This is a genomic window from Pontibacillus salicampi (assembly GCF_042434395.1).
GTDB lineage: Bacteria > Bacillota > Bacilli > Bacillales > BH030062 > Pontibacillus > Pontibacillus salicampi.
In genome coordinates this window covers 57,197-114,867 of the sequence record NZ_JBHLTP010000005.1, presented here as the reverse complement: position 1 = coordinate 114,867, position 57,671 = coordinate 57,197, and the positions used below count along the sequence as shown (strand labels likewise).

The following is a 57,671-nucleotide window of genomic DNA, read 5'->3' as shown; positions in this document are numbered from 1 at the left end:
ATGCTCGGTACCTTTGCTTTAAGCTCCGGCTACTACGATGCGTATTACAAAAAGGCTCAAAAAGTCCGCACGCTTATCAAGCAAGATTTCGAAAAAGTATTTGAGGACTACGATGTGATTATTGGACCTACTACCCCAACACCAGCATTTAAAGTTGGCGAGAAGACAGAAGACCCACTAACGATGTATGCCAACGATATTTTGACCATTCCTGTTAACCTAGCAGGTGTTCCAGGCATCTCTGTGCCATGTGGCTTCTCTACGGAAGGATTGCCAATTGGGCTGCAGATCATCGGTAACCACTTCGATGAGAGTACAGTCTATCGTGCGGCGCATGCATTCGAGCAGGCGACTGATTTCCATACACACAAGCCGTCCCTGGGAGGTGCGAAATAATGAACTTTGAAACGATTATCGGACTAGAGGTCCACGTGGAGCTTAAAACAGATTCCAAGATTTTCAGTCCAAGTCCTAACGCTTTCGGTAGTGAGCCGAACGCCAATGCTAACCCAATTGACCTCGGTTATCCTGGCGTACTTCCTGTTTTAAATGAAGAGGTTGTCAACTATGCTATGAAAGCTGCCATGGCTTTGAACTGTGATATTGCCACGGATACGAAGTTTGATCGTAAAAACTATTTCTATCCTGACAATCCGAAGGCCTACCAAATTTCTCAATTTGACCAGCCTATCGGAGAAAATGGATATATTGATATTGAGGTAGATGGAAAGACGAAGCGCATTGGTATTACTCGTCTACACATTGAAGAGGATGCCGGCAAGCTGACTCACAGCGACGATGGCTACTCTCTCGTTGACTACAATCGTCAAGGAACACCATTGGTGGAGATTGTATCAGAGCCTGATATCCGCTCTCCTAAAGAAGCCTACGCTTATTTAGAAAAGCTGAAGAATATTATCCAATATACAGAGGTTTCCGACTGTAAGATGGAAGAAGGCTCCCTTCGTGCCGACGCGAACATTTCCCTGCGACCAATTGGCCAGGAGCAATTCGGTACGAAGACAGAGCTTAAGAACCTGAACTCCTTCTCCTTCCTGCAAAAAGGTCTAGAATACGAAGAGAAGCGCCAACAGGAAGTCCTTCTTGCTGGTGGAGAAATCCTTCAGGAAACTCGTCGTTATGATGAGCAAACGAAAGAAACGATTCTCATGCGAGTGAAAGAAGGATCAGACGACTATCGCTACTTCCCTGAGCCAGATCTTGTACCACTTTATATCTCAGAGGAGTGGAAGCAGCGTATTTATAATGAAATTCCAGAGCTTCCTGACGCCCGTTTGAAGCGTTACATGGAAGAGCTGGCACTATCCGAATATGATGCAGCCGTACTAACGAATAACAAATCCATGTCCGATTTCTTCGAAGAAACGATTGCAGCCGGAGCAGATGCGAAGCAGGCAGCGAACTGGCTCATGGGTGAAGTATCCGGATATATGAACAAGCAGCAAAAAGAACTGGAAGAGCTTGCCTTAACTCCGGTTAACCTGGCAACGATGATCAAGCTAATTGAGGACGGAACCATTTCTTCTAAAATTGCGAAGAAAGTATTCGCAGAAACAGTCGAAAAGGGGACAGAACCAGAGCAGTTTGTAAAAGATCAGGGGCTTGGACAGATTTCAGACGAAGGTCAGCTTCGTGAGATTATCACAGGCATTCTGGATAATAACGAACAGTCTATCGAAGACTATAAAAACGGAAAAGACAAGGCGCTCGGCTTCCTAGTTGGCCAAGTCATGAAAGCAACGAAAGGGCAGGCCAACCCGCCTATGGTAAACAAGATTATCATAGAAGAAATGGACAAACGCTAAGTAACCTATGCATTTGTGAGAGACTCCAGGAACGGTGTAACCTAGAGAGGATGAAGGCTCCTCCATCCAATACATTCGCTCCCGAGTCTGCCTATGGAATAAATCCTGCTGTTGTAAACGGCAGGATTTATTGATGATTAGCTTTGATTTTATGAGATGGAAAACAGGCATTTTAGGGTATAGGAATGTCGTGTTTCGCATAATAAGATGGAAAAGGAAAAACTTTTCAAATCGATGAAAAAAAGCTATGATAGGGAAAGTAAATATGGCTTGGATGGAGGAAGACCTATGCAACGAGCCCGAATCATATACAATCCAACCTCAGGAAGAGAGGCCGTTAAACGAGAACTTCCAGAAATTCTCCAACGGTTCGAACAAGCTGGCTATGAAACGTCTACCCACGCTACAACGTGTGAAGGTGACGCTATAGAAGCAGCGCGTATGGCAGCGGAACGAAAATTCGACCTTGTAGTTGCTGCAGGTGGAGATGGAACAATAAATGAAGTAATTAACGGTATTGCTGAAAAGGACTATAGACCCCGTGTAGGGATTATTCCCGTTGGGACAACCAATGACTTTGCTAGAGCAATTCATGTGCCTCGAAATGTAAAGGGAGCGGTCGATGTCATTTTGGAAGGGCATCCGAAAGCTCTTGATATAGGAAGAGTAAACAATCATTACTTTGTTAATATTGCTGGTGGCGGAAAGCTTACAGAGCTTACGTATGAAGTGCCTAGTAAACTAAAGACTGTACTCGGCCAATTAGCATATTATTTAAAAGGAGTAGAAATGGTTCCTTCCATTAGACCAACCTATGTGCAAATTGAATTTGACGGGAAATGGTTTGAAGGAGAAGTAATGGTATTTCTTGTATCTAATACAAACTCTATTGGCGGCTTAGAAAAGCTGGCTCCAGATGCCTTGATGGATGATGGAATGTTTGACCTGCTTATTATTAAGAAAGTCAATATTCCCGAATTAATTCGCTTAGCAAGCCTTGCCATGAAGGGCAATCACATTAGTGATCCGAACGTTATCTACACGACAGCTAATCGCATAAAAGTGCACACGGATGAGAAAATGCAGTTGAATATTGACGGGGAATATGGCGGATTATTACCCGGGGAATTTGTCAATTTGTATCGCCACCTCGAATTTTATGTCCCAAAAACCTTTTGGGAGGAACAAGACAGTCAGAGATAATGGCTGTCTTTCGTTTTGTTATTAGAAAAATGCAGTTATCCTGTCTGTTCGTGTTGGGAATAATGATGAACAATCACCCTATCAGGAACCTAAGTTGAAAAAGCTACAGATACGGGTAATATATGATATAATTCGATAGAAATTTAAGAACGGCAAAGGAAGGTATGCATGTCTAAACCTCAACCACCTGTGAATAAAAACGAAACAATTGAACTAACCTTTGAAGACCTGACTCATGAAGGCAACGGAGTAGGAAAGGTAAACGGCTATCCCTTATTTGTGCCCTACGCCCTGCCAGGAGAAAAAGCACAAGTAAAGGTTGTTAAAGTGAAGAAGAATTTTGGATTTGGTATCCTTCTAGACGTAAAAGAAGCAAGCCAGGAACGAGTGGATCCACCATGCGATGTGTATGAAAAATGTGGAGGCTGTCAGCTGCAGCATATGAGCTACAAGATGCAGCTCGATATGAAGCAGAAGCAAGTGAAGGATGCGATGCACAAAATAGGACACCTATCCCACGTACCAGTACACCCAACCATCGGCATGGAAGACCCTTGGCGCTACCGAAATAAAGTGCAAATCCCTGTAGGCGAAACAGAAGAAGGCGGATTAAAGGCAGGCTTTTATCGGAAGAGAAGCCACGACATTATTGATATGGACACGTGTGTCATTCAGGACGAGCACAACGACCGCATGGTAGAAGCCGTTCGCCGCATCGCCGAAAAATATAGCATCGAACCATACAAAGAAGAAAACCATAGAGGCGTCCTACGTCACATCATGGTACGTACCGGTCAGACAACCGGCGACATTATGGTAGTCATCATTACGAAGACAAAGAAATTACCACATCAGGAAGCAATCGTCCAAGAAATACGCGACACATTCCCAAATGTGAAATCCATCATCCACAACGTCAACAACAAACGCACCAACGTCATTATGGGTGACCAAACGAACATCCTATGGGGAGACAAATATATCGTAGACACCATCGGAGATATTCGCTTTAACATCTCACCAAAGTCGTTCTACCAAGTCAACCCAACTCAGACGAAAGCACTATACGACCAAGCACTGCAATATGCTAATCTGAAAGGACACGAAACCGTCGTCGACGCCTATTGTGGCATAGGAACCATCAGCCTATTTCTAGCCAAGCAGGCCAAAAAGGTGCTAGGCGTCGAAATCGTCGCACCAGCCGTGGACGACGCCAAAAAGAACGCCAAACTAAACAACATCGAAAACGCTGAATTCTACGTAGGAGAAGCCGAATCCCTTCTCCCATGGTGGCAATCCCAGGGCCTCCGCCCAGACGTCATCGTCGTCGACCCACCACGAAAAGGCTGCGATGAATCACTGCTTAACGCCATGATTCAAATGCAGCCAGAAAAGATTGTGTATGTTTCTTGTAATCCATCTACTTTAGCGCGTGACCTGCGCATTCTTGAAGATGGTGGGTTTGAGACACAGGAAGTGCAGCCGGTGGATATGTTTCCGCAGACGGGGCACGTGGAGTGTGTAAGTCATCTTCGTAGAAAAAATAATAATTCAGATGGACGTCTCTCTTAAAAGAGAGGCGTTTTTTTTATAATAGAATAATGCTTTTTTTGCATAATTTCGGGCTTCTAATAAAATTTTCAATATTAAAAGCCAACAAATTTCATATATATGGTAAAATATTACCATTAACAAAGAAATAAAGGAGCCTAATATGAAATTAAACGTCAATAATTATGACAAATGGAAATTTTCATCGATACCAAATATAGAAGAATCAAATTTCAATAAAATTTTAGAACGTTTTTATAATATGGGGATAAATGGTCTTACTCGTGAAAATGCACAAAATTCTCTGGACGGTCGTTTACCTGGATATGAAAGCCCGGTTATTCTTACAATTAAAACAGGTAGTATTAAAAAATCAAATATTCCAGGTATTAACGAAGTGATTGAAAGGATTAAGTGTCTAGAAGGACGAAATGGTTATACAAAAGAAACGATACAGCACATGTTAAATAAAATTAATCAAGAAGAAGTAAGGTATATATCTTTTGAGGATTCAAATACACGAGGTCTAACAGGTGCCAGAAATGGTCAGAGTGGCTCCAAAAGAGATACATGGGGGATTTATGCCTATAGCAAGGGAGTGCACTTTGAAGAGGAGGATTCATCTCTAGAAACTTCTCGTGGGGGATCGCATGGTGTTGGAAAAATCGCTTCCAATGCTGCGTCAGATTTACATCTTATGTACTTTGCAAATTGTGATGAAAATGGCGATAAACATTTAGGTGGGACAGTTCAATTAATTGAACATCTATATAAAGACCAGTGTTACCGTTCGACTGGATATTTTACTGATATTAAATTAGAAGGAAATAAGTCTAAGTTTTACCCATATAAGAATAACTTTGATCAAGTTTTTGAGAAAAACACTCGGGGGCTTAAAATTATTATCCCTTATTTCCGTGAAGAATACGATAATGAGAGCGAAATTATCAGAAGCATATGTGACAGTTTTTTCTTATCGATTTTGGAAGGGAAATTAAAAGTAATCGTAAATGAGAAAGAGGTTACAAACGATACAATACTGAACTACATTAAAGACCCAAAATATTATGTCCAGGATATTACGGAAGCAAAAAAAGTATTCACGCCTTTGTATGTAGATACTTATTTGAATGAAACACCTGAAGTGATTAAAGTATCAGACGGTGTAGAAGATTATCATTTCAATTTATATTTTTATTATGATGAGCAAATACCGAAAGGTCGGGTTGCTATCGTTAGAACGATTGGTATGAAGATTGAGGATTTTAAAATAGAGGGGAAAGCTACTAAGCCTTTTAACGCGGTATTAATTGGGAGTTCAGCAGAAGATAAGTACTTAAAATTATTAGAAAATGAGTCGCATACTAAATTATCTCCTAATGATATAAAAGATCCTAATCAAAAGAAACGTGCAAAAAAGTTCATGAGCAATTTGTCTCGTGAAATTTCAAAAATTATTGAAGAAGCGATAAAGAAAAATAATCCAACTGACGGCCAAATGAATACTGCGGACATTTTGTATGTTTTGGAAACACAATTTAAAAAAGATTTATCTGATACTCTTGGAACCGTGATGATAAATGATGGGAAAAAATCTTTAGTAAAAACATCTAGCGATATGCCTATAAAAGAGAAGCGTGATAGAAAGGACAGTAAGCAGGGTACAAAGAAGAATCCAGGTCAATCCAAGAAGAAGCGCGATCCTTTAAAGCGACAAAAAAGCCAAGATAGTGATAAACATACTGAAAAACAAGAGCGATTATCTACCATTTATAGTGCCCATCCTGATATGGTTGAACGCCTGATAGTAGGAAATAAAGAGATGGTTAAATTTGATTTTACAAAAAGTGAGCATATAAACAATGATACGTACTGCAACATCTCTTTAGCAGTAATTGATGGAATGGGTGTGGAATACCCAAATGAATTTAACATTCAAGATAATTATAAATATATTATTGATTTAAATTCAGGCGGAAATTGCACCTCTAATCAAAATGTGATTAATAATGTTCAGATCACACAAGGGGTAGCACAACTTGAATTAAACTTAAAAGAAAGCTTAAACAAATCATTAAAATTCGTTTACTACGTAGAGGTGTAAAGATGATTTACAAAAAAGATGCAAACTTTCCATACCCTGTTTTAACGAATAACTCTAACAATTATTCAACAAATCTTTTTATTTTGGATGTAGAATTACATGAAAATACTCATAACTATCGCTTTGATTTTCAATATGAAATTGAGTCACCCTTTATCAATGATCTATTAACAAAGGACTATGTTCAATTAATATTAATTATTCAATCAAAAGATAATAAGTTTTTTAGATTAGAAAATAATCAGAAATCTGTCGAAATTGCTAAATCACGTATATCTGTTAGCAAACGTACTTCCATTCAAATGCATATACAATCAAAAGCTGAAATTGACTTCAAACAAAATGAAGATTTAAGCGGATTTTATGATTTTTTTAAAGAAGAGATAGTAGTACCCAAGCATGCGATTTTAGGTTTTTCAAATGTCGTCTTGTTTGACGGTAGCTTTAAAGAGCCATTGGAACTTTTTGAGAAAAAACTAGATGCTAATTTAAAATCAGATATAAAAATTGAACTTAGTCACGAAACAATCGTGATTTATTACAGAAAACCAGATTTCCAATTTAATAATTTACCTCAAAGCAATACGTTAAATCACCCATATATATATACTGGTTTATACGCTGCACTTCAACGCTTTATTGTGAATAACGGGGAAGATAGTGAATATGTGGACTTGGAAGTTATCGAACCACCGAGCAACCCATTAGAGTTCAAGCTATATCAATTAATGAAGAAAAAAATGATAGAAGAGCTGAGCATTAATAATATTGATGAAGTAATATATGCAATATCCGATCGTATATTAGAAAAATATACATCAGTGGTAAAGGGGTTAATTTCACATGGAAGTTAAGCTATTAGCTAATGGGTATAAACAAAATGAACAGTTTTATAAAGATTTTTTAGAAGATCAAATACATCTCAAAGACGAGTATTTCTCCGGAGAAGTTGTAAATCTAGCACAAGCCCCGGAATTTCCTATATATATGGCTCATGAAAATGAAAGAGATAAAAAACAATTATTTTTTGAAGCTATTGAAATTTTAGCGGAAAATTACTTGAATACAGATAGAGATATTCACTTTGATGAGCTATTTTGGCACTCCTTATTAGTAACAACTAAACGAGAATTCTTGTTAAAAAATTATCCTCAAATCAAACAAAGTATGAACCAATTCCATAATGTTGTCTTAAAAAATTTCGATTGGGAAAACTATATTTATAAGTGTGTTCTTGGTGCTCAATATATAAATGATAGTGTTGGTGATGAAAGAGATCGAAAAAGATATTATAGTTTACTAGTTGATAATCTAGATTTATACAATTACATTATAAAATATGAAATATTCCGAAATGACAATTTTTTGATAAATATATTAGACATCATAGATGATTTGAACCTTTCAAAAGTTATGAAATCAAAAATAAAGGGGAGAGATGATCTAGGAAAGGATGAAAGGGTAGGTAGACGTGTAATCTTTGAATTTAATAAAAGTTACCCAGTCATTATGTCTCCTATGTTAGAGAAAGAGGAATTGAAAGAAATATTTTTAGAGTATTTAGGGTATTATTATGATCTGTCTCAAACAGTGACCCAGGTATAAAGATACTAGAGTAATCAAAAAAGAAAAGCAGGGACCTGGTAATAAAGGATTCCTGCTTTTCTTTTGGCTCTACAATATTTGTTAGGGTCTCTGAAGATTTAAGCAAAAAAATAAACGCAAACTCCTATACCCACTATACTTAAATTTCCAGAAACAAATATAAATAGGAGTTGCGTCCGCATGCATTTTAACAAGAAATTACCTGGTTTAGAAGAAGTGTGTAGACACTCAAGTCGAATTTTACACTTTTTTCTCGTTTCCCCTTTACACTTCTGATCACAGCCACTCAAATGTACCAGCCTCTGCTGAAAATATGCTTTTTCTATTTTTCATACAATGACTCTCCTCATTCTCTCCGCCATGAATAAGTTCCACACGATGGAGTAAACGGTCTGAAATTGCTAACGAAATCTCGTGATCGCTAATTAAATGCCCCCATTTCTCTGGACTTTTACTTGAGGTCAGAATGTTCAAACTTCGTTTGTATATATAAACTCCCTAAAACAAAGAAAAGGAAGTTAATCCATTTGGGTGTTCCGAAGAGGAAAGCACACGAGTGGGCAAACTCAAGGAAGGACTATTGGCGTATAGCTAATAGCCCAATACTAAATAAAACCCTAAACAATTCCTGTTGGAATCGTTTAGGACTTCGTAGTTTATCGCAACGATATAAATTTTTACGTCAACCGTAAGGAAACCGCCGAGTACGGACCCGTACGCTCGGTGGTGTGAGAGGACGGAGGTTAGTCGCCTCCTCCTATTCGATTTTTAAATTTTAATAGTCCACTGAGCTGGCTATTAATGAATTATCTTATTTTTTTTAACTTTTCATAATAGAGATGTTAGAGTGGCCTTATTTTAATAGTAGTGTTATAATGTTTTTCAAGAGGGAGGTCTTCTGTTATGAAAATTGAAGAAAGAGGTCGTGGAAAATATAGACCTACATCAGATTACACATCAGAAGATGTTAAAAATATACTACTAGAAAAAATAGAAGAAGAAACGTCAAGGATTTATGAAGACGAAGATGATATAGATGTATTAGAAACCACAGAATATAAAAAAGATAAGTTTAATGTGATAAGTTTATTCTCTGGTTGTGGTGGATTAGATTTAGGGTTTGAATTATCCGGTTTGGAAGGTATGGTTGGAAAAGAAAAGGCAATGAATGCATTCAAAGATGGTAATGAATATGATGAAATTAGGCAAAAGAGCGTATTCCATACTATATATACTAATGACTTATTTAAGGAAGCTAACGCCTCATATAGAAAAAACTTTCTTAATACGGCCTTTCAACATGAAAAAGACATTAGGAAAGTAAAGTATTTTCCAAAAACAGATATGGTTATAGGTGGATTTCCATGCCCAGGTTTTAGTGGAGCTGGACCAAGATTAGTTGATGATGATAGAAACTTCTTATATATTCACTTTATAAGGTGCATTATGCAATCACAACCTGAAATCTTTGTGGCTGAGAATGTAAAAGGTTTAATGACATTAGGTAAAGGTGAAGTAATGAAACAAATAATTGAAGATTTCTCATCAGCTGGCTACAATGTAAAATTTAAACTTATTAATTCGAGAGATTATGGTGTGCCTCAGGTTAGAGAGCGTGTAATTATTGTTGGGGTGAAAAAGGGAATTGATTTCCAATATGAATTTCCAGAACCTACGCATGGAGATGCTGAAGGACTAAAACCATATGTTACTTTGGAAGATGCAATAGGGGATTTAAGAGAGAAGCCAGGACCTTATTTTACAGGTTCTTTCTCTTCCATTTATTTGTCACGTAACCGCAAAAAAAGTTGGGATGACCAGAGCTTTACAATACAGGCATCTGGAAGACAAGCCCCACTTCATCCGGATGGGGCTTCTATGGTGAAAGTAGGCACAGATCAGTGGATATTACCTGATGGAGAAGAAAATCATAGAAGGTTATCAGTAAGAGAAATTGCAAGAATACAAACCTTTCCAGATTGGTTTGAGTTTAGCGCCGGTGGTAACTCTAAAACATCAGAAAATGGGCGATTAGATAAGCAATATAAGCAAATAGGTAATGCTGTGCCGGTTTTAATGGCTAAAGCAGTTGCAGACCCTATAACAGAGTGGGCAATAAAGAGGATTAGAAATAGAAAATTAGATGAAGAACACGTGCAACAAGTAAGTTTATTATAACTATTTGATTTTAATCATCTTTTACGAAGTACGATACTAAAAATAGTATCGTACTTCTTTATGAAGACTAGTTTTTTGTTTATTGTTCAATTTTTAGCAGGATATATTATAATTATAGTGGGGAGGTGGAGCTATGAGCAAGGGTCCAAGAGAACTAGGAGACGAGCATGTGAAAGATGTGCATCGAGCCCTTTTAATTTCATTGCAGAATCACTCATTGCAAGAATTTCCAATGACTGTATCTAAAACAGTAGAATACATTAGAGAACTTTATCCCGAAATTAAGTATGCTTATTCAAAATTCGAATTTTCTATACCTGATCAGGAAAGTGATGTTACCTTAATACTACATAACGGAGAAACCATTAACGTAAACCTTTTTAAAATTAAAAAAGGAGCTCAAATCCAGCAAAAAAACTTAGGGGCAAAGAGTTTTTTTGAAAAGTATTTTCTCTCCAAGGACTTACAAGACATATTTAATTCTAAGTTAGAAAAATACTATAACGAATTCTTAAACGAATTGGTTACTTATAAAATTGGAGAGGATCATTATATTCAAAGTACTAAGGAGTTAAAAAGATTAGTAGCTACTCATTTTCCGACATTTTCTTCAGGTATTTCTAATGAAGCTAGAGAAACTTTCTTATACAGTTTAAGAGAAACTTGTTTTGAGTTGTTAAAGGAGTCATATAATCTTAGGAGCCATAAACTTCAACATGCTTACAATAGATTATTGATGAGTGATGAAATAACAATTATTACTAAGTATTATGAGCCGGTAGTTAAAAGGCGTAAAGACATTAGTGTTGAAAAACTCGATTTACGAGAACCGGATTTTAACGATATTCATCTATATAAGAAAGGTAAGAATATTGTAGGGGTTAGGTTTGGTCAAGTAGGGGTTACTTTAAGGTTTAAATTTGAATCCAATCCAGTATCTTCTATTAAACTTGCTGTAAGCTATGAAATATTTAATCCGACTTCTTCAAGCGTTCACCAAAACTATCTCACCAAAAAAGGTTTGCGGAACATAATTACTAAACATAGACACGATGTAAAGAAAAATGATAGTAATGCTGTTGGGAAATGTCATGAAGCTATTTCTTATTACTATTTCTTAGAGGAGTTTCAAAGTATTAGACAAGCTGAGTTCAATGAATGTATTAAATTACTTGAGCGCTATTATCAATCGATAAAGCAAGAAACTCTAGAAGAATTATTTGCATCTACTGGTACAATAATTCCAATAATATCAGATTATTTAAATGCTAAATATGGAAGTTATCTAATCGAAGAGATAGAGTTAGTTCCCGATAGCTATCTGCTTAACAAGTTAGACACAGGGGATATTAAGCTATTGCTACGTGTAAATGGAGGGAATTACATATCAGAAAAGATATCCTTGAAAGCAATTGCGAAGAAAGGAAGCAAGATCACTACGAAAAATCCAGGGATTGGTACTATTCTGGGTGAAGACTACTTTAATATAGGCAGTATGCAAAGTGTTAACGATGAAGTAAAAGAAAAGTTTGAGACATACCAATTAAATCGATCAGAAAGCCTAGAAGAGATTTCAAAGGAATTAGGAGTGAGTTTGATAAGCGCTGATCAGATGCAATTGAAACAAGGGGTAGAAAATTTACTAGGTGAAGCGTTGATGGTTGTTACATACTATAAAGATAATATTAGCGTATGCAAGCAACACTCAGAAATTAATAGTGAAATAGTAGTTTCAGTACAAGATCCTACAAATATACAAAACACCTTATATTGGAACAATTGGAGTGAACAGCTTAGTATGAGAGCTAAGTTCAGTAAGGGAGCAAAACATGGCTGGTCATCTATTAAGTTTACAGCAGAATATAAACCATATTAGCTCTATATAAATTTTTATATTTTTGCTTTAACCATAATTGTGGATTATAAAACAAATTATTACTATAGGGATGAGGTTCTGGTGAAAATTAGGTCTTGGGTTTCAATTATGCAATGAAATTCTCAAAAATCACCCTTCCCAATTATCTTCAACAAGAAATGGGGAAATTACATTATAGTGGGGGGGGCAGATATACTAATCGTTTTCCATTAAGATTACATTTCAAAGTGTAAGCAAATTAAACCATCAATAGTTTGTTTAAGGTAAATACTACTACATCTTATTTCTGGATGTCACGCTTCAATTACGGTTCGACCATTTGTCATTGTACTCCTTTGCTTGAAGGTAAACGATCTTTTCAGCTGCTTGTTCGCCAGGCAACCTGTTCATGGTTTTGGATCGTATCTTAATCTCCTTCATGGTACGCTCAATAATGTTCGTTGTATATTCTTGAAGAACAGACAGCATTTTTTCCTTCTATTTTGTGAAGAATATAGCTCTTGAACTGTGAACATTGCATGTGCAGAAGGATAACAACGCAACTATAGGTTTCGAGCTCTTTTAGCAGCTTCATTAGCTTCGTGTTGCTTTAAATTCGCCCTATTGACTCTGTTGTTGAAGTGATGCGTGTTGACATTATGTTGGGCTTGCTTTCCTGCATGCTTCCAAGCATAATCGGCTTCTTTTTGCTTTTGTCTTGCCTGCCATTGTGCATTATTTTTTAATTCCCTCTCATTATTCGAATTGCTCGAACCTCCGCCAGAAACGTCCCCTCTATAAGGAGAACCACCTCCTTTAGAAGAAGAGCGACTTCCACTATCAGAAAAAATACTAGGAATGACAAATACAGAATAACCCACATCGACAAGTAGCTTTAATACTCCTTTTCCCAATAATTTAATCAGTTTTAGTAGAAATACTATTACCTTGAGTGTAGTTAAACTTGGGAAAAATCTATCTCTTAATTTAAGCAATCCTATAGTAATCAACATACTAAATAATGCAGCAGGAATCGCAAGTAATAGACCCGAAGGGCCAACTGAATAATTATATGTATAAATTGTTTGATTATTAGTATTCAACAGTTTAGTTAACTCTTTATCTGCAATATTATTCAAGATTTTAGTAAAAATAAAAGTGAACGCCAAAAACCATATTGCTACACTCTTTGTAACCCCTTTTCGCTTTACTGTTATTTTCCAACTAGAAATCTTTAACATTTCTTCACCCTCCTTATTGCTTAATTTTTAATGGAAAAACAAGTTTAAATGATGCTATATTACCATTTTCATAAAATTAATATAGCACATATTGTTTAGAAGAGTACACTTCAATTATTCTGAAACGTCTATCTCCAACTGAAGATAGACGTTTTACTCTATATAAAGCGTTTGAATAAACTAAAAGTCACTCCTCCAATTGTCCTCCTTACCTCCCTTTCTGTCCCTTCTGCCATCAACAACAAGCCACCAGCCGCCTATCCTTCTATACTCAAAGTATCAAGGAAAGGGAGTGGTTGGGATGAAGTGGTATCAAATGTTGGTGTTGTTGGGGGTAGGTGGGTTATTCATGGCATTAAGCAATGGGAGGTTCCTATTAGCTCCTGCAGCTTGGCTGTTTCCAGTCATATTTTTGTTTGCGATTAGGGACATGGGTTGGAGGATAGCCTTGGTTAGCTTGACTTTGGTGATGGCGATTGGGAACCAGCTGAGTTTTCATAAGATGTTGCCGAGCTTGCCAATTCCTCTATTTGAATATGTTCCAGCGCTTGCTGGAGCTATGTATGCGATTCCTTTTGTACTGCAAAAGGTAGTATATCAAAGAACACACTCGTTTGTAGCAACATTATTTCTACCTTGTGTGTACACACTTCTGGATTATCTTAATGTGTATGTTAATCCATTTGGAACCTTTGGAGTGCTTGGCTATTCTCAGCATGAATTTTTAGCTGTGGCACAGGTTGCTTCTGTTGTAGGGGTGACAGGGATTACGTTTCTAATTATATGGACTGCATCTATCGTCTATTGGTTAAGTTTATCAGCTCCTGGTGTTTCAAAAAGAAAGGTAGCGCTTGTTACGGGTGCAGCCTTAATGCTGTTGGTGACGTGGGGAGGGATAAGGGTAAATCACACCATTGAAGAAGACACTGTTCTTGTATCAGGCCTCCACACTATTGATCGCACAGATGGGGAAGTGCTGGAGATTTTCAGCTTACACAGTAAGGAGGAAGAAAGTTTTCTCCAAAAGGCGGAGGAAAGGATGGAGCAGGTCATAAACCAAACAGAAGCGGAGGCTAGAACTGGAGCAAACATCATTCATCATGCAGAAGGGGTGGTCGTAATTGATGAAGCACAGAAAGAAGCGTATCTACAGCGGTTAGGGGAGGTTGCTGAGCGGTGGGGTGTGTATATAGTGACGGTGCCGTACATCTTTACGGAGAAGGAGAATCCCAACGAGAATGTACTGTATATTATTGATTCTGATGGTGAGGTTGCCCTAGAGCATTATAAGTATGGTGGGAATATAGTCGAAAAAACAGTGGAGGGGGAGAAAACCATTCCTTTTGTTGATACGGAATATGGGAGAATGGCAGGAATTATTTGCTGGGATAAGGATTTCCCTACTGTGGTGGATCAAATAGGAGAGCAAGATGTGGATCTTTTGTTTATACCCTCAGCAGACTGGAAAGAGATATCTCCTTATCATACCATCGTTGGAAATTTCAGAGGGATCGAAAATGGTGCGAATGTGATTACCCAGACGGTTAATGGTATGTCTATGATAGCAGATTACAAAGGGCAAACGCTCGTTAAGATGGATCATTTCACCACAGACCACTGGGTGATGAGAGGCCACGTATCTACTAGTGGAATCGCTACAGCCTATTCCTCGTGGGGGAAATATTTCATAGGGTGTATTATAATGACATTGATGCTTTCATTCCTATTTATATATCGTTCAAAGAAGAGAAGACGTATCTCGTAAGGAGTTGTAATGAAATTAGGTCTAGTATGTGATAATCAAATTCGGCAGGAACTAGTGGAAAAGTGTAAGGCACTTGGAATAGAAATGTACACCAATGCGGATGTGTACTTGGTTCAAGAGGGGCTCCATCATGGTTTTTTACCATGTATAGTCTTTGACCCAAATCGCATAGAGGACGTAGTGCGCATGTTGCCCAACCTTGTAGCTACCTCAGCTAGCTCTAAAATGGTAGGGATGATAGAGGAGGAATATTACGTCATCCATCAGGAAGACATATTATATTTGGAAGCAATGGATTCCTATGTTCATTGTCATACAGCTGATGAAGTATTCCGACTAAAGGAAAGACTGTTTCAATTGGAGGCTCGTTTACCAAGTGACCGTTTTGTTAAAGTAAGCAGATCCTTCATCGTAAATATAGATGCCGTAGTCAAAATCATACCGTGGTTTAATCGCAGATTACTGCTTCAGTTTGGTCACTCCAAAAAAGAAGTAGAGGTATCCAAAAGCTATGTTGGGGCTTTTAAAGAGTTTTTAGGAATGAAGTAGGTGAAGAATGAAAAAATATTTTGTAGAAGCATTGATGCTATCAATCGTAATTGGAATTTGTATTCGCATATTAGCTCTTTTGATAACCAATCAGCCTTTATTGGTAAATGTAGAAGGGTATTTGGTTAGTATTGGGATTGCTGTTATGTCTTGTGCTTTATCGATAATCCTTCATGTTAAGGTGCTCACAAACCAACGGTATTCTTTTCTCACCAAAGCGCTAGTTTCATCTTTGCTAATCCTATTGATTTATGTAACAGGTAACTTGTACTTTGGCGGTATAGAAGTTATGTATGGGTTCGCCTTTTATGCTTACGGGGCAGTTATTTTGCTTATCTCTTTGCCCCTCCTTTATCGGTTGAATAGTAAAATACGCCAGTATAATAAATTTTTGCACGCTAAACAGAAGCAGAGAAGGGATTATTTATAACGATTACCACAGCTCTTCAGACAGACCCCCAGGAATTCGTGAATGCCATGAAGGGCGTAGAATCATGAAGCTTTGTGACGTGATTAGTTATAATGGGGAGATAGGCTTTTTAAGAACAGTTTGACCAGCATTGTATGAGCCATTATTAAAATTAATGAGCTATTGCTGGACTTTCAAGAGCCATTATAGAGCTATTTCCTGACTTTTAAGAGCTTTTATCAAAATTAATGAGTGCTCATATCAAAATAACTCCCTATCCTTCAAGCGGGTAGGGAGTTTTCTTAACTATTCAGCTCACTCGTCAGTCTCATAGAGCTAGTTTATTTTACAACTTGTCCATATCCAAATCTACTGCCACCGATACTATCGATGAATTCCATCACTAGTCGGTTGAACTCGGATGCCTTTTCAATATTACAAACATGACCGCATTGCTGGATGACGTGCAGGTGCGCAAGGGCTTCCTTTTTCACGTGTTTTGTAATTCCTTTTAAGAACATGTGATCCTCAGAGCCGGATACGTACAGCTTTGGTATCGTGTTGGACTGGTGTGTTAGCTGTTCATAAACTTTGTGTGAATCGCGTAATACATATGCCCAGGCGAGATAGGCTTGTTTCCCTAGTTTATGGGCTTCTCGTATAAAGAAGTTACGGGATGTGCTGTGATTTCGTTTCGGCATTAGGATGTGTGCAAACGTTTTGAATGGGAACATGTATGGGAGTATGTGACTGAGCGGATAAGAGATCGTAATCTTCCCTATCAGCTCTCCCCATTTGAGCCATTTTCCTGCTGCTCCAGCTAGTGTCATGGACTTAATTCTGTCTGTGTGCTCCATGGCAATGGTCTGCATAATAACAGTGCCGAGGGAGACGCCGAGAAAATGGGCCGAAGAGATGTTCAATCGGTCCAGTACATGGATAACTTGCTGACTAGTAGAGGATAGCAGGTTATCGATGCCAGGTGGAAAGGGTGACTTTCCATGTCCGGGTAGATCAATAAACACTAGATTGTATTTTTCTTTAAAGTAGTCCATTTGTTTGTTGAAAATGTTATAGTTCCCGCCAAATCCGTGTAGGAAGACGAGCCACTCATCAGAAAAAGGGTGTTCATACGTTTTATAGTGTAAAGTCAATTCTACTTGATCCTTCATTGTTACCTCGCTTTTGGTTTGCCGTTCCTGTTTCCATACAGGATCCGTTCTATCATATTCATGTCCATATTAAGATGGGCTTGTCCATTTTCCTCTAGCAACCGTTGAGTATTCGTGTCATCAAAGCTGATTTTCTTACTCCAGTATGGTCGGAAAACGCTCATCGGAGCATTAAAGGCCTGCTCTTCCTTCGTTAGCTCCCCGCTGTAATCGGACGGAACCATCTCAATGTTCGGGAAGTCGAGCTTTTCTTTCACCATCTCGAATAATAGACGATTCGTTGGTGGATTAGGATTTGTGATGTGGTAGATAGTATGCGCATGCTTTGTGTGTAATGCGGTTGTGAGTACAGTTACCACATAATCGACAGGGATAAAGTTTTGGGACGTGTCTTCCGTGCAAAGGAACTTAAAGGTTCTCTCCTGCAATTCCTTTTTCCGATCAGTTCGTTTTTTTAGAATTTCTAATCCGCGAATGACACCATACAAGGCAAAGCTTGTATCTGCTTCTCCTGTTTCTGAATCGCCGATAATGATGGAAGGGCGGAAGATGTTGACGTTAAAGCAATCCTCATATTCCATAACAAGGTGTTCGGCATGGCATTTACTTTCTTCATACGCATTCACAAATGATTGATCGACAGGGTGAAGCTCCTCCTTCGCATGCAGCTTGGTTCCAAGCGTGTAGGCAGTGCTGACATAGAAGAAGTTCGGAGCCTCTATAGCCTTCGTCAATTCGAGCATGTTTTTGGTTCCGTTTACATTTATGTGAAACGTCTTTTCTCTCTCTTCACTATTAAAGGAAAGATAGGCTGCACTGTGATAGACGGTATCAATGGTATTTCTCAGCATCTTCACGTTCTGCTCACTGATGCCAGCTAGGGGCTCTGTAAGGTCTCCTTCTACTATAAAAAGGTTCCCTCGTGTCTCTTCTGGCACTGCATGAAGCAGGCTGTCTGCTTTTCGTTGGTTTCTGGCAATGGCATATACGGTGTGCCCCTCATCAAGCAGTCTAAGCGTTAATTGCTTCCCTAAAAATCCAGTCGCACCGGTTATTAATATCTTCATGTTGTCGTCATTCCCCCGATAGTTATTCTATCTATATATGATTCTTTTACCTGTCTATATTTTACAAAAATTTTATATACTTTTAATTATAGGTTTAGAATAACATATTGAAGGGGATAATGCCTTGAAAAAAATGTGGAAATCTCGTTTTCTAATCGCCGGAGAAAGAAAAGGGTGAAGGAATGGAGGAAATTATCTCCATTTCTTCGCCTTTTTCTTTCTAAACATTTATTCATTTAACACTTCAGCTTCCTCTGAAAGTAGCAGGTGCTGTTCGGCCATAGTAATAAATTCCCTGACGGAATAAGGAATGTATCTCCCTTTCTTCCAAATCATCCCTAAATCCAGACTTGCGGAAGTGTGAACTAATGGGACGGACTGGATGGTTTCCTTGGTTATTTCATCTGCTACTTTGCTTGGTAGCAACGCGATACCTAATTTAGCCTCCACCATTTCAATCATGAAGTCCCTTTGAGAGCTGTGGCAGACTACATTCGGGTAAAAGCCATGGTTTGTGCATTCTTCTATAATTCGGTCGTGTAAAGTAAAGTCCTGTCCATACAAAATAAACGGCTCTTCTTTTAAATCAGTAAGCTCAACGCACTCTGCTTGTGCTAGTGGATTTTGTTTATTGACGACTAGCTTTAGAGGGTCACTAATAATTTCAATCGTTTCAAACTTACTCTTCTTTGGGATGTTACAGACTAATCCTATATCTAAGGAGCCGTCTTCTACTCCCTGCTTAATCATTTTTGAACCAACCTCACTCAGCTTAAGGTTAACGAGGGGAAATTGCTCTATGTACTGGCTAATTAATTCGGAGAAAAAGGAGGCTCCTATGATAGGAGGTATTCCTATTCTTATATCCCCTTTCTTTAAACCAATGACTTCTTCTAATTCTGAATTTAAATTATGGAAGGAGGTTAACACCTCTTTGGCATTAGAAAGTACTGCTTTACCTGCATCCGTTAGCTCAAGAGTCTTGGAGCGGTAGAAAAGCGGCACATCTAGTTCTTCTTCTAAGTGTTTAATAGCTTTACTTAATGACGGCTGTGACACGTGCAGGGCAACCGATGCCTTCGTAAAGCTTAAGTGCTTTGCAACTTCAGCAAAATATTCGAGGTGCCTAAGATCCATATTATTCACTCCCAATTTTACGTTTGGATTTTTAGCTTATTCTATCATTTCAAATCTGTTCCTCATCGCATTATAACCATTGTGCATACAGTGAATTCTAAATATGTATTTTTGGTATGGGTAAATCTAGTATAAGATAATTATTAACAAACGGAAAGAAAAGCTCATACGGTTATAGCTGAAGAAATCGCTTCGTGAGTATTCTAAAGGAGGAGTATAGCATGAACAATTATCAAAATCTTAAAAACATTCAAGTCGACAAGACTCTATACGATTTTATTGAGAAGGAAGCACTACAACATAGCGGTATTTCCAGTGAAACATTCTGGTCTGGTTTAGATGAGATGATTCATCATTTTGCACCTATTAACAAGGAATTGCTAGAAAAACGAGAGACTTTACAGCAGCACATAGACCAATGGCTATTAGAAAACAAATCTAGTAATCAGAAGGACTATAAGACGTTCTTACAAGAGCTGGAGTATTTGGAACCAGAGGTTGAAAATTTTGAAATTAGCTCTAACAATATTGATGAGGAGATTTCCTCTAAGCCCGGTCCGCAGCTGGTCGTACCGATGAGTAATGCGCGATATGCCCTAAATGCCGCTAACGCACGCTGGGGAAGCTTGTATGATGCCTTATACGGCTCCGATGTTATCAGTGAAAAGGATGGAGCAGAGGCAGGGAACAGCTATAATCCAGTACGTGGTGAGAAGGTTGTGGCGTATGCGAAGGAATACTTGGATACCATTTTTCCTCTAGCTAATGGTTTACATAGTAATGCTAAGACTTACAAGATCGTGGATGGATCTTTACAGGTAGATATGTTAGATGGATCTACTGATTCACTGGACGATTCGAAGCAGTTTGCGGGCTATAATGGTGCTGAGGAGTCTCCTGACACGGTATTACTGCGAAATCATGGTCTGCATGTCGAGCTTCACATTGATTCTGAGGATGAAATTGGCAAGACGGATTCAGCGCATGTCAAAGATGTAGTAGTGGAATCGGCTGTTACGACTATTATGGATTTCGAGGACTCTGTAGCAGCTGTTGATGCCCAGGACAAAGTTAGCGTGTACCGAAATTATTTGCAGCTGTTAAAGGGAGAACTAACAGCCTCTTTTACAAAGGATGGAAAGACGGTTACGCGTACTCTTAATCCAGATCGTTCCTATACTAGTCCAGAAGGAAAGGAGTTAACGTTACCGGGCAGGTCTCTTATGTTTGTCCGAAATGTAGGTCATCTTATGACAACAGCAGCAGTATTAGATAAAGATGGACAAGAGGTGCCGGAAGGGATTCTCGATACGGTTGTGACAGGTTTGATTGCAAAGCAGGATGTGCTGGGGAATGGGCTGTACCAGAACTCCACTAAAGGGTCTGTTTATATCGTAAAACCTAAAATGCACGGCTCTCGGGAAGTAGCGTTTGCTAATCAGTTATTCAGCTCGACAGAGGACATATTTGGATACGAGCGAAACACGTTGAAAATTGGTGTAATGGATGAGGAAAGAAGAACGTCTCTTAATTTAAAGGCATGTATTAAGGAAGTGAGGGACAGAGTTGCCTTCATCAATACAGGCTTCCTCGATCGCACAGGAGACGAGATCCATACCTCTATGGAAGCTGGTCCTGTCATCCGTAAAAATGAAATGAAGGATTCAACTTGGTTTACAAGCTATGAAAAAGCAAATGTGAAGGCGGGCATAGAAAGTGGTTTTCGTCTGAAAGCTCAAATTGGTAAAGGTATGTGGGCGATGCCAGAACTAATGGAACAAATGTTAAGGAACAAAGGTGGGCAATTAAAGGCAGGTGCTAATACAGCATGGGTCCCTTCTCCAACAGCTGCCACGCTCCATGCCCTTCATTATTTACAGATTGATGTAAACGAGGTGCAGAGGGAGATAGAAAATACAAACACCAACTATGTGGATGATATGCTGGAGATTCCTGTTGTGCAGGAGGCTAACTGGGAAGCAGATGATATTCAGTGGGAGCTGGATAACAATGCACAAAGCATTTTAGGCTACGTCGTTCGTTGGGTAGAGCAAGGGATTGGCTGCTCTAAGGTTCCAAACATTAATAACGTGGAGCTGATGGAAGACCGGGCAACACTAAGAATTTCAAGCCAGCATATTACCAATTGGCTATACCACGGTGTTGTCACGGAAGCTCAGGTGATGGAAACATTCAAGCGGATGGCCAAGCTCGTCGACCAGCAAAATGAAGGCGACCCACAGTATCGAAACATGTCTGATGATTTTGATGAATCAATTGCATTCCAGGCAGCTTGTGATCTGGTCTTTAAAGGAAGAAATCAGCCTAACGGATATACAGAGCCTATTCTTCACAGTCGCAGACTAGAAGCTAAGCGCAAATTTTCACTTGTATAAATCGAGGTAACGATAATTAGACGGTACGTAACTATGGAAAGGGGTAATGAGATGCACACTAAAGAGCAGCAAGGTAAGCAGGCAGATGTCGTCGTAATTGGAGGAGGATCTGCAGGAGTAGGAGCGGCTATCGCAGCAGCAAGAAAAGGATTGAAGGTATATTTACTAGAGCCGACAGATTTACTAGGTGGCATTGTTGCCAAGACACTAGGAATGCCTGTAGATGGTGCCTATCCAAAAGGAAAATCGATTGGCGGCATTTGTGAGGAATGGTTAGAGTCTATGTATCAGAACGATCCTCCAGCGGCTCTTCGTCGAGCATGCCTCCTGCCTGGCTTTGAGGATGGTCTTGCTCGAGAAGTTATGTATGATCCGGATATTGCAGTCCACAAACTGTTTGAAATGGTAGAGGATGCGGGAGTTCACCTATTAATGAACTCTACTGCGGTGAACGTGTCTAAGGATGGCAATGAGGTGAAAAGTGTTACGTATTATGATCGAACCGGAGAGAACACGATTCATACGAAGGTAGTCATTGATACATCAGGAGACGGAGATATTGCAGATAAAGCTGGTGTTCCTTTTGAAATCGGGGATGATAAAGGAGATATGATGGGAGCTACCCTAACGTTCCTTATGCAGAATGTGGATCAGGAGAAAGCATTCGAAGGAGTGGAGGATCCCTTTAGAGGAGATTTAGTGAAGAAAGGGATAGAGGAAAAGCGATTAAATGAAGATATGTACAACATCTATATGATGCCAGGCTTCCGACCAGGAACGGTTTACTTCAATAGTATCCACATTAAAGGCATTGATGGGAGAAACCCAGAAGAGGTGCAAAAGGGTACAATTGAAGCAAGAAAACGAGCGTATGAGTTAATCAAGTTTGTAAAAGAGGAAGTACCAGGCTTTGAGCATGCGGAGCTAGAGCAAATGGCCCCAACTCTAGGAATACGAGAAACAAGAAGGATGGAAGGAATGTACACGCTAACGAAGGATGATGTTCTCAATGGAGCTAAATTTGAGGATGGCATCGCATGCTGCGATTGTACAATTGATGATGTTGTGCGTGGAGAAGGGAAGGACAGTAAGGTTATCCACGTTTCTCTCATTGATAAAGGAGTGTACTACCAGGTACCTTACCGTACGCTTATTCCTAAAGAGGTTAACAATATGCTGTTTGCAGGAAGATGCTTTTCGGCTGAACCGGAAGCCTTCGCCTCGGCAAGAGGGATATCTACCAGCATGATTATGGGTCAAGCATGTGGTACGGCAGCACATTTAGCGATTACCAATAATACGTCTGTCCAAGATGTAGATGTTCAAGCCCTTGTTACAGATTTGCAGCAACAAGGAGTGAAAGGCATCGGAGAAGAAGTACTGTAATCTTAAAAAAGGCAATTGACTTTACTACTCTAGTAACCTCGTAGAAGGCATTCTACGAGGTGAACGTTTAATCCCAAAATCGGAGGTGTCTGTTACTTGTTGAAATTTGATCAGGTAACGAAAGTATATAGTGGAGGCCATAAGGCTGTGAATCAGCTGTCCCTTGAGATTGAAAAAGGCGAATTCATTGTATTTATCGGGCCAAGCGGCTGTGGGAAAACAACTACGATGAAGATGGTCAATCGATTAATAGAGACGAGTGAAGGAAGTATTTCGATTGAGGGCGAGGATATTAAGCATAAAAACCTAGTTGAGTTAAGGCGATCGATTGGCTATGTTATTCAACAGATTGGTTTATTCCCTCATATGACTATATTAGAGAATATTTCCCTCGTTCCAAAGCTATTAAAATGGTCGGAGGAAAAGCGCCGGGAAAGAGCAAAGGAACTATTGAAATTAGTAGATATGGATGAAGAAACCATTCATAAATACCCTGGGGAACTAAGCGGTGGGCAGCAACAGAGAATCGGAGTGCTTCGCGCCTTAGCCGCAGATCCTCCATTAATTTTGATGGATGAGCCATTTGGAGCTTTGGACCCTATTACGAGAGATACCCTGCAGCAGGAGTTTAAGATGCTCCAACAATCGTTAGGAAAAACGATTGTATTTGTTACACACGATATGGATGAGGCGTTAAAGCTTGCGGATCGAATCGTCATTATGAGAGACGGTCACATGGTACAAGTAGGTACACCAGGGGAAATTTTACGTAATCCTGCAGATGATTTCGTCAGAGAGTTCATTGGCAAAGAGCGTCTAATTCAAAGCGAATCGAGTAATCAAACGGTCGAACATATTATGAACACAAACCCGGTGACGATTCAGGAGACGAAACGGTTGTCAGATGCCATCACGCTCGTTCGAAATCGAAAGGTAGATACAGCGTTGGTCGTGGATGACAATCATGTTCTTAAAGGGGTTATCGATGTAAACATTATTAATCAATACCATAAAGAAGATCCGGAAGTGTATCAAGTGATGAAAGCGATGCCAAGCGTCGTCGAAGAAGGCACTTCTCTTGAGGATGTTTTCTTTACGCTGTTGATGGAGGTTCGATATATGCCAGTTGTCGATAAGGATCGTCATCTGCTAGGGATTATTACGGGATCCAGTCTGGCGAATGTGGTCTATGATTCCATATGGGGCGAAAACAATAGTACAGTGATTGATTTGGAAAGTAAAGAAGAGGCAGCAGTTCAATAACGAGAGGGGGCATTAGGTTGGTTGATTTTCTAAGTAATAACGGAAGTGAATTACTAGTTAAGACTTGGGAACATTTCTACATCTCTCTATTTGCCATCCTGCTCGGCATCATCGTAGCTGTGCCATTAGGGATTGCATTAACGAGAATACCGAGAGTAGCTGGTTTTGTGATCGGCGTCGTTGGAGTTGTCCAAACGTTTCCAAGTCTTGCGATTCTAGCGTTTTTTATACCGATTTTAGGTGTCGGTCAAATTCCGGCTGTAACAGCATTGTTCTTTTATTCTGTCCTGCCCATCCTTCGTAATACGTACACAGGGGTGAAGGATGTAGATAAGGATTTGATAGAGGCAGGACGCGGTATGGGAATGAGCAGCTGGGAGCGAATTAAAGGGATAGAGGTGCCGCTTGCTACGCCTATCATTATGGCTGGTATCAGAGTGTCGACGGTATATTTAATCGGCTGGGCAACGCTCGCATCCTTTACTGGGGCAGGAGGATTAGGAGACTATATCTTTCTTGGCTTAAATTTATATCGACCAGATTATATTATCGCAGGTGCTATTCCTGTAACGATTTTAGCCTTTTTAACCGATTTGCTATTAGGGCGTATTGAGCATAAGTTAGTCCCGAAGGGCATCCAACAATCTGAAAAAGCTGCATAGTAAGGAGGTGGTAGCAGTTGTTTACACGAACAATCCGGTTATTGATTACATACACGTTGCTGTTTACTATACTAAGTGGATGTGCTTTGCCAGGTTTAAGCGGACCTCCAGCAAAGACGATTAAAATAGGAACCTTTGACTTTGCGGAATCCTCTATCATGGGGAGAATGGTCAAACAGATGGTGGAGCGAAATACAGACTTGAGTGTGGAGATGGTAGATGGTTTAGGCTCTGCCATTGTGCAGCATAAAGCTATGAAAAGCGGAGATATTGATATCTCTGCAACAAGATACACAGGATCAGAATTAGCGGGGACACTCGGAATGGAGCTTGTAACTGATCCACAGAAAGCGATGAATATTGTTCAAACTGAATTTAAGGAGCAATTTGATCAAGTATGGTTTGACTCCTATGGATTTGCTAATTCCTATGCTTTCACTGTTACCGAGGAATTAGCTAAAGATAAAGGGCTTGAGACGGTTTCGGATTTAGAGTCTGTTGCTTCCTCCCTGAAGCTTGGAGTGGACAGTGACTGGATGAAAAGGCCGGGAATAGGATATGAAGCCTTCAAAGAAACATATGAGTTCGATTTTCAAAAAGCGTATCCGATGCAAGTTGGTCTCGTTTATCAAGCAGTTGACAACGGTAAGATGGATGTCGTGTTAGCTTATACGACAGATGGACGACTAGAAGCCTTTAACCTTACTCCTCTTGAAGATGACAAGAACTTTTTCCCTCCTTATGATGCATCTCCTGTAGTAAGACAAGAAACAGTTGAAGAACATCCAGAGATAAAGGAAGTGCTGCAGAAGCTGAGTGGACAAATCAGCACAGAGGAGATGAGGAAAATGAATTATCAGGCTGATGTGAACATGAAGGAGCCTTCCGTAGTGGCAAAAGAATTTCTGGAAAAGAACAATTACTTTGAGTAATTGCAACGAGGAGTTGATCGTATCGTAGAGACAATCGAGCAGTTAATCTATTATTATTCCCAAAACGGTGGGTACGTGTTAGAGCAATTTTTCCGCCATTTTCTAATGTCTGCATACGGAGTATTATTTGCTGCTTTATTTGCCATTCCATTAGGGATTATTATTGCTCGCTATCGTAAACTGAGCGGGTGGGTATTCTCTCTTGCGAACGTTATTCAAACCATTCCAGCATTAGCTATGCTAGCGGTTCTCATGCTTGTTATGGGGTTAGGTGCAAACACAGTTGTAGTATCTCTGTTCTTGTATTCCATTTTACCGATATTAAGAAACACGTACACAGGCATTATCAATGTGGACAAAACGTTAATCGAATCAGGGAATGGTATGGGGATGACGAGAAATCAACTATTAAGAATGGTGGAACTTCCGCTCGCTTTATCTGTCATTCTTGCTGGTATTCGGACGGCGATGGTAATTGCAATAGGGATAACTACTATTGGCACGTTCATTGGTGCAGGAGGACTAGGCGATATTATTGTAAGAGGCACCAACGCTGCAAGTGGAGCAGCTATTATATTAGCAGGCGCTATCCCTACAGCCTTAATGGCTATTACTGCAGACATTCTATTAGGAGCATTAGAGAAGCTTCTTTCTCCTTCTAGAAAAAAAGCAGGAGGAGAGATGGAACAGGCTGCATAAATGAACTACATCAGTCCCACATGGCTGCAAATGGAGCCGTGTGGGGCTTTTTTGTGTTCAGCAGTTTTAGTCCTGTGGCGGTTAAATCCCAGTCTGTGTTGAATTAAGTAAATAAGAGGTATGGGCATAGCGTTGTATGTAAGAATGCACTTGACAGGCATCATATAAATAAAAGTTGCATTATTATAACTTTCGGTATAAAATCTAACTAATGGTAGTTAGATTTTATGTTTTCTTGGATTAGCGTAGCGTATTGGAACAAACTATGTATTATATGAAGGGTATTTGTATATAAAGTTACCTTAGAAGGGAGTATTTATATGGCGTGGTTATATCTCATTTTTGGAGGAATAATGGAGATTGGTTGGGCTTTAGGGCTGAAGTATTCAAATGGTTTTACAAATATTGTGGTAGTCATTCCTACACTTATACTAATGACACTAAGTTTTTATGCGTTTTCTAAATCTTTAAAACTTCTGCCTGTATCAACGGCCTATGCTGTATTTACAGGTATCGGATCTTTTGGGACAGCTATTGTCGGCATGATATTTTTAGGCGATTCTGTCAACGTCATAAAAATTGTATTAGTTGTAGTCTTAATTAGCTGTATTATTGGTCTAAAGGTAGTATCCGATCAGCCAAAGAAAGAGGGTGGGGTGTAAAATGAGTTGGTTATTTTTAGTGATAGCTGGATTAATGGAAGTAGGAGGCGTCATTTACTTAAAATTATCAGAAGGCTTTTCAAAATTGAAGCCAACTATCATGTTTATTATATTTATGGGCACTAGCTTTATTCTTCTCTCTATCTCATTAAAAGACATTCCCATTAGTGTAGGCTATGGGGTATGGACTGGTATTGGAGCTGCTGGAAGTGTTTTGTTAGGCATGGTAGTGTTCAAGGAACCTAAAGATGTTAGGAAGTTAGTGCTTGTTGGAGGTATTATTATATGTATAATAGGACTTAAACTAGTATCGTAAGAGTAGCAGATAAAGAGGTGAAGAATAATGAGTAAGGGAGAAGAAACAAGAAATAATATTGTGAGGCATGCTTTATTCTTGTTCTCTACAGAGGGATATGAAGAAACCTCTCTTAAGGATATAGCCATGAAAGTAAATATAAAAGCACCTTCCATTTATGCGTATTTCTCAAGCAAAGAAGAATTATTTAAGAATGTAACGAATGTTGTAATGAATGATTATTTATACTTTGTAAGAAGTCAATCAAGTTTATTACGAAACCTTACCATAGAAGAACAGCTATACACGCTTATGGAAAAGTTAAACAAGTATTTTTATGAACAAGATTTAGGCCTTTTTATTAAAAGATATGGAATGGTACCACCAGAAAAGTTTAAAGATTTTCTACTGCAAAAGTACACGGAGGTTGAAATGGAAATTAGAAGGTTACTCTATGAAATTTTAGAGCCTTCTGATAATCTCATTGATACAGAAACTATAGCGACATCCTTTCTATGTATGTTAGATGGCATGATTTTTTATCTGGTAAATCTTTCTGAGGAAGAGTATAAAAGGAGATTAAGGGAGAGTTGGGATGTGTTTTGGAGGGGGATCACTATATAGAATGCATCTATAAATGGTTTATTTAGGTTTTAAGAAAAAGCTTACATGGTCCAATTCCAACTTTTGTGGAAGTTGAAATGCTTGTGCAATAACACATAGACTGATATTAATTGAAAAAAAGTTAACACTTGTGTATGTGGAAAAGGATGGATGTAATCAATAATAAATGAAGTTGGTTTTTATGAAAAGGGACAGTAAGTGCATCTCTGGGAAACTAATTATTTTCTCTTAAGAGATGCATTTTGAATGTAATACATAACTTCAATAAATACGGTATAATGTAAGGAATCTACTTGTTATAAAAAAAGCACAGTACCCTATATAAATAGCAAAGGTAAGAAAGGAGGAAGTCTCTTATGCCTGGAACAAAGCGAAGTAACATCAAGCCAGGGGTCAAGGTGAAGGTGGTTCAAAAGCAGGACCAGCGCACTGGTAAGCTGACAGAAGGCATTGTATCGAGAATTTTAACCAATTCTCCACAGCACCCTCATGGAATTAAAGTAAAGCTGGAAAGTGGCATAGTTGGAAGAGTAAAGGAAATAGAAGATTAAAATAAAGAGCATCTACCAAGGTAGGTGCTCTTGTTATGTTCTGTTGTTGACCTCATAGGCAGCTCGTATTCCAGATTGGATCGCACCCTCAATCCATCCGTGAAAGTCGGATGCGTGCTCTCCTGCGAAGTGAATTCTTCCCTCTGGTCTTCTGATGATGGCCGGGAATGTAGAGGCGTGGTTTGGCTTAAATAGAGTGAAGGCACCTGCAGAAAATTGGTTTTGACTCCAGCTCAGAGAAGCCCCATTTAAAAACGACTTATAGATACCAGGACCGTGTATTTTAGCTAAGTCCTGCATCGCTTGCCGTATGCGTTCCTGCTTCGGCAGGGCACTCCACAATTTTGCATTGTCCCCCCAGCTATAACTGGCTAAGACGACGCCGGCTGGCTGGGTGGGGTCTGTGGGACTTGGTGTATAGAAAAAACGGTTAGGAAAATCTGTTATTAAATTTGCTCCTTTTAGTCCTTCCTTCTCCCAAAACTTCTCTTTAAATTCGATACCGACTTTGACGGCACCTACGTAATGGAGCTCTCGAATTGCAGTCCACTTCTCAAAGGAAAAGGTGGTGTACGGAACAACATCTATGAATTGAAATACAGAAAATGGGATGGATATAATAACAAAATCAGCTGTGAATTCAGATGTTTCTTCAGTTTTTGTATTACGCGATTCTACGATAACTTCCTTTCCTTTATGGGTTAGACGAGAAACCTTTTCCAGAAACAGTATGTCAGATTCCAGCTGAGGGAGGAACGAGTCGGGTAGCTTGTCATTTCCACCAGTAATTTCATAAAAGACGAGATCCTCATCGAAAACAGTACTGACGATGTCAAATAGCATATTGGAGAAAGACAGCTCTGAAAAGCCTTCTATTCCTAGCATTACTTTAACAAGACGGATAGCTCCATTAGAAAGTGTAGGACCAATCGGGTTAAACCGTAAATAATTTTCTATTGAATACTGATCAAAGCGCTTAATCAGTATTTTTTGCTCTTCTGGAGAACTGTTTTCATATAGAGTCAGAAAGGGTTGAACAGCCTCCTTAAATAACTGAGTAGCTGTTTTTCCTTTTTCAGAAGGAGCTACAGGGAATTGCAGGATATCAGGGTTCTTTTCATATTCCTCCCTTGTGGTTTTTATTCCATTGGCAAATATGACATCCTTCTTCGTCGTGTTAAAAAAGCGATTATACGGCAGGTTAAACTTTCGGATGTATTCAAATATCAGCTCATGGTTCTCGGGAATGCGCATAGCTCCAAGGTCTAGATAATTTCCTGGAGTAAACGGTTTTCTAATCGTATATATTCGACCACCGATACGATTATTAGCTTCCAAAATGGTTACATCATGACCTGCATCCTTTAATAGAGATGCAGATGTCAGTCCAGCCATCCCAGCCCCGATAATAACAACTTTTTTCGGTTTGCCTTGTTTAGGCAATCCATCCTTAATAATAGACAGCATTTCATTAGGATATTGCAGCGGTCCACTAGTTGTCACCCTTTGAACATTCAAGAGCCATCCCCCCTCTTCTTAAATTTATTTACGAGGTGGAGGATTATGTTTAGTTCTATATTAAAAAAGCAAGAGAGTCGCTTGGACTCTCTTGCTTTTATGCATTTTGCATGCCCTCTTTATACTGAGGTTGTTGCTCTTTCCTTTTAATATGACTTAGCTTTTCTCTTGAGCCATCGTCTTTCTTCACGAAGAAGGAAAGAAGGATGGCTACTAGAGTAATTCCAGTAATAACCATGAAGGCCACATTAACCCCGTGAATATCAGGGTGAGCAATCGATGGTGTGTTTTCAGCAGACTGTTGGGATTTCGTCATTATTGTTACGAATATGGCTGTACCAACAGAGCCTGCCATTTGTCTCATCGTATTATTCATAGCAGTTCCATGTGGAATGAGCTTATCTGGAAGCTGGTTTAAGCCTGCAGTGGTGGCTGGCATCATAATCATCGAAAGTCCAAACATCCGCACAGAATAGAGGACTGTAATCGTAATGAACGTTGTTTCAATACTTAGGAACGAAAAGAGCAGCGAAGAACCGGTCACAATAGACAGTCCTACAATGGTTAATAAACGAGCGCCAATTTTATCGAAAATACGTCCCGTAATAGGGGACATCAAACCGGATATAACCGCTCCTGGTAAAAGAGCAAGTCCTGATTCTAACGCTGTAAAGTCTCTCATTTCCTGCATAAATAATGGAATTAACGTCTCAGACCCTATTAATCCAGCAAATCCTACCATCCCTAAAATCGTAGTGATGGTAAAGGTTGGAGAACGAAACACTCGAAATTCCAACATAGGGTTGTCTACCTTCAGCTGGCGAATGATGAAGATAGTCAGTGCTACAACACCAACTAGTAATACACCAATTGTAATTTCACTGTTCCAACCGTAGTTTCCTGCGCTTGTGAAACCATATAACAAGCCGCCAAACCCAATGGAAGACAGCAGGATGGAAAGGGGATCCAATTTCGGATTTTTCACTTCCGTTACGTTTCGCAGAGCAAAGTACCCGAGAGCAATAACTGCTAAGGCAATCGGCAGGATGAATACAAATAGAAATCTCCAGGAATATTCAGATGTGATATATCCTGATAAAGCTGGTCCGATAGCGGGAGCGAATGAGATAACTAGTCCAATATATCCCATCGCCACGCCTCTTTTATTATACGGAAAAATCATCAAGAAGACGGTTTGCATTAACGGCAGCATCACTCCAGCACCACTCGATTGAATGACTCGTGCTCCAATTAGGATAGGATAATTAGGCGCAATGGCACCTAAAATCGTTCCCAGAGTAAACACACTCATTGCGGTTAGGAACAATTGGCGTGTTGTGAATCGTTCAATCAAGAAGGCACTTACTGGTATCATGACGCCGTTCACTAGCATGAATACCGTTGTCAGCCACTGTCCGGTATTTGCTGAAATATCCATTTCCTCCATAATAGGAGGAATAGCCGTAATCATTAATGTTTGGTTTAAAATCGTAATAAAGGAACCAATAATCAACAGGGAAGCCATAAATAAATTATTGTTGTTTTGATCTGACATAGAATGCCTCCTTTATAAATGCAACTATATAAATGCGTAATCTCTTTATCACCAATTATGAAATTATACTCCTTTGGGGGATGGAAGTACAAACATATTGTTTTGGATATTAATGGGGATTTTGTGTAAGGTATGAATTGTAGATTGGGTGTGGGATATAGAGAGATAGCGTGAGAAGGCGAATGGATCAAACGTTTGATTAATATTGTTGTTTCCATTGCGTTTGTTAAGGAATATGTAATAGGAAGACTTGAATACGAGATAAATGTGGAAGGAGTATAGAAACAGTTAAGATGTGTAAAGAATCATGAAAAACCCCTTTTCAGTACTAGGTACCGAAAAGGGGGGGGATAAGTGTTACATAGTTATACTCTTTTACTGGTGAAGAACTCATTTAATATCAAACCGCATGCTCCTATTGCAGAAGCGTCTTCCTGGAGCAGGGAGGGGACGATAGTGGTATTGCGTGCTTCTTCGGTCAATCCTCTTTGCTGAATCGTTTGACGAATTGGCTCTAAGATATGGTCGCCTGCTTTAGCAACACCACCGCCAATAATAATCCGCTTTGGATTTAATGTATGAATCAGGTTCGTTAAACCAATTCCAATATAACGGCCTGTTTGAGTGAGCAGGTCGATGCTGAATGAATCCCCTTGGCGTGCTGCTTCGTGTACTAGCTCTCCTGTCACCTGGTCGAGAACACCATCTGTCATCTTTGTTAACAGAGAGGTCTTACCTGATTTGAGCTCCTTGATGGCGAGCCTGGCGATGGCAGGACCTGCAGCCATCGCCTGTAAACAGCCATAATTACCACAGCTGCACTGCGGACCTGTTAAATCTATTGTCATGTGGCCAATCTCCCCGGCAATGAAATTCTCTCCTTGAAACAACGTCCCATCGTTAATGATGCCAGCGCCAATACCATAACCGATATTCACTCCGACAACATTGCCATCCTCCATTCCGTTTCCAAACCAAAATTCTCCAAGCGTCATGGTTTTTGCATCGTTCTCGACCTTTACCATCATCTGAAATGTATCTTCCAGCCTTTCTCGAATGGCGATATCGTGGGTTTGGAAAGAAGGGGCATATAAGGAGATACCGCGCTCCACATCTACAATTCCATGCATACCAACACCGATGCCGAGGTAATCTCCAGCTGTTGCCTGGCCTTGTTGAATAACAGTATGAATGCCCTCTTCCATCGTATGAAGTATTTGTTCTGCATCAGGTTTGGGGTCAAGAGGGAGTGTAATTCGGTCGACGACTTCGCCGAACAGATTCGTAACGACGAATTTCATATGGAAATGCCCAACGTCAATGCCGATGACAAAGAAGCGATTTCCGTTGATTTCTAGATAGGTAGGCTTGCGTCCGCCTTTTGATTCTCCCTGGTTCGTTTCAATGACGAATTCGGTTGTAATTAGTTCCTTCACAAGATTGCTGACGGTTGGGGGTGTCAGGCTGGTTCGTTTGGCAATCTCTGCGCGTGAGATAGGTCCTTCTTCTCGAATAATATTTAAAATGGTAGAACGGTTAATAGATTTCATTAATTGGAAGCTTCCTGTAACGTATTTCAATGACATATGATCGCTCCTAAAAACTGTGTATTCTTATTCTCTAGTATAACACATTATATGTAAATTAATTTAATTAATAAAGATATTCATGTACTATTTCCATCAAGCGATTTAAAGCGACTTAGTACAATTTTCTAAGGAAATATGTAAAAAAACGCTTTCACAAATGCGAATTGTGTGATAACTTATGGGTAAGTTAATTAATTTATTTTATTAAGTTGTGAGGCAGCTAAACTTATAAGGGGGAATTACTAGTGAAGAAGATGTTTAGTGTGTTGCTTTTCGTTGTGTTGAGTGCAGCGTTAGCTGGTTGCTCAAATGGAGCTGAAGGATCAGGGGGAGATGGAAATACGATTACGTTATTTTCCACCATTTCTGATGAGAATGTAAAAGAGACTATGAAGGAAATTATCTCTGATTTTGAGAAAGAAAATGAAGACATAAAGGTAGAAACGAACTTTCCTGGAGGAGAGTATGAGAATCTATTGAAAGTAAAGATGGCGGCTAATGATATGCCAGATATTTTCGACACCCACGGCTGGGCTAAAATTCGATACGGAGATTTCCTTGCTGACCTTAGTGAGGAACCTTGGGTATCTGATTTATCCGAAACGATTCAACCAGTGTTGACAGATGATGATGGTAAGGTATATGCATTACCGCTAAACGAAGCAAAAGAAGGTATTTCCTATAATAAACAAGTTCTAGAGAAATATAACATAGAAGTTCCTAAGACATTTGATGAGCTAATGGCGGCTTCCAAAAAAATCACGGAAGAAAGCGATGGAGAGGTTTCTCCGTTCTTCTTCGCTGGTTCAGACCCTTGGACTTTGGGGCAATACTTTGACTACTTTGCAACTCCATTATTAATCAGTGACGAACAAAACGATTACAGTGAAGAGCTGTTAAATCGTAACTTTGATTGGTCTAAATGGACATACTTACCTGAGAAATTCAAGGAGATGTATGATAAGGGATATATTAATAAGGATGTTCTAACGGCTAAATATTCTGATGGTCCACGCTTGTTCGCGGAAAATAAAATTGCATTCGCGATGTATCCTCCTTCCTTCGTAACGGAAGCAAAGAAAATAAACGAGGATGTGGAAGCGGGATTAATGCCAATTCCAGCTATACATGAAGGAGACGAGCCGACATTCGTAGGTGGAGAGCGCTACACATTAGGTGTATGGAAGGATAGTAAGATGAAAGAGGAATCTAAGAAACTATTACAATTCTTCGCTCAGCCAGAAAACGCTAAGAAAATGGCGGAAGCTTCTGGACTACCAGCTGGACTTGGGGATGTAGAAGCGGACAGTATGTACCAAGAATATTACGAGAAGTATTCTGATGTTCGAGTCTACCCTTATTTCGACCGAGTGTACCTTCCAAATGGCATGTGGGATGTAATGACTACATTAGGTCAGGAAGTGTTGTCTGGATCTATAACTCCAGAAGAGTATTCTAAGAAAATGGAAGAGGAAGTAGATCGATTAAGCTCTCAGGAAGAGCAGAAGGAGTAAAAAAGGGGCGTGTGCCCTTTTTTACTCTAGCAGTTGAAAGGTGGCTAGAGGATGGCTAAAAACTTAGCAAGCAGCAGACCTAAGTTCCATATTAATTGGCTTTATGTACCGGTCATTATTCTATTATCCGTGTTCATCATCTACCCGTTTTTAAATGGTGTTCGAATCTCCTTTACGAATTGGAATGGGTACTCTCCAACCATGAACTGGATTGGGATTGACAATTACACAAGGATGTTCACCGATCCTAATACGTGGTTAATTGTAAAGAATACACTTATTTACGGAATTGGAAGCACTATTTTACAGAACGGAATTGGGTTATTGTATGCTCTTCTTTTAAATCAAAGCATGAAATTCCGTGCTGTGACACGGACAGTAGTGTATTTACCTGTTATTATCAGTCCGCTGATTATGGGATATATCTGGTATTTTATTTTCCAATATAACGGTGGTGCACTAAATGATGTTATTACCTTATTTGGATTTGAACCTGCTAATTTACTAGGGAACCCTGATGTGAATGTGTGGATTATTACGTTTGTGAATACGTATCAGTTCCTTGGGATTGCAATGATTATATATCTTGCAGGACTACAAGGTATTTCTAAGGATTACTATGAAGCAGCTCGTTTGGACGGAGCATCTGCCTGGCAGCAATTTAAGAAAATAACTCTGCCGCTATTAATGCCTTCCATCACCATTAATATCGTCATCAATTTAATCAATGGATTAAAGCTATTTGACGTTATTATCGCGATGACAAACGGCGGACCAGGGTACGCATCTCAGTCCCTATCTACGATGATGTACCAGCTTTACTTCGCACGGCAGGATGCTGGCTATGCCGCATCTTTAGGGAACCTGATGTTCTTTATTATTGTCATTATTAGTATGACAGCTCTTGTATATCTTCGTCGCAAGGAGGTAGAGGCGTAATGAACAAAAAAACACACATGTGGACGGTGCTTGGTATATCTGTTGCCCTGTTGCACATTATCCCGTTTTATATCCTTTTAACTACTTCGTTTAAAAAGGAAAGTGACAGTAGTTCTAAATGGACTTTCCCAGATTATGTAGACTTTTCTAATTTCAGTGATGCCTGGGTCCAGGCCAATATGGGAACAGCTATTTTCAACAACGTGGTCATTACGGTTATTTCTATAAGCTTGCTTATTGTCCTTGGTTCCCTAGCAGCTTATCCGTTGGCTAGGGTAGCTAGCAAATTGAATCGATTTATGTATATTGCGTTTGTGGCGATTATGATTGTTCCTCCGTTAACCATCCTTGTACCGTTATATAAATTTATAGTAGACATTGGAGGAATGAATACGATTTGGGCGGTAGTGCTCGTGCACATATCCTTCTGGATGCCACTGACTATCTTCTTATATACAGGCTTTATTCGATCTACCATCCCGAAGGAATTGGATGAATCAGCTATGATTGACGGAGCCAATCGCTTTCAAATATTCTTCAGAATCATTTTCCCGCTTCTGAAGCCAGTTACAGCATCCGTCATTATTATTACTGGGATGTTCGTGTGGAATGATTACCAATTCTCCGTGTTCTTCCTACAGGAAACGGAGGCACAGACCATAACGGTAGCCCTGTCTAAGTTCTTCTCTCAATATTCAAATGATGTTGGCTTAGTTGCGGCTGGTTCCCTAATCGGAATGCTTCCAATGGTCGTATTATTCCTATTCTTACAAAAGTACTTTATACAAGGTCTAGCGTCAGGTTCGGTGAAAGGGTAAGAAAGAGTTATTTAGCACGAAAGGAGCGGATTATATGAGTATGATAAAGGTAAATGAACAACTAGGACAATTTCATTTGCAGAATAAGCATATTAGCTACATCTCCCATATATTAAGGAACGGTCATGTCGGTCATCTGTTTTTTGGTAAGAGACTGCATCATCGCGAGGATTTTTCCCATCTTTATCAGGATGGGGAACGAGCAGGTACCTCCTATGTGTATGAAGGAGATTTGAATTTCTCCCTTGATTTAGTTCAGCAGGAGTATCCTGTATATGGAACGACAGATTATCGTTACCCTGCTCTTCATGTGGAACAGGAAAATGGAAGCCGTATCAGCGACTTCACGTATCAATCCTACCGTGTACGTACAGGGAAACCTGAACTAGATGGATTACCTGCCACCTATACGGAGAAGGAAGACGAAGCCGAAACGTTAGAGCTTTATTTACATGATGAAGTAATGAATGCGGACTTAGTGCTGTTTTACACAATTTATCGTGATTATTCCGTTATTACGAGGTCCGCGAAGCTTGTAAATCATAGTGAACAGACTATTCAATTAGAGCGAGCGTTAAGTGCCAGTATAGATTTTCATGATGCTCAATATGAAATGGTGCAATTATCTGGGAGCTGGTCCAGAGAGCGTCATGTGAAAGAGCGATTCCTAGAGAGCGGCGTGCAATCCATTAGCAGTACGAGAGGGACTAGCTCTAGCCAGCAGAATCCTTTTTTTGCATTGAAACGACCAGAGGCGACGGAAACGATAGGGGATGTATATGGCTTTAGTCTAGTGTACAGTGGAAATTTCCTTGCTCAGGTTGAGGTGGATCACTATGATGTTGCTCGTGCTTCCATTGGGATCAACCCGTTTGATTTCTCCTGGAATATACATCCGCAGGAAAGCTTCCAGACCCCGGAAGCAGTGATGGTTTATTCAGATCAAGGTATGAATGGGATGAGTCAAACCTATCATGAGCTTTATCGGAATCGTCTTGCGAAGGGGCAATGGCGAGATCAGGCTAGACCTGTACTGCTAAATAACTGGGAAGCTACCTATTTTGATTTTAATGAAGAGAAGATATTAGACATTGCTTCTGAGGCGAAAGAGCTAGGGGTAGAGCTATTTGTGTTGGACGATGGCTGGTTTGGTAAGCGGGATAACGATAAGACCTCCCTTGGAGATTGGTTTGTTGATGAGCGGAAGCTTCCAAATGGAATAAAAGGGCTCTCAGCGAAAATCAAGGATTTAGGGTTACAATTTGGGTTATGGTTTGAACCTGAAATGGTTTCCAAGGTAAGTGAATTGTATGAAGCACATCCAGACTGGCTTATTTCAGTACCTGATCGGGCGATGTCCCATGGTAGAAACCAATATATATTGGACTTTTCCAGACCAGAAGTAGTGGATTATATTTATCGTCAAATGGCTGTTCTGTTAGAAGAAGCACACATTGATTATGTGAAATGGGATATGAATCGGTATATGACTGAAATCGGTTCCCGCTCCCTTCCAGCTGAGCAGCAGAAAGAGGTATCCCACCGTTACATTCTAGGAGTGTATGAATTATACGATAAATTAACCTCCGCATTTCCTAATGTATTATTTGAATCGTGTGCGAGTGGTGGGGCGCGTTTTGATCCAGGCATGCTCTACTATGCCCCCCAAACGTGGACGAGTGATGATACGGACGCAGTGGAACGGTTGAAAATCCAATATGGAACTTCTGTGGTGTATCCGCTCAGCTCAATGGGCGCCCACGTATCAGAAGTACCAAACCACCAGGTGAAACGAATTACTTCTTTAAAGACAAGAGGAGATGTAGCGTTTTTCGGTATGTTTGGGTACGAACTGGACGTTACGAGGATGAGTGCAGAGGAAAAACGAGCAGTACAGCAGCAAATCAGCTTCTACAAGGAGCATAGAGAGCTAATTCAGAACGGCGATTTTTACCGACTTATTTCTCCTTTTGAGGGGAGTCAAAATGAAACGGCGTGGATGGTCGTTTCTAAGGATCAAACCAAAGCATTAGCGGGTTACTATCAAATTCTAGCACGTCCAAATGACGGTTTTAGACGGTTACCTTTCAAAGGTTTAGACCCATCTAAGTCTTACAGCGTTTTCGAGGCAAGTATCTGGGAGCTGGATTCTGGGATAGCAGCTAATCACTTCGGTGATGAATTGATGCATATTGGGGTAAATATCGGCCTTGATTATGCTGGAACACAACCAGGCGGCATTGAAGAAACAGGAGACTTTGCCTCTAAAGTATGGGTTCTCCATGCTGAATAATACACAAACTGACTTGACAGCCATATAAGTGTACCCATTTATTTGGCTGTCTTTCCATTGAAAAGGGTTAGGTGATAGAAATGAATTTAGCAGAAACATTTCAAGCTATATTTGGAGAAGGCTCCGCTATTCAATATTTCTTTGCTCCTGGTCGAGTGAACTTGATAGGAGAGCATATTGATTACAATGGAGGTCATGTTTTTCCATGTGCTCTAGATGTTGGGACATATGCAGCTGCAAGAAAAAGAACAGATCGAACATTGCGATTGTATTCAACGAATTTCCAATCGTTAGGTGTTGTAGAGGTCAATATGGATAGACTGACCTTTGATTCTAATCATGATTGGGCCAATTACCCAAAAGGGGTAGCCGCGACTTTAATAGAAAGCGGATATAGCCTCGAGAATGGAGCGGATGTAGTATTCTACGGCAATATTCCAAATGGAGCCGGTCTATCCTCTTCCGCATCTATTGAGCTGACAACCTGTGTTCTGTTGAGAGATTTTAATGAACTAGAGCTGAGTATGACGGAGCTTGTGAAAATTGCCCAGCGAGCAGAGAATGAATTTGTCGGAGTCAACTGCGGGATTATGGACCAATTTGCAATTGGAATGGGAAAGCAGGACCATGCCCTATTACTAGATTGCCAGACGTTAGAGTATCAGTATAGTCCCATCCATCTTGAGGACGAAGTACTCGTTATAGCTAATACCAATAAACAACGGGGTCTAGCTGACTCTGCTTATAATACACGTCGAGAAGAGTGTGAGCGTGCATTAGTAGAGCTTCAACAGCATATTGATATTGCCTCCCTTGGAGACTTATCTTCTGAGGAGTTTGAACGGTTAAGTCCACATATCAAGCAGGAGGCAGACCGTAAACGAGCACGTCACGCCGTCTATGAAAATCTTCGCACTATAGAAGCGGTTAATAAGCTGAAAGCTGGTGATATTAAAGGGTTCGGAAATTTAATGAACGCATCTCATCTATCGCTCCGAAATGATTATGAAGTGACGGGGAAGGAATTAGACGCGCTAGTAGAAGCATCGTGGGAAGAGGGAGCTTTAGGTGCCCGGATGACGGGAGCAGGATTTGGCGGATGTACCATTAGTATCGTAAAGAAAAACGATATAGAACGATATATGAAAGCAGTGGGCAGGAAATATTTTAACCAGACTGGTCTTCATGCAGATTTCTACGTCGTAAATGTAAGTGATGGAGCAAAGAAATTAACGGAAGGAGTGACAATATGAGTATTTTAGTATGTGGTGGGGCTGGCTACATTGGCAGCCATGCTGTTGCAGAGCTCATCGATCAAGGGGAAGATGTAATAGTGGTGGATAGTCTAGAAACAGGCCATGAAGAAGCCGTTATCGAAGGAGCTGTTTTCTATCAAGGGGATATGCGGGAAGAAGGCTTTCTCGAGAGAGTGTTTGCAGAAAATGAGATTGATAGTGTTATGCATTTCGCTGCCAATTCACTCGTTGGAGAAAGTGTCGAAAACCCTTTGAAATATTATGATAACAACGTGTACGGAGCTATTACCCTTCTAAAGGTCATGGCCAGGCACGATGTGTTGCAGATTGTCTTCTCCTCAACGGCAGCAACATACGGAGAGCCTAATCAAATTCCGATCCAGGAATCAGATGCAACAGCGCCTACCAACCCATACGGGGAAACCAAGCGTGCCATTGAAAGAATGCTCATGTGGGCAGAACAAGCTCATGGGATTCGCTCCATTGTGTTCCGTTATTTTAATGTAGCAGGAGCGGATCCAAAGGGTAGATTAGGTGAGGACCACCGACCGGAAACACATCTAATTCCAATCATATTGCAGGTAGCTCAGGGGAAACGGGACAAGATTCTCATGTTCGGAGATGATTATCCTACCGCAGATGGGACATGCATCCGAGATTACATTCATGTCACGGATTTAGTAGACGCGCATATTTTGGCTGTTCGAAAGCTCCAAGACGGAGCACAAAGTGCTACCTACAATCTAGGTAACGGTCAGGGCTTTTCGGTTAAAGAAGTAGTAGATGCGGTTCGTAAGGTGACAGGACACGAAATTCCGGCAGAAGTCGCGCCTCGAAGAGCAGGAGACCCTGCGAAATTGGTGGCATCCTCAGAGAAAGCGAAGCGAGAGCTCGGCTGGGTTCCACAGTATGCTCAGGTAGAACAAATGATAGAATCAGCCTGGGATTGGTATCAGAAACATCCAAACGGCTATGCCAATTAAAGGAGGGATGGACATGACCAACATATATCATGATATCGACCTGTTAGTACAGTACGGTATAGAGCAGGAGCTTATTAGTAGGTGGGATATGGACTACGTTCGCAATCAATTATTACATTTGTTTGAGTTACGGGACTATGATCCGGAGTCATCTTCCGCTTCGAACCAACCAATTGAAGACGTCGTACCTATCCTCCATCGTCTATTAGACTATGCCGCGGAGCATGATGTAATAGAGGATAGTTCCATTACAGAAAGGGATTTGTTCGACGCTAAAGTAATGGATAAGCTTATGCCTTATCCCTCCCAGGTTATTAAGAAATTCGAAGAGGTGTATAAAAGGGAGGGGCCTGTAGCAGCGACAGAATATTTCTATCAATTATCCAAATCCTCCTATTATATTAAAACAGACCGAATAGCTAAAAATAAACACTGGTTCAGTGCTACAGAATACGGAAACTTCGAAATCACTATTAATTTATCAAAGCCAGAAAAGGACCCTAAAGCGATAGCTGCGTCTAGAAGCAATCAAGGGCATCAATATCCAGCCTGTTTATTATGCAAGGAAAACGAAGGGTATCCTGGGCGTCTAGATCACCCTGCTCGTGATAACCATAGGGTCATTCCAGTAGAATTAACACAGGAGCAATGGTATATTCAATATTCTCCGTACGTGTATTATAACGAGCATGCCATATTGCTTTCTGAAGAGCACCGGCCGATGAAAATCTCTAAATCAGGATTTGATAGGATATTAGAATTTACCGAGAAGTTTCCTCATTATTTTGTAGGATCCAACGCTGACTTACCTATTGTGGGTGGATCCATCTTAAGCCATGATCATTTTCAAGGGGGGCACCATGAGTTTCCGATGGCGAAAGCCCCAATAGATCAGGCTTTTACGTTTACTGGATATGAGGATATCAAGGCAGGAATAGTACGCTGGCCAATGTCTGTCTTACGCTTAAAGGGGCCAAACCGCGAAAGAGTCAGTGAACTGGCAGCTATTGTATTAAACGTGTGGCGCAGCTATTCAGACGTTTCTGTAGAGGTATATGCGGAAACGAATGGGGAACCTCATAATACGATTACACCAATTGGTCGTAGGCGAGGCGAGGAATATGAGTTAGATCTAGTGCTGCGCAATAATCGGACGAGTGAAGAGCATCCAATGGGCATTTTTCATCCTCATCAGCATGTCCATCACATTAAGAAAGAAAATATCGGTTTAATTGAAGTAATGGGGCTGGCTGTGCTCCCAGGTCGTCTATTAACGGAAATGGAACAAATGGCAGCATATATTAAAGATGGAGAATTGGATGGCGCAGCTCTTCAATCAGAGGAGCTTGCAAAGCACGTTCCGTGGGCGAAGGAAATTTTTAATGACAAAGCTTCGGCAACAGAAGATGTGGAAGAGATCCTCCAAGAGGAAATCGGCCGCCGTTTTTCCGAAGTGCTGGAGCATGCTGGGGTGTTCAAGCGAACGGAAGAAGGACGAGCAGCATTTCATAGATTTCTAAAAACAGTGAGCGAAGAGGTATCCATGCATGATTAGGAATGAGCAATTTAAAGGCATACAAGCGTACGTACTAGAGAACGAATACTTGAGGTGTACGTTTTTACCGGAATATGGAGGGAAGCTTGCGAGCTATTATGATAAGCAGGCTGCATATGAGTGGTTGTTCCAAAGCAAGGGAGAAGCGTTAACTGTGCCTCCATACGGAGCAGCCTTCCCTGAATACGATTCTAGTGGTTTTGATGAAATGTTCCCAGGCATTGATAGAGGGCCACACCCAAATGATTGGAAGGAAATTCCTGATCATGGAGAGGTTTGGACGTTACCTTGGCACGTGGAAACAGTGGGAGAAACACTCTATATGGAAGTATCGAGCCCTGTCTTTCCATATTCACTGCGTAAAAAGGTCAGCTTAGAGGAAAATAGCCTAACGTTTTCCTATGAAGCAGTGAACTTAGGAAAAAAAGCCTTTCCATTCATTTGGACTCCTCATGCCTTACTAAATAGTACAGAGGCTTCTAAAATTCGTGTACCATCCGGAATGGATCAGGTTATGTCAGTAGATGCAGCCTCCTTGCATTTGGGGGAGTGGGGGACGCATCATTCTTACCCTATCACTACATCTTTACAGACAGGGGAAGAGCACGACCTCTCACTCGTAGCACAAAGAGAAGACCAAACGATAGAGAAGTTTTATTTCGTAAATACATTACAGGAGGGATGGTGTGGTGTGGAGCAAACGGATATACAACGTCAGCTCATCTACCGATTCCCTCTAGAAAAGGTGCCTTATCTTGGTGTTTGGAAAACCAATGGAGGATATAGAGGAGATTACAACTTTGCACTAGAGCCTTGCACAGGAGTATATGATGATGTGTATGTAGCAGAGAAAATCAATAAGGTATCCTATATACCAGTAAATGGATCATATACGTGGACATTTTCAATGGAAGTAGGTGGGCTAGCATGAATTATTTTGGCGTAGATTATTATCCAGAGCATTGGCCAGATGCGCAAATGGAAGAGGACTTAACCGGCATTGTCCATATGGGAGCAAACATGATACGTATTGGAGAATTTGCCTGGCACAGAATGGAGCCTAGGGAGGGGGAATTCGATTTTTCCTTCTTTGATTACGTTCTTGAAAGGGCCAAGGCGCACGGGCTTAAGGTGATGTTTGGAACGCCAACGGCTACCTTCCCAGCCTGGCTTGCAAATAAATATCCTTCTATTTTGGCAGAGGACGAATACGGAACTGTTCAAGCATTTGGCGGAAGGCGGCAGTATTGCTTTAATTCAAAGGTGTATAGAGAGTATAGTGCCAGAATCACAAGAGAGCTTGTACAGCATTATGCGAATGATCCCTCCATTGTTGTTTGGCAGGTGGATAACGAGTTTGGCCACGAGGGCAGCGATCAGTGCTATTGCGAGGAATGTCATACTGCTTTTCAAAGCTTTCTACAGCAAAAATATACACAAATAGAAGAGCTGAATGAGCGGTGGGGAACCATTTTTTGGGGACAGACCTACAATGCATTCTCAGAAATCCCAGCACCTACCCCGACTATTACAACTCATAACCCTGGGTTGAAATTAGACTGGGCCCGCTTTCGTTCGTATTCCTTAAATAGCTATGCACATCAAATGACAGCTATCGTGCAGGAAGAAAAGGGAGCACACCAGCAAGTAACCACGAATGTATCGGGTGGATTTTTCGATAAGTGGTTTGACCATGAGGAAAACCTGCGTCCGATGGATTTCGTATCCTATGACAATTATCCGGTGTGGGGAGGATTGGAGAAGCCTATTACTCCAGCAGCTATCGCTATGACCCATGATTTTAACAGAGGTCTGAAGGGACAGCATTTCTGGATTGTGGAAGAGCTAATGGGAGCTCAAGGACATGACGTAATTGGCTATCTCCCTCGTCCTAACCAGGCAGCGCTGTGGTCTTATCAAGCATTTGCTCATGGTTGCTCGAACATGCTGTATTTTCGCTGGAGAGGCATGACAAGAGGGGCTGAGCAATTTTGCTACGGTGTAGTCGATCACGATAATACATATGGTCGCAAATATCGAGAGGTTCAATCCGTATTTGGAACGATGAAAGAAGAAGAATCGTTATTAAATGCTCCCATACAATCACAAATCGCAGTCCTTTATGATTACGACAATATCTGGTCGTGGCGCTCTCAAATTCAAAGCAAAGATTTTGATTTTACCGAAGAGCTTTTACGGCTCTATCAGCCATTTTATGACCTAAATGCCTCTATTGATGTTATTCCAGCTGATCGTGACCTTGCTGATTACAAGGTTGTGCTAGTACCAGTCATGCAAATACTTTCCGAAGAGCTCGCCAGTCGTCTAAAACAGTTTACAAAGGAAGGCGGAACCGTACTTTTCTCCTTCCGAGCAGGGTTAAAAGACAAAGATAATGCGATTTACTTTGGTACCCCTTTGCCTGGGCCTATAGCTGATTTAACTGGAATTCGCGTCGAGGAAATAGAGTCGCTCACTGCTGAGCATTGCTTACCTATCAAAGGTGAGCACGACCTTGCCGAGGTGGAAAGCTATATATCCATCTGGCGAGATATGATTGTACCAGAAGAAGCAGAGGTAGTATATCGATACGAGGATGCTTTCTATGATTCCTATGCAGCCGTCACAAGGAATACATTCGGAGAAGGACATGCCTACTACATTGGTGGGGGGATAGAGGTAGGAGGATTACGAAAAATCGTCCAGCACATCCTCACACAGCATCACATCCCTCACGAGCCTTCACCAGATGGGGTGGAAGTAGTCACAAGAGAGGCAGAAGGAAAGAAATATAGAATGGTCATGAACCATAATGACACCGAACAATCCTTCCAGCACAAAAAGCTAGCACCGTTTGAAAGTATCATTATAAAAGAATGAGGTAAAGCCCAGCTGATATGCTGGGCTTTTGGTTTTATAATGGAATTACAGTGGAGGAGTGTTCGGGCATGGAGGTTAAGGCGTTTATACATTTGAGATATGCACCTAATGACCGTGAAGACGATTCACTTAACTGTATCTAAAGAATAGCTCTACCTCTTATTGCGTATAGTGTATGGAACGGTATCCATCCTGAAGGGGGAGTTTGTATGCCTGAAATAGAATTGCGAGATGGAGCAAAGCTATATTATGAAGAGAGTGGTACGGGGAAGCCAATTCTTTTTGTACACGGTGTGTGGATGAGCAGTCGTTTTTTTCATAAGCAATTACCCTATTTTGCAGAGGATTACCATGCTATAGCCATAGACCTGCGTGGCCATGGTCAATCATCTAAAACAGAAAATGGTCATACCATTGCCCAATACGCGAAGGATTTACACGAGTGTATAGAAAAGCTAGAGCTCACTGACGTTACTCTCGTCGGCTGGTCCATGGGAGCCTTTGTGATTTGGGAATATTTTCATCAGTTTGGAGAAAACAATATTCGAGCATCAGTTGTAGTAGATGAGCTAGCCTCGGATTTTAAATGGAACGACTTTGAAATAGGTGCTTTTGATATAGAAGCTCTAACAGGACTCATGAGAGATATGCAAACCAATCAGCGAGCCTTGTTAGAGGGGTTCTTGCCATTAATGTTTAAGGAAGCACTCCCAGCTGCCGAGCTGAATTGGATGCTGGAGGAAACAACAAAAGTTCCTGCATCTATCGCTAGCGCCATCCTATTCGATCAATCTATCATTGATTGTCGTCCTTATTTACCTCATATCACCGTTCCAACGCTTCTGTGCTTTGGGAAGGAAGAAAAGCTAATCCCCATGGCAGCTGGGGAACACTTATTAGAGCAGCTGCCATATGCCCGACTCCAAATATTTGAAAACAGCTGTCACTGCCCATTTTTAGAGGAAAGTGAAGGCTTTAACCATGTAGTGGATCAGTATTTGCAATCCTTATAAATAAAAAGATGAAATCCTGACGGAAGAGATGCATGCGTCAGGATTTTTTATGGTGCAGTTAAATAGAATGAATTTTCTAAAAGTTATTGACTATTCGTTTGCACGAGAGTAGAGTAATAATTAATATGACGATTTTAAATGTGTTCGTATAATATGTGGTATATGGAGTTCTATTTCATCTTTCGGACAAGATTATTGGAGGGGGAAGGGAGAAGTATGTTGTTGCACAAAAATGAAAGCGCTTCAAAAGAAGAAATGAGAACCATTCAATTAGAGGGGCTACAGAAAACGGTAGCCAAAGTATATGAAAAAGTGCCGTATTATCGAGAAGCCTTTGATGAAGCGAGAGTACAGCCGGGAGATATTCAATCTCTAGAGGATATAACAAAGCTGCCTTTTACCCATAAAAAGGAATTAAGAGAGCACTACCCATTTGGAATGTTTGCAGCTGATCAGAAAGATGTTGTCCGGCTTCACGCTTCGTCTGGTACTAGTGGCAAGCCTACCGTAGTGGGCTATACTAAAAATGATATCAAGATGTGGTCAGAACTGGTAGCCCGTGCGATAAAAATTGCTGGGGGAAACCCTGGGGAAGTGCTGCATAATGCGTACGGGTACGGTTTATTTACTGGCGGGCTTGGACTTCATTATGGCGGAGAAGAACTCGGTATGGTTACTGTGCCTGTGTCAGGCGGAAATACAGACCGGCAAATCATGCTTATTGAGGACTTTAAACCTTCCGTTATTTGTGGAACTCCTTCCTATTTGTTAAATATTGCAGAACGTATGCGAGAATTAGGAAAGAATCCTAGAGAAACTTCAATTCAATACGGAGTACTAGGTGCGGAGCCATGGTCAGAAGAAATGCGGCGTACAATTGAAGAGATATTTGATATGAAGGCTTGTGATATATATGGCTTAAGTGAAGTGATGGGACCAGGTGTGTCCATGGAATGTCATGAAGCACAGGATGGCCTTCATATCGCAGAGGATCATTTCTTTGTGGAGGTATTAGATCCTGAAACGCAACAGCCTGTTCCAGAGGGGGAGGATGGCGAGCTTGTATTTACAAGCCTGACGAAGGAGGCCTTTCCTATTATACGATATCGGTCAGGGGATATAGCGTCTGTTACGACAGAACCATGCCTGTGTGGTCGCACTACCAAACGAATGTCCCGTGTAAAAGGGCGAATAGATGACATGCTTATTATTAGGGGAGTAAATGTGTTCCCTTCAGAAATGGAGCATTATTTGCTAACAGTGGAAGAAATAGTTCCTCATTATCAGCTACATATTGACCGAAAGGGAAGCATGCAAACAGTAGAGCTGCAAGTAGAGGTAGGAGATGCTTTCTATGAACATGTCCATGGTGATATGAAAGCTCCAGCAGTAGCAGAGCTTTCCAGAAAGATCCGGCAATTAATGAAAAGCCGTTGTTTGATCTCAGTAGATGTAACGGTAAAGGAGCCAAAAGGTGTGCCACGCTCTCAGGGGAAAGCCGTTCGTATTGTGGATAAAACAAAAACCGTGATGAATGTGTGATATTGAATGTATCCGGTCCCATTGGTTCTGATTTCTAAAAAAGGTCTGGCTCTAATTAGAGCCAGACCTTTTAGGTATGTTAAATCCACGTATAATCTTTCCCCCAGCTTTCTTTGGCCAGCTGGGTCACGGTGCTTACAATGTCTGATTCGACCGCGTATGCTTCTCCTTGCTCGTAGGGATTGTAATGGAAAGCATATAATCGGGACGTGAACTCGTGGAACAAGAGAGAGCATTCTCCTTCTTGCTCTCCATTTCCTTTCACGGTCGGCTCGATACCCTGTCCCCAGTTTTGGGAGCTATCGTTATTTGGGTTGTAGAAATAGACACGATAGCGGCCAACAGGGTCCTTGTCAATCCGAATAATAGAAACAGCATGGAAGCCGAGCAGCTTTCCGTGTACGTTCGTAATGAAAATACCAACTGGGTTAGGATAGATTAATTCATAATCGTCGTTATATTCCGGGTGATGAGTAGCGTAAAATAACCTTACAAATCCTGGATAATCATGAATGTAATTTGTAATAGGATCAATAACTGTACTAAATCCTTTTTGTACCCAATTTCCATAGAAGGCTGGGTTTACCCATCGATGGCCATCTTCTCCTCTTAAGGCCACTCTAGACATCATTTCACTATACAGTTTATCTAAATGGGGAACGAGCACGAGTGAAACTGGATCGAGTTCCTTATGCAGCTCAGACGCTAATCCTCCTTGTAAGCCTTTCGAGTGAATGGCGGCCCCCTCAAAAGTGAAATCAAGATCTCCATCACGAGCAGCCCTTGGAATAATCTCGAGCAAGAAGCCAGGGGCGTGCTGAGCCCATAAGCTAATTCCTCTTGCAGCCTGACACGTCGGATTAAAACCCTGTCCCACGCCTAATGGCTGCCCGAGCACCATAATCGTTCCAGCTACAAGAATACTATTGGCAGTAACTCCTTCTCCGTTCGAAGTCGTTTCATATAACGCCTTTCGAACATCTGGGCGGATGTCTAATTCAATCAGGCGCCGTAGACCAGGTGCAACAGGGGACGAGGAAAGAACTCCTCTCTCGAGCATGAGCGCCAGTCCGAATACAGACTGCCTTGTTGCTGGGAAGACGGCTACTTTAATGAGCTGGATCACCAATTCATGATTCTCCTCCAGGTTGGCTATGCCTTTGGAATTCAACTGAAGGGCGTACGGCAAAATATTTGGCATTTTCTTGCTTAGAAAACGAACCAATGTAGCGTGATGAGGGGAGACCAACCCAGTTTCCCGCATAGAGGTTGCCAGGGCAACACTTTCTGTAATCAGCTCATTTCTCGTTAAGTCCTTTAGTGCCGCTCGGTAGGTATTCACATTCTTGTGCTCCACCGAAAGGGCTGAAGGTCCTTCTATAGCGTCTATGTAACGCTTTAAATCCTCTTTATGGGATTGTTTCATGTTGGAGCTTAACATTTCTTTTGCCATTTTAATTATAGAAACAATCCGTTTGATCATAATGGGACGTTGTGCAGTCAGGCGGTCTATTTCTGCAATGAGTGTTTTGGTTAATTCCTCTGTAGATAAATATTCTGCAAGAAATTGAAACATCCGGCTGGCAAGCTCATCATTTTCATGCTTTTCCATGCGCGCACTTTCTGTTGCATTTGGAAATAGGAGGTGGAGATTCAAAGCCAGCACCTCATTTAGAAAATCTTCTGCCATATCGGCAGAGACCTTTTCATGCTGAAACGTTTGCTTGGCAATAGATAGCATTCTAAGCTCACTCAATACTTCGATAATCATTGGGATACCTTTAGCTTTTAAAGATCCAGAAACTAGAGGAGCTTGTAGCTTTTCAGCAAGCTCCCATGGGCCATCCTGGAATACACCGCTTTGATCAAAGCGATGGGCATATTGAAATAAGTGTTCAAACCCATTGTTCATATTTATTAAGCGCTGCGCTTCCTGATATACATCTGTTTGGTATTTCGCCTTAGCGAATGGAGGGGCGTCCTCTAATTTATCTAGCGCTCGTTCAAACCGATCCACTATTACATCCGTTGGTAAGGACATATCTACTCTCCTTTATATCGAGACTTAGCGATAAAAATTGTATTCCTCGTACATCTTTAATAAGCGAGTCATTTCTTCACTATCTTCTCCATAGAAAAAGATTGTACCGTAGTGATTACCAAAGCCGATCCGTTCAGCTACCTTTCCTTGCGGCGGGGTGAACATATCGTGCTTTTCAAAATAAGGATGCTGCTCTAATTCCTCTGGAATCGTTAAGTCTTCTACATAATCCTGGTTGGGGTGAACCATTAAACAGCCCGCGAATCCTTCTGCTTCTGAGGAGGGGTCAGGGAAGAAGCTGCTAAGCTCTTCTTCTGTTGTATTTGGATCACTACATAGAATTTGAGCCTCATAAGCACTAAACCCATATGCCCGTTCTATTAATTCAAAAATGTGACCACCCGGCACTCGTGCAGCTACTTCTCCAAAGTGCAGGGAACCATCTTGTGCGATGAAATACTCCGGATGGATTACACCATATTCAATTTCGAAGGCGTCAACTAAATCTTGAATGGCTTTTTCAATGATAGGACGCTTCCGCTCTAAGGAAGGGGATGCTGGAACAAAGTTGGAATACCCTAATCGAATATATTCCGTAATATTCAAGAAGCGTACCTTACCGTTATGCACGAAGGCCTCGCAGGAGAATTCCTGCCCATCTAGATGACTCTCCATAAGGAGTGGGAAATCAACGTCGTGAAGCTGGTCGATATCCTCTAGCTGACTAATAGCAAGATGACCTACAGAGCCAGCCTTGTCTAAAGGCTTTACATGAATAGGATCGAGTAGGTCGCCGTCTATTTTAAGCAATGCTTCATTTACACGTTTCAGGAACCGTTTCACGTCTTCCTTGTCATGTGCTTCTTCAAATACCCCCACTTTAATACCGGATATTTGGGCTTTTCGCTTCATCATGCCTTTGTCCCGTAACAATAACGAACGGTTAAAGACTTTTGGATCCTCTCGAAAACGGGCGTTTAGCGCACCAGCCCACTCTACACATTCTTCATAAAGAGGTACCGCAAGCTCTACTCCCATTGCTTTCAATTGTTTGTATAGCTGGTCTGACCCTTCATTCAATCTGCTGAAATCCCACCCGACAAACTTTATATCGTGCTTTTCAGCGACAGATTCAAAATCAGAAGGACCGACCACAACAAATGGTCGATTTAAACGAGAAGCGGCTTCAATAGCTTGAATACTCCAACCTATCAGTGCCGTTAAGTATGGTTTCGTTTTGTTCTCCTTCTGTACATCGTCGGTTGATGGTGAAAGCTCTAGCTGATCTAGTTCCATACAATCCCTCTCCTTTTCATGGATTAAAGTGAAGTGATACGCAAATGGATTTCTTTACTATTAAACGTAACAGAACTTCGAAGAAACTGTAAGCGATTACTAGCTCATTCGACACTATATGCCAAAACTAGTGATAAACCTACAAAAGCAGAGGTTACGCTTGGTGTATTATTGTTGTTAGAGCTAATTCTCAAAGCATGTTAGAATGCAATAACCTAGCAGGTTATTGCATTCGCAGCTTGTAGAGAAACCAAACCCCCTTGTTTCCTACAAGCTTTTTTCATGTATGCGGGCTGGCAAATACCACTCGCTTTCCGCGGACGAACGCCCGAGCCTCCTCGTGAAACCCACACTCGGGGGTCTCGGATCGCCCGTTTTTCCGCAGGAGTCTCCTGGTATTTGCCAGCCCTTCACCGAAAAAGACTCTCCTTCACCTAACTCACCCTTGATAGGTGAAGGGCAATCTTCTTCATGTTCTGACAGGCAACTGTCAGTAACGCCTGTTCGCGCACATTTTCTTTTCCGCGCAGGCGACAATAACGCAGCCCATGCAGTTCTTTTGAATCTGCGAAGCTACGCTCCACTTTCTCTTTTCTCATTCGATATATCCACTTACCTTCATTAGATAGACGGTTCAACCGAACCTGCTCTTTGGCTCCTTCCCACACATGACGTGTAACGGTTTTTTGGTGTTTTTGATTCTGTGTGCACCGCGCGAGTAAAGGGCAATCCTTACATTTTTCTGGGTTTGATTTATAGTGTCGATACTCGTCTCGTTAGAGAATATATAACTATTATAACAAATTAACGCGGTGAATAATGAAAGTAAAAAGAAGTAAATAAGGCTGTCGAGACTTTCTCGACAGCCTGAGAATGCAATAACCTAGCAGGTTATTGCATTCGTATTTAATCCAGTAATAGAACGGAGGGAAGAGAAGGATTATTTAATCTTAATAAAGTATATAACTGCCCCGTTTTCCCTAGCATAAACCCAACACTGGAATAGTCTCCTCTAATCCCGCTGTGCCAACCTTGTCTAATCATGGATTCCCAAAACTGGTGCACCCATGTTTCTATTGTTTGTTCAATTTCTTCTCTGTGAGCTTTAAGGCTGGGTTTTTGGGATACCTCCAGTAAGATATCAATATTGCCTAAAATCCCATGACATAGGGAGTTTCCTTGCTGGTTGTTATACCCTTGCTTCAGGGTGGTGGAAAGAGCATCTTCAATATGGTTCACTGTGCAAAGATCTCCTATGTTTTCGTGAATTTTTACTCTACCCAATAATATGCCTGCAGCGCCATGGCACCACAGAGGGGCTGAGAAAGCTTTATCATTGCTTCTATTATCCTGCCAATTCTTTTCTTCCGGCTCATATAGCTTGTCTTCATACGCTAGGGTTTTCGTGATGATGTCTGCAATCTCTCTTCGAATTGGATTATCGACAATCGTTGCATATTCTGATAAGGCGTAGCATATCCCCGTTAAGCCGTGGGAAAAACCAGCAAGGACGGTGTTAGGGAAAGAATCGGAGAGCCAATACATCGTCTCATCCTCATTTACTATAATCCTCGCCTTCAATTGACTGTAGACATAATGTGCTGTCTCCACAAGCTCTGGTGTTTGGTGATTCTTACATAGGGTTGTGAGAACTTTCAACGTCCCTGCCAATCCGCCGATAAAATCATTGGTATGGGTATCTATTAGCTGCGACTGTACTGTCTTTATGTACTTGGTGTGATTATTCCTTATTTCCTCCTCTGTCGTCATTCCCATCTCATAGAGCTTTTCCATATAATAGGCATAGGAACTAATTCCATAATAGGCGGAAAGGTTATTTTTCAAAATGCTGTTAGGGAGCATTTGATGCAATGTTTCCGTACATTGCTTTACTGCAGAATGGTATTTGTCTGCTTGATATTGTTTGGAATAAGCAGCTAAATAGTAAGCAATTCCAGCTAGGCCATCATAAAAGCCAAAACTAATGGGACCAGCTACGATATTTCCATTTGGATTGGCGGAAAGAGATAGCCATTGTATCATGTCATTCGCTTCTAATCGCTCCCGCCAGATGGCTTCGGTTTCCTTTTCAATAATATTCTCATAGCTATGGGGGATGGAGTACTTATGATTGGTTTCAAAACTTGTCGATGGTGCATCCGTATTATTAAATGACGACGTTAACGACATGTTGATCAATTGGATTTGGTATCTCAATCCCTCTAAGGATAGAGAATGGATTCTATCCATAACTTCCTGCATCGGACTGTTTTCAATAATATTTTGATTGATGATATCCCCTTGGCTGTTGAAGACCTCGTAGCTTTTGAAATAGGTGTAGAAATAGGGTACATCTTGATTTTGTAGGTCCTCTAGCTCGTGCGGTATCAAGCCTTGAAATGCCTTGAAGGAGGTGTAGGAATCCTTTAAGAAAGATAGGACGCGATCTCTTTCTTGAAATGAAACTTGATATTTTGGATGTCTCAGTGCTTTGAGATAGTTCGTGTACACATAGGTTGGTCTCATTACAAGACGGAGAGGGAAGTTTGGGAAGTCCTCTAAGATGTCAGTGATTTCTTCTTGGTACTGTAGAAAAAAAAGATACACTTCTTCAAAGCCTTCTAGGAAATCTACCTCATAACCGAAGATGTTCTGTACTTCATCTTGGAAAACAGGGAGGTTCGTTCCTTTATCCATCTCTGCTGTTTGAGTTTTTACGCATATCTCATCTGTTCCCTCATGTAGGATTCTCTCCTCAGGGTATTGTTGTCCTTCTACATTGGAAAGACCATAGTAATTGTTCATGTCAGTGTCTTCGGGGGAAGTACTATGGCTTAGAAACAGAGATTTATATACCGTCTCATTAATGCGATCTATGAGATGCTTTGTTTTGGATCCGGTACCTTCTAGGTTCATTGATGGTTGGAAGAGAGTCTCTAAATCTATAATAACGGGAGAGGACTCGTGTGCAATAATATTCTCATAGTGGAAATCGGATCCATGAAACATATAGATAAATGCTAATTGCATGCCTAATCGTTTGTAATAGAGATGTCCATCTTTTTTTGTTTGTAGGTCCAGATGAGGGACATAGGATTGCCAGCCATAGGAACCCTTGTCCAACGTGTTCACGGTTTGGATGCCTACGGTACTCTTCTTGTTGAAGAAGGATGTAATTTCTTCGTATAGTTTATCTGCCTGGAGAGAACGGGGTTTATACATCAGGACAGTATGTTCACATTCCAGTTTTGCTACGGTATTCCCTCCGCAGTGAGTGTCTCCTAAATCCATCGAGATCGAGAGTAGTTTGCCTATTGTATTCTCGTGATTATCTTCCAGTTCCATGTAATCGCTTTGGAATCGTTTAAGGATGGCGAGGCAGTTATGTAAATATTGTCGTTCAATTTGGTTAATATTGGTATGTAACACAGGGTATTTATGAAATAGGGAGTTCATAAAGGATTTATCTTGGAGATCCTTGCTGAAAGCGTCATAATATTTTCGATTATTCTGTGGGTCTAACTCTTCAAAGGTTTCGTGAAATTCAAAAATAATCGTTTTATCGCTTACCTCTTTTATTTTCTTCTTATAGGACTTTAGTATAGACTGCAGAACTGAGTCCTCGTCTATATGGAAAGAAGGTAAGGAATTTATTTCTTCTTTAATCTTATTTTCAAATTTTACTATCACCTGTTCTAGGAAAGGGGTAAAAACGTCATTCTGGTCAAATATGTCACGGGTATAGGAGCTTTCTATCTGGGTTCGATTAAGGGTTGTCATTGAGGATTCCTCCTTTGATAAAGTAATCGGATGTGTAGAGGCTACACATCCGAATAGTAAACCGTTTAGTCGTTACAAGGTTTCACGATAGAAGCACACTTCGTAGTTGGACACATTGCTGCAGATATAGGGATTGTAATGGATGGATGTGTGCCTGGTTGCTCGCCAGCACCACCTGCTAAGTCCTTTAGTTCCTGCTCGGATACCTCTTCAATAGCGTTGATCTTTTTCATATTTCCATCTCCTTTTTAAATAATATTTTGAAATTGTCCTATCTACCTATGTAAATTTAGTCATTACAAGGTTTGACGATAGAAGCACATTTTGTCGTAGGGCACATGGCAGCAGAAATAGGGATTGTGATAGAAGGATGTGTACCTGGTTGCTCGCCAGCACCACCTGCTAAGTCCTTTAGTTCCTGCTCGGATACCTCTTCAATAGCGTTGATCTTTTTCATATTTCCATCTCCTTTTTAAATGTATTTCGTATTTTTCCTACCTACCATGTAAAATTAGTCATTACAAGGTTTGACGATAGAAGCACATTTTGTCGTAGGGCACATGGCAGCAGAAATAGGGATTGTGATAGAAGGATGTGTACCTGGTTGCTCGCCGGCACCACCTGCTAAGTCCTTTAGTTCCTGCTCGGACACCTCTTCAATAGCATTGATCTTTTTCATGTTCTCACCTCCTTTCAAGTGAATAAGTTGATTTAGTTTGTTGCTGCTAAATTGCTAGGGTGTTGTGTTTCTACCAAGTGAAGAGATCCCCCCTTCAATTCGTACACCGATTCATACTCTTTGAAGGACGAGGTTCTGTGAGTTATTGAAATAACGGTCATATCTCGACGTCGGAGGTTGGAGAGAACTTCTTGTTCTGTCTTCTGATCGAGATTGCTTGTTCCTTCATCAATCAGTAACAGGCTAGGTTTTTTGGCTAGTACTCTGGCAATGGAAATCCGTTGGCGTTGCCCTCCAGAGAGGCTGATGCCATTCTCCCCAACAATCGTATGGTAACCCATCGGGAATTGGAGGATATCATCATGGATGCAGGCGTCTTTGGCTGCTTGAATGGCATCCTGATCGGAAACAGATTCATTGAAATACTTAATATTATTAAGAATTGTGTCATTAAATAGGCTCACGTCTTGCACGATATAACCGATGTTATCTCTCAACTGGACTAGGTTCATTTGGTCGAGAGAATGATTTCCAATCCTAATAGAGCCTTGGGTTGGCTTGTAAAGGCCAGCAATCAACTTAAATAAGGTCGATTTACCACTTCCAGTTCTTCCTATTAAGCAAATATGGTCTTTCGGATGTACTGTTAATTGGATACCTTGGAGAATATCTTCCTTACTGTCATATCCAAAGTGAACCTGGTCGAGCTCAATACGATCTCTCGCTGGATCAAACTGAGCGCCATTCTCTTGGTTAAGGATTTCGTCCTCCTCTTCCAAGACAGACTCAATTCGATCCATCATCTCTTCAACCATTTTGATGGACTCTAAGCTCCCAATAATGGAACCGAGTGGCGACATGAATCTACCAGCTATCGTAGAGAAAGCTACCACAGCTCCAATAGTCATCCCCGACTGCATTCCAATAGCCACACCAAAAATAATCACCAATAAAGGTAAAGATAGATTGATAGAATTAGATACACCACCAAGGACAGATGATATTTTCATCTTCTTCGAAAAGTGATCTATCTGATCGTTAAAAACGCCGTTTAGTTCCTGTTCCACGGAATCTGTATTGCCGACCGTTTTGACAAAGGTCATGGATCGGAGGATTTCAACCAATTGGCTCTGAAAACTTGCTTGGCTATTGACCTCCTGCTTCGTAAATACTTCAATTTTAGGTAGTAGGTACATCGTACAAACCACTTGAATTGCAGCTCCAGCAAATACAAGAACAGATAATAATGGTGAATAAAATAACATTACACCGCTGAAGACAACTAATA

The 57,671-nt window shown here is 40.7% G+C and carries 49 protein-coding genes and 3 pseudogenes (2 of these 52 running past the window's edge); 35 read left to right on the top strand and 17 right to left on the bottom strand.

Annotated elements, in window-relative coordinates; genetic code table 11:
- From gatA to ACFFGV_RS08580, 7 genes are all read left to right on the top strand, one after another.
- Window positions 1-396: the end of an Asp-tRNA(Asn)/Glu-tRNA(Gln) amidotransferase subunit GatA gene (gene gatA, locus ACFFGV_RS08610; RefSeq protein WP_377346748.1), read on the top strand. 1,080 nt of this gene lie to the left of the window's left edge; only the last 396 of its 1,476 coding nucleotides appear in the window; the start codon falls outside the window, past its left edge; the stop codon is at window positions 394-396.
- Window positions 396-1,826, top strand: coding sequence for an Asp-tRNA(Asn)/Glu-tRNA(Gln) amidotransferase subunit GatB (gatB, locus tag ACFFGV_RS08605; RefSeq protein WP_377346745.1), 1,431 nt, complete (start codon window positions 396-398; stop codon window positions 1,824-1,826). The genes gatA and gatB overlap by 1 nt, the downstream gene beginning before the upstream one ends.
- Before the next feature lie 288 nt (window positions 1,827-2,114).
- The gene (locus ACFFGV_RS08600; protein ID WP_377346743.1) at window positions 2,115-3,029 is read left to right on the top strand and encodes a diacylglycerol kinase; all 915 of its coding nucleotides are present in this window, start codon (window positions 2,115-2,117) and stop codon (window positions 3,027-3,029) included.
- A 168-nt stretch (window positions 3,030-3,197) separates the two neighbouring features.
- Window positions 3,198-4,601, top strand: a complete 1,404-nt coding sequence (rlmD, locus tag ACFFGV_RS08595; RefSeq protein ID WP_377346741.1) for a 23S rRNA (uracil(1939)-C(5))-methyltransferase RlmD — start codon at window positions 3,198-3,200, stop codon at window positions 4,599-4,601.
- 142 nt (window positions 4,602-4,743) lie between these two features.
- Window positions 4,744-6,684 (top strand): hypothetical protein, encoded by a 1,941-nt coding sequence (locus tag ACFFGV_RS08590; RefSeq protein WP_377346739.1) that lies wholly within the window; start codon window positions 4,744-4,746, stop codon window positions 6,682-6,684.
- Window positions 6,685-6,686: 2 nt separating this feature from the next.
- Window positions 6,687-7,538, top strand: a complete 852-nt coding sequence (locus ACFFGV_RS08585; RefSeq protein ID WP_377346737.1) for a hypothetical protein — start codon at window positions 6,687-6,689, stop codon at window positions 7,536-7,538.
- On the top strand, window positions 7,528-8,289 hold the full coding sequence (locus ACFFGV_RS08580; RefSeq protein WP_377346734.1) for a hypothetical protein: 762 nt from the start codon (window positions 7,528-7,530) through the stop codon (window positions 8,287-8,289). Before ACFFGV_RS08585 ends, ACFFGV_RS08580 begins: the two co-directional genes overlap by 11 nt.
- A 276-nt stretch (window positions 8,290-8,565) precedes the next feature.
- Here the strand turns inward: ACFFGV_RS08580 and ACFFGV_RS08575 are convergent, their stop codons facing one another.
- Complete coding sequence (locus ACFFGV_RS08575) at window positions 8,566-8,763, bottom strand: ATP-binding protein (protein WP_377346731.1); 198 nt, start codon at window positions 8,761-8,763, stop codon at window positions 8,566-8,568.
- 14 nt (window positions 8,764-8,777) lie between these two features.
- Here ACFFGV_RS08575 and ACFFGV_RS20860 point away from each other — a divergent pair.
- The 3 genes and pseudogenes from ACFFGV_RS20860 to ACFFGV_RS08565 form a co-directional block, all read left to right on the top strand.
- Window positions 8,778-8,981: pseudogene (locus ACFFGV_RS20860) on the top strand (group II intron reverse transcriptase/maturase); the annotation flags it as partial.
- A gap of 211 nt (window positions 8,982-9,192) precedes the next feature.
- The gene (locus ACFFGV_RS08570; protein WP_377346729.1) at window positions 9,193-10,467 is read left to right on the top strand and encodes a DNA cytosine methyltransferase; all 1,275 of its coding nucleotides are present in this window, start codon (window positions 9,193-9,195) and stop codon (window positions 10,465-10,467) included.
- A 133-nt stretch (window positions 10,468-10,600) separates the two neighbouring features.
- Complete coding sequence (locus ACFFGV_RS08565; RefSeq protein ID WP_377346726.1) at window positions 10,601-12,343, top strand: hypothetical protein; 1,743 nt, start codon at window positions 10,601-10,603, stop codon at window positions 12,341-12,343.
- A gap of 306 nt (window positions 12,344-12,649) precedes the next feature.
- On the opposite strand, the pseudogene ACFFGV_RS08560 reads toward ACFFGV_RS08565, so the two are convergent.
- Both ACFFGV_RS08560 and ACFFGV_RS08555 read right to left on the bottom strand, forming a co-directional pair.
- Window positions 12,650-12,790, bottom strand: a pseudogene (locus tag ACFFGV_RS08560) (transposase); the annotation flags it as partial.
- 95 nt (window positions 12,791-12,885) lie between these two features.
- Window positions 12,886-13,563 (bottom strand): hypothetical protein, encoded by a 678-nt coding sequence (locus ACFFGV_RS08555; RefSeq protein ID WP_377346723.1) that lies wholly within the window; start codon window positions 13,561-13,563, stop codon window positions 12,886-12,888.
- Window positions 13,564-13,864: 301 nt separating this feature from the next.
- On the opposite strand from ACFFGV_RS08555, the gene ACFFGV_RS08550 reads away from it, so the two are divergent.
- Genes ACFFGV_RS08550 through ACFFGV_RS08540 form a run of 3 tightly spaced genes read left to right on the top strand, consistent with a single transcriptional unit; the run spans window position 13,865 to window position 16,307 of the window.
- Window positions 13,865-15,328: a nitrilase-related carbon-nitrogen hydrolase gene (locus tag ACFFGV_RS08550; RefSeq protein WP_377346720.1), complete on the top strand. Its 1,464-nt coding sequence runs from the start codon at window positions 13,865-13,867 to the stop codon at window positions 15,326-15,328.
- 9 nt (window positions 15,329-15,337) lie between these two features.
- On the top strand, window positions 15,338-15,877 hold the full coding sequence (locus ACFFGV_RS08545; protein ID WP_377346717.1) for a LytTR family DNA-binding domain-containing protein: 540 nt from the start codon (window positions 15,338-15,340) through the stop codon (window positions 15,875-15,877).
- A 7-nt stretch (window positions 15,878-15,884) separates the two neighbouring features.
- A complete protein-coding gene (locus ACFFGV_RS08540) occupies window positions 15,885-16,307 on the top strand; it encodes a hypothetical protein (RefSeq protein WP_377346714.1) in 423 nt (140 codons plus the stop codon).
- A gap of 320 nt (window positions 16,308-16,627) precedes the next feature.
- Here the strand turns inward: ACFFGV_RS08540 and ACFFGV_RS08535 are convergent, their stop codons facing one another.
- The 3 genes from ACFFGV_RS08535 to ACFFGV_RS08525 form a co-directional block, all read right to left on the bottom strand.
- Window positions 16,628-17,458 carry an alpha/beta fold hydrolase gene (locus ACFFGV_RS08535; protein WP_377346711.1) on the bottom strand — a complete coding sequence of 277 codons (831 nt, stop codon included), beginning with the start codon at window positions 17,456-17,458 and terminating at the stop codon, window positions 16,628-16,630.
- Window positions 17,459-17,460: 2 nt separating this feature from the next.
- A complete protein-coding gene (locus tag ACFFGV_RS08530; RefSeq protein ID WP_377346708.1) occupies window positions 17,461-18,525 on the bottom strand; it encodes an SDR family oxidoreductase in 1,065 nt (354 codons plus the stop codon).
- Window positions 18,526-18,753: 228 nt separating this feature from the next.
- Window positions 18,754-19,662 carry a LysR family transcriptional regulator gene (locus ACFFGV_RS08525; protein WP_377346705.1) on the bottom strand — a complete coding sequence of 303 codons (909 nt, stop codon included), beginning with the start codon at window positions 19,660-19,662 and terminating at the stop codon, window positions 18,754-18,756.
- 221 nt (window positions 19,663-19,883) lie between these two features.
- Between ACFFGV_RS08525 and ACFFGV_RS08520 the strand changes: the two genes are divergently transcribed.
- The 10 genes from ACFFGV_RS08520 to ACFFGV_RS08475 all read left to right on the top strand — a co-directional run bounded on the left by ACFFGV_RS08520 (window position 19,884) and on the right by ACFFGV_RS08475 (window position 29,132).
- The gene (locus ACFFGV_RS08520) at window positions 19,884-22,058 is read left to right on the top strand and encodes a malate synthase G (RefSeq protein ID WP_377346701.1); all 2,175 of its coding nucleotides are present in this window, start codon (window positions 19,884-19,886) and stop codon (window positions 22,056-22,058) included.
- Between the two features lie 51 nt (window positions 22,059-22,109).
- Complete coding sequence (locus tag ACFFGV_RS08515) at window positions 22,110-23,444, top strand: FAD-dependent oxidoreductase (protein WP_377346698.1); 1,335 nt, start codon at window positions 22,110-22,112, stop codon at window positions 23,442-23,444.
- Window positions 23,445-23,540: 96 nt separating this feature from the next.
- Window positions 23,541-24,707, top strand: coding sequence for an ABC transporter ATP-binding protein (locus ACFFGV_RS08510; RefSeq protein WP_377346695.1), 1,167 nt, complete (start codon window positions 23,541-23,543; stop codon window positions 24,705-24,707).
- An 11-nt stretch (window positions 24,708-24,718) separates the two neighbouring features.
- Window positions 24,719-25,369 carry an ABC transporter permease gene (locus ACFFGV_RS08505; RefSeq protein ID WP_377346845.1) on the top strand — a complete coding sequence of 217 codons (651 nt, stop codon included), beginning with the start codon at window positions 24,719-24,721 and terminating at the stop codon, window positions 25,367-25,369.
- Window positions 25,370-25,386: 17 nt separating this feature from the next.
- Entirely contained in the window at window positions 25,387-26,301 is a 915-nt protein-coding gene (locus ACFFGV_RS08500; protein WP_377346692.1) for an osmoprotectant ABC transporter substrate-binding protein, read from the top strand.
- A gap of 21 nt (window positions 26,302-26,322) precedes the next feature.
- A complete protein-coding gene (locus tag ACFFGV_RS08495; RefSeq protein WP_377346843.1) occupies window positions 26,323-27,000 on the top strand; it encodes an ABC transporter permease in 678 nt (225 codons plus the stop codon).
- Between the two features lie 320 nt (window positions 27,001-27,320).
- On the top strand, window positions 27,321-27,662 hold the full coding sequence (locus tag ACFFGV_RS08490; RefSeq protein WP_377346689.1) for a DMT family transporter: 342 nt from the start codon (window positions 27,321-27,323) through the stop codon (window positions 27,660-27,662).
- A gap of 1 nt (window position 27,663) precedes the next feature.
- The gene (locus tag ACFFGV_RS08485; protein ID WP_377346686.1) at window positions 27,664-27,978 is read left to right on the top strand and encodes a DMT family transporter; all 315 of its coding nucleotides are present in this window, start codon (window positions 27,664-27,666) and stop codon (window positions 27,976-27,978) included.
- Window positions 27,979-28,005: 27 nt separating this feature from the next.
- Window positions 28,006-28,581: a TetR/AcrR family transcriptional regulator gene (locus ACFFGV_RS08480; RefSeq protein ID WP_377346683.1), complete on the top strand. Its 576-nt coding sequence runs from the start codon at window positions 28,006-28,008 to the stop codon at window positions 28,579-28,581.
- 356 nt (window positions 28,582-28,937) lie between these two features.
- Complete coding sequence (locus tag ACFFGV_RS08475) at window positions 28,938-29,132, top strand: YwbE family protein (RefSeq protein ID WP_377346680.1); 195 nt, start codon at window positions 28,938-28,940, stop codon at window positions 29,130-29,132.
- 33 nt (window positions 29,133-29,165) lie between these two features.
- Here the strand turns inward: ACFFGV_RS08475 and ACFFGV_RS08470 are convergent, their stop codons facing one another.
- The 3 genes from ACFFGV_RS08470 to ACFFGV_RS08460 form a co-directional block, all read right to left on the bottom strand.
- A complete protein-coding gene (locus ACFFGV_RS08470; RefSeq protein ID WP_377346677.1) occupies window positions 29,166-30,650 on the bottom strand; it encodes a flavin monoamine oxidase family protein in 1,485 nt (494 codons plus the stop codon).
- Between the two features lie 97 nt (window positions 30,651-30,747).
- The gene (locus ACFFGV_RS08465) at window positions 30,748-32,205 is read right to left on the bottom strand and encodes an MDR family MFS transporter (RefSeq protein WP_377346674.1); all 1,458 of its coding nucleotides are present in this window, start codon (window positions 32,203-32,205) and stop codon (window positions 30,748-30,750) included.
- Window positions 32,206-32,570: 365 nt separating this feature from the next.
- Entirely contained in the window at window positions 32,571-33,791 is a 1,221-nt protein-coding gene (locus ACFFGV_RS08460; protein ID WP_377346671.1) for an ROK family transcriptional regulator, read from the bottom strand.
- A 257-nt stretch (window positions 33,792-34,048) separates the two neighbouring features.
- Here ACFFGV_RS08460 and ACFFGV_RS08455 point away from each other — a divergent pair, with 257 nt between their 5' ends.
- The 11 genes from ACFFGV_RS08455 (at window position 34,049) to ACFFGV_RS08405 (ending at window position 48,587) form a co-directional block, all read left to right on the top strand.
- The gene (locus tag ACFFGV_RS08455; RefSeq protein WP_377346841.1) at window positions 34,049-35,308 is read left to right on the top strand and encodes an ABC transporter substrate-binding protein; all 1,260 of its coding nucleotides are present in this window, start codon (window positions 34,049-34,051) and stop codon (window positions 35,306-35,308) included.
- 51 nt (window positions 35,309-35,359) lie between these two features.
- Window positions 35,360-36,247, top strand: a complete 888-nt coding sequence (locus ACFFGV_RS08450) for a carbohydrate ABC transporter permease (protein WP_377346668.1) — start codon at window positions 35,360-35,362, stop codon at window positions 36,245-36,247.
- Window positions 36,247-37,065, top strand: a complete 819-nt coding sequence (locus ACFFGV_RS08445; RefSeq protein WP_377346665.1) for a carbohydrate ABC transporter permease — start codon at window positions 36,247-36,249, stop codon at window positions 37,063-37,065. The genes ACFFGV_RS08450 and ACFFGV_RS08445 overlap by 1 nt, the downstream gene beginning before the upstream one ends.
- A gap of 40 nt (window positions 37,066-37,105) precedes the next feature.
- Window positions 37,106-39,358 (top strand): alpha-galactosidase, encoded by a 2,253-nt coding sequence (locus ACFFGV_RS08440; RefSeq protein WP_377346839.1) that lies wholly within the window; start codon window positions 37,106-37,108, stop codon window positions 39,356-39,358.
- 80 nt (window positions 39,359-39,438) lie between these two features.
- Window positions 39,439-40,611, top strand: coding sequence for a galactokinase (locus tag ACFFGV_RS08435; RefSeq protein WP_377346662.1), 1,173 nt, complete (start codon window positions 39,439-39,441; stop codon window positions 40,609-40,611).
- Window positions 40,608-41,597, top strand: a complete 990-nt coding sequence (galE, locus tag ACFFGV_RS08430; protein WP_377346659.1) for a UDP-glucose 4-epimerase GalE — start codon at window positions 40,608-40,610, stop codon at window positions 41,595-41,597. The genes ACFFGV_RS08435 and galE overlap by 4 nt, the downstream gene beginning before the upstream one ends.
- A 7-nt stretch (window positions 41,598-41,604) precedes the next feature.
- Window positions 41,605-43,152, top strand: a complete 1,548-nt coding sequence (gene galT, locus ACFFGV_RS08425) for a UDP-glucose--hexose-1-phosphate uridylyltransferase (RefSeq protein ID WP_377346656.1) — start codon at window positions 41,605-41,607, stop codon at window positions 43,150-43,152.
- Window positions 43,145-44,083 (top strand): aldose epimerase family protein, encoded by a 939-nt coding sequence (locus ACFFGV_RS08420; protein WP_377346653.1) that lies wholly within the window; start codon window positions 43,145-43,147, stop codon window positions 44,081-44,083. The genes galT and ACFFGV_RS08420 overlap by 8 nt, the downstream gene beginning before the upstream one ends.
- A complete protein-coding gene (locus ACFFGV_RS08415; protein WP_377346650.1) occupies window positions 44,080-46,032 on the top strand; it encodes a beta-galactosidase in 1,953 nt (650 codons plus the stop codon). The genes ACFFGV_RS08420 and ACFFGV_RS08415 overlap by 4 nt, the downstream gene beginning before the upstream one ends.
- 209 nt (window positions 46,033-46,241) lie before the next feature.
- On the top strand, window positions 46,242-47,045 hold the full coding sequence (locus ACFFGV_RS08410) for an alpha/beta fold hydrolase (RefSeq protein ID WP_377346647.1): 804 nt from the start codon (window positions 46,242-46,244) through the stop codon (window positions 47,043-47,045).
- 216 nt (window positions 47,046-47,261) lie between these two features.
- Entirely contained in the window at window positions 47,262-48,587 is a 1,326-nt protein-coding gene (locus ACFFGV_RS08405; RefSeq protein ID WP_377346644.1) for a phenylacetate--CoA ligase family protein, read from the top strand.
- A 79-nt stretch (window positions 48,588-48,666) separates the two neighbouring features.
- Here the strand turns inward: ACFFGV_RS08405 and ACFFGV_RS08400 are convergent, their stop codons facing one another.
- Window positions 48,667-50,628 (bottom strand): hypothetical protein, encoded by a 1,962-nt coding sequence (locus tag ACFFGV_RS08400; protein ID WP_377346642.1) that lies wholly within the window; start codon window positions 50,626-50,628, stop codon window positions 48,667-48,669.
- A 24-nt stretch (window positions 50,629-50,652) separates the two neighbouring features.
- Window positions 50,653-51,924, bottom strand: a complete 1,272-nt coding sequence (locus tag ACFFGV_RS08395; protein ID WP_377346639.1) for an ATP-grasp domain-containing protein — start codon at window positions 51,922-51,924, stop codon at window positions 50,653-50,655.
- Between the two features lie 33 nt (window positions 51,925-51,957).
- Here ACFFGV_RS08395 and ACFFGV_RS08390 point away from each other — a divergent pair, with 33 nt between their 5' ends.
- Complete coding sequence (locus ACFFGV_RS08390; RefSeq protein ID WP_377346636.1) at window positions 51,958-52,128, top strand: hypothetical protein; 171 nt, start codon at window positions 51,958-51,960, stop codon at window positions 52,126-52,128.
- Window positions 52,129-52,358: 230 nt separating this feature from the next.
- On the opposite strand, the pseudogene ACFFGV_RS08385 reads toward ACFFGV_RS08390, so the two are convergent.
- From ACFFGV_RS08385 to ACFFGV_RS08360, 6 genes and pseudogenes are all read right to left on the bottom strand, one after another.
- Window positions 52,359-52,700, bottom strand: a pseudogene (locus ACFFGV_RS08385) (transposase); the annotation flags it as partial.
- Window positions 52,701-52,830: 130 nt separating this feature from the next.
- Window positions 52,831-55,704 (bottom strand): type 2 lanthipeptide synthetase LanM, encoded by a 2,874-nt coding sequence (gene lanM, locus ACFFGV_RS08380; RefSeq protein ID WP_377346633.1) that lies wholly within the window; start codon window positions 55,702-55,704, stop codon window positions 52,831-52,833.
- A gap of 65 nt (window positions 55,705-55,769) precedes the next feature.
- Window positions 55,770-55,937, bottom strand: coding sequence for a class II lanthipeptide, LchA2/BrtA2 family (locus ACFFGV_RS08375; protein WP_377346631.1), 168 nt, complete (start codon window positions 55,935-55,937; stop codon window positions 55,770-55,772).
- 56 nt (window positions 55,938-55,993) lie between these two features.
- Window positions 55,994-56,161, bottom strand: a complete 168-nt coding sequence (locus ACFFGV_RS08370; RefSeq protein WP_377346631.1) for a class II lanthipeptide, LchA2/BrtA2 family — start codon at window positions 56,159-56,161, stop codon at window positions 55,994-55,996.
- A 54-nt stretch (window positions 56,162-56,215) separates the two neighbouring features.
- Window positions 56,216-56,383 carry a class II lanthipeptide, LchA2/BrtA2 family gene (locus ACFFGV_RS08365; RefSeq protein WP_377346631.1) on the bottom strand — a complete coding sequence of 56 codons (168 nt, stop codon included), beginning with the start codon at window positions 56,381-56,383 and terminating at the stop codon, window positions 56,216-56,218.
- A gap of 32 nt (window positions 56,384-56,415) precedes the next feature.
- Window positions 56,416-57,671 carry the 3' portion of a peptidase domain-containing ABC transporter gene (locus ACFFGV_RS08360; protein ID WP_377346629.1) on the bottom strand. It continues 883 nt past the right edge of the window, so 1,256 of the gene's 2,139 nt are visible here — the last part of the coding sequence; its start codon lies off the right edge, out of view; the stop codon is at window positions 56,416-56,418.

Coding starts and splice junctions, on each gene's coding strand:
- ACFFGV_RS08400 (WP_377346642.1), bottom strand. CDS start 50,628: ATGTCCTTACCAACGGATGTAATAGTGGATCGGTTTGAACGAGCGCTA.
- ACFFGV_RS08590 (WP_377346739.1), top strand. CDS start 4,744: ATGAAATTAAACGTCAATAATTATGACAAATGGAAATTTTCATCGATA.
- rlmD (WP_377346741.1), top strand. CDS start 3,198: ATGTCTAAACCTCAACCACCTGTGAATAAAAACGAAACAATTGAACTA.
- ACFFGV_RS08530 (WP_377346708.1), bottom strand. CDS start 18,525: ATGAAGATATTAATAACCGGTGCGACTGGATTTTTAGGGAAGCAATTA.
- ACFFGV_RS08370 (WP_377346631.1), bottom strand. CDS start 56,161: ATGAAAAAGATCAACGCTATTGAAGAGGTATCCGAGCAGGAACTAAAG.
- ACFFGV_RS08490 (WP_377346689.1), top strand. CDS start 27,321: ATGGCGTGGTTATATCTCATTTTTGGAGGAATAATGGAGATTGGTTGG.
- lanM (WP_377346633.1), bottom strand. CDS start 55,704: ATGACAACCCTTAATCGAACCCAGATAGAAAGCTCCTATACCCGTGAC.
- ACFFGV_RS08420 (WP_377346653.1), top strand. CDS start 43,145: ATGATTAGGAATGAGCAATTTAAAGGCATACAAGCGTACGTACTAGAG.
- gatB (WP_377346745.1), top strand. CDS start 396: ATGAACTTTGAAACGATTATCGGACTAGAGGTCCACGTGGAGCTTAAA.
- ACFFGV_RS08565 (WP_377346726.1), top strand. CDS start 10,601: ATGAGCAAGGGTCCAAGAGAACTAGGAGACGAGCATGTGAAAGATGTG.
- ACFFGV_RS08485 (WP_377346686.1), top strand. CDS start 27,664: ATGAGTTGGTTATTTTTAGTGATAGCTGGATTAATGGAAGTAGGAGGC.
- ACFFGV_RS08455 (WP_377346841.1), top strand. CDS start 34,049: ATGTTTAGTGTGTTGCTTTTCGTTGTGTTGAGTGCAGCGTTAGCTGGT.
- ACFFGV_RS08410 (WP_377346647.1), top strand. CDS start 46,242: ATGCCTGAAATAGAATTGCGAGATGGAGCAAAGCTATATTATGAAGAG.
- ACFFGV_RS08570 (WP_377346729.1), top strand. CDS start 9,193: ATGAAAATTGAAGAAAGAGGTCGTGGAAAATATAGACCTACATCAGAT.
- ACFFGV_RS08525 (WP_377346705.1), bottom strand. CDS start 19,662: ATGGATCTTAGGCACCTCGAATATTTTGCTGAAGTTGCAAAGCACTTA.
- ACFFGV_RS08585 (WP_377346737.1), top strand. CDS start 6,687: ATGATTTACAAAAAAGATGCAAACTTTCCATACCCTGTTTTAACGAAT.
- ACFFGV_RS08435 (WP_377346662.1), top strand. CDS start 39,439: ATGAATTTAGCAGAAACATTTCAAGCTATATTTGGAGAAGGCTCCGCT.
- ACFFGV_RS08375 (WP_377346631.1), bottom strand. CDS start 55,937: ATGAAAAAGATCAACGCTATTGAAGAGGTATCCGAGCAGGAACTAAAG.
- ACFFGV_RS08550 (WP_377346720.1), top strand. CDS start 13,865: ATGAAGTGGTATCAAATGTTGGTGTTGTTGGGGGTAGGTGGGTTATTC.
- ACFFGV_RS08480 (WP_377346683.1), top strand. CDS start 28,006: ATGAGTAAGGGAGAAGAAACAAGAAATAATATTGTGAGGCATGCTTTA.
- galT (WP_377346656.1), top strand. CDS start 41,605: ATGGACATGACCAACATATATCATGATATCGACCTGTTAGTACAGTAC.
- ACFFGV_RS08440 (WP_377346839.1), top strand. CDS start 37,106: ATGATAAAGGTAAATGAACAACTAGGACAATTTCATTTGCAGAATAAG.
- ACFFGV_RS08600 (WP_377346743.1), top strand. CDS start 2,115: ATGCAACGAGCCCGAATCATATACAATCCAACCTCAGGAAGAGAGGCC.
- ACFFGV_RS08460 (WP_377346671.1), bottom strand. CDS start 33,791: ATGTCATTGAAATACGTTACAGGAAGCTTCCAATTAATGAAATCTATT.
- ACFFGV_RS08365 (WP_377346631.1), bottom strand. CDS start 56,383: ATGAAAAAGATCAATGCTATTGAAGAGGTGTCCGAGCAGGAACTAAAG.
- ACFFGV_RS08450 (WP_377346668.1), top strand. CDS start 35,360: ATGGCTAAAAACTTAGCAAGCAGCAGACCTAAGTTCCATATTAATTGG.
- galE (WP_377346659.1), top strand. CDS start 40,608: ATGAGTATTTTAGTATGTGGTGGGGCTGGCTACATTGGCAGCCATGCT.
- ACFFGV_RS08520 (WP_377346701.1), top strand. CDS start 19,884: ATGAACAATTATCAAAATCTTAAAAACATTCAAGTCGACAAGACTCTA.
- ACFFGV_RS08545 (WP_377346717.1), top strand. CDS start 15,338: ATGAAATTAGGTCTAGTATGTGATAATCAAATTCGGCAGGAACTAGTG.
- ACFFGV_RS08465 (WP_377346674.1), bottom strand. CDS start 32,205: ATGTCAGATCAAAACAACAATAATTTATTTATGGCTTCCCTGTTGATT.
- ACFFGV_RS08515 (WP_377346698.1), top strand. CDS start 22,110: ATGCACACTAAAGAGCAGCAAGGTAAGCAGGCAGATGTCGTCGTAATT.
- ACFFGV_RS08540 (WP_377346714.1), top strand. CDS start 15,885: ATGAAAAAATATTTTGTAGAAGCATTGATGCTATCAATCGTAATTGGA.
- ACFFGV_RS08395 (WP_377346639.1), bottom strand. CDS start 51,924: ATGGAACTAGATCAGCTAGAGCTTTCACCATCAACCGACGATGTACAG.
- ACFFGV_RS08445 (WP_377346665.1), top strand. CDS start 36,247: ATGAACAAAAAAACACACATGTGGACGGTGCTTGGTATATCTGTTGCC.
- ACFFGV_RS08535 (WP_377346711.1), bottom strand. CDS start 17,458: ATGAAGGATCAAGTAGAATTGACTTTACACTATAAAACGTATGAACAC.
- ACFFGV_RS08580 (WP_377346734.1), top strand. CDS start 7,528: ATGGAAGTTAAGCTATTAGCTAATGGGTATAAACAAAATGAACAGTTT.
- ACFFGV_RS08415 (WP_377346650.1), top strand. CDS start 44,080: ATGAATTATTTTGGCGTAGATTATTATCCAGAGCATTGGCCAGATGCG.
- ACFFGV_RS08475 (WP_377346680.1), top strand. CDS start 28,938: ATGCCTGGAACAAAGCGAAGTAACATCAAGCCAGGGGTCAAGGTGAAG.
- ACFFGV_RS08555 (WP_377346723.1), bottom strand. CDS start 13,563: ATGTTAAAGATTTCTAGTTGGAAAATAACAGTAAAGCGAAAAGGGGTT.
- ACFFGV_RS08405 (WP_377346644.1), top strand. CDS start 47,262: ATGTTGTTGCACAAAAATGAAAGCGCTTCAAAAGAAGAAATGAGAACC.